This is a genomic window from Spiroplasma endosymbiont of Danaus chrysippus (genome assembly GCF_902809815.1).
GTDB lineage: Bacteria > Bacillota_I > Bacilli_A > Mycoplasmatales > VBWQ01 > Spiroplasma_E.
On the sequence record NZ_CADDIL010000001.1, the window covers coordinates 115,343 to 173,013 of the forward strand.

The 57,671-nt window shown below is 26.4% G+C and carries 54 protein-coding genes, 1 tRNA gene, 3 rRNA genes, 1 other RNA gene and 2 pseudogenes (2 of these 61 running past the window's edge); 44 read left to right on the top strand and 17 right to left on the bottom strand.

What is annotated here, in order from left to right; all coding sequences use genetic code 4:
- On the top strand, positions 1-688 hold the 3' portion of the coding sequence (locus tag SPIRDC1_RS00680; RefSeq protein ID WP_174479940.1) for an IS256 family transposase. It extends 551 nt beyond the left edge of the window; the window shows 688 of its 1,239 coding nt (coding positions 552-1,239); its start codon lies off the left edge, out of view; the stop codon is at positions 686-688.
- A gap of 175 nt (positions 689-863) precedes the next feature.
- Here SPIRDC1_RS00680 and SPIRDC1_RS00685 read toward each other — a convergent pair whose 3' ends face one another.
- The 9 genes from SPIRDC1_RS00685 to SPIRDC1_RS00720 form a co-directional block, all read right to left on the bottom strand.
- Entirely contained in the window at positions 864-1,001 is a 138-nt protein-coding gene (locus tag SPIRDC1_RS00685; protein WP_174480018.1) for a hypothetical protein, read from the bottom strand.
- Positions 994-1,134, bottom strand: a complete 141-nt coding sequence (locus tag SPIRDC1_RS00690) for a hypothetical protein (RefSeq protein WP_174480019.1) — start codon at positions 1,132-1,134, stop codon at positions 994-996. Before SPIRDC1_RS00690 ends, SPIRDC1_RS00685 begins: the two co-directional genes overlap by 8 nt.
- 1 nt (position 1,135) lies before the next feature.
- Positions 1,136-1,957: a RecT family recombinase gene (locus SPIRDC1_RS00695; protein WP_174480020.1), complete on the bottom strand. Its 822-nt coding sequence runs from the start codon at positions 1,955-1,957 to the stop codon at positions 1,136-1,138.
- A 109-nt stretch (positions 1,958-2,066) separates the two neighbouring features.
- Positions 2,067-2,258, bottom strand: coding sequence for a hypothetical protein (locus SPIRDC1_RS00700; RefSeq protein ID WP_174480021.1), 192 nt, complete (start codon positions 2,256-2,258; stop codon positions 2,067-2,069).
- Positions 2,259-2,354: 96 nt separating this feature from the next.
- Positions 2,355-2,585 (bottom strand): hypothetical protein, encoded by a 231-nt coding sequence (locus SPIRDC1_RS00705; RefSeq protein ID WP_174480022.1) that lies wholly within the window; start codon positions 2,583-2,585, stop codon positions 2,355-2,357.
- A complete protein-coding gene (locus tag SPIRDC1_RS00710; protein WP_174480023.1) occupies positions 2,575-3,231 on the bottom strand; it encodes a PD-(D/E)XK nuclease family protein in 657 nt (218 codons plus the stop codon). Before SPIRDC1_RS00710 ends, SPIRDC1_RS00705 begins: the two co-directional genes overlap by 11 nt.
- Complete coding sequence (locus tag SPIRDC1_RS10155) at positions 3,224-3,346, bottom strand: hypothetical protein (protein ID WP_255495887.1); 123 nt, start codon at positions 3,344-3,346, stop codon at positions 3,224-3,226. Before SPIRDC1_RS10155 ends, SPIRDC1_RS00710 begins: the two co-directional genes overlap by 8 nt.
- A gap of 18 nt (positions 3,347-3,364) precedes the next feature.
- Positions 3,365-3,538: a hypothetical protein gene (locus tag SPIRDC1_RS00715; protein ID WP_174480024.1), complete on the bottom strand. Its 174-nt coding sequence runs from the start codon at positions 3,536-3,538 to the stop codon at positions 3,365-3,367.
- 15 nt (positions 3,539-3,553) lie between these two features.
- On the bottom strand, positions 3,554-3,766 hold the full coding sequence (locus tag SPIRDC1_RS00720; protein WP_174480025.1) for a hypothetical protein: 213 nt from the start codon (positions 3,764-3,766) through the stop codon (positions 3,554-3,556).
- Positions 3,767-4,294: 528 nt separating this feature from the next.
- Between SPIRDC1_RS00720 and SPIRDC1_RS00725 the strand changes: the two genes are divergently transcribed.
- The 21 genes and pseudogenes from SPIRDC1_RS00725 (at position 4,295) to SPIRDC1_RS00825 (ending at position 27,524) form a co-directional block, all read left to right on the top strand.
- Complete coding sequence (locus SPIRDC1_RS00725) at positions 4,295-4,870, top strand: hypothetical protein (protein WP_174480026.1); 576 nt, start codon at positions 4,295-4,297, stop codon at positions 4,868-4,870.
- Positions 4,871-5,207: 337 nt separating this feature from the next.
- Positions 5,208-5,597, top strand: coding sequence for a hypothetical protein (locus tag SPIRDC1_RS00730; protein ID WP_174480027.1), 390 nt, complete (start codon positions 5,208-5,210; stop codon positions 5,595-5,597).
- Between the two features lie 121 nt (positions 5,598-5,718).
- Positions 5,719-6,435 (top strand): hypothetical protein, encoded by a 717-nt coding sequence (locus SPIRDC1_RS00735; RefSeq protein WP_174480028.1) that lies wholly within the window; start codon positions 5,719-5,721, stop codon positions 6,433-6,435.
- A gap of 96 nt (positions 6,436-6,531) precedes the next feature.
- Positions 6,532-6,607: transfer RNA gene (locus tag SPIRDC1_RS00740), tRNA-Phe, on the top strand.
- A 131-nt stretch (positions 6,608-6,738) separates the two neighbouring features.
- On the top strand, positions 6,739-7,809 hold the full coding sequence (gene nagA / locus SPIRDC1_RS00745) for an N-acetylglucosamine-6-phosphate deacetylase (RefSeq protein ID WP_174480029.1): 1,071 nt from the start codon (positions 6,739-6,741) through the stop codon (positions 7,807-7,809).
- Entirely contained in the window at positions 7,779-7,931 is a 153-nt protein-coding gene (locus SPIRDC1_RS00750; RefSeq protein WP_174480030.1) for an amidohydrolase family protein, read from the top strand. The genes nagA and SPIRDC1_RS00750 overlap by 31 nt, the downstream gene beginning before the upstream one ends.
- Before the next feature lie 27 nt (positions 7,932-7,958).
- Positions 7,959-8,675, top strand: a pseudogene (gene nagB / locus SPIRDC1_RS10435) (glucosamine-6-phosphate deaminase); the annotation flags it as partial.
- 48 nt (positions 8,676-8,723) lie between these two features.
- Positions 8,724-9,473, top strand: coding sequence for a triose-phosphate isomerase (gene tpiA, locus SPIRDC1_RS10440; protein WP_174480261.1), 750 nt, complete (start codon positions 8,724-8,726; stop codon positions 9,471-9,473).
- 41 nt (positions 9,474-9,514) lie between these two features.
- Positions 9,515-10,891, top strand: a complete 1,377-nt coding sequence (locus SPIRDC1_RS00765) for a hypothetical protein (protein ID WP_174480031.1) — start codon at positions 9,515-9,517, stop codon at positions 10,889-10,891.
- 17 nt (positions 10,892-10,908) lie between these two features.
- A complete protein-coding gene (gene gpmI, locus SPIRDC1_RS00770; RefSeq protein WP_174480032.1) occupies positions 10,909-12,444 on the top strand; it encodes a 2,3-bisphosphoglycerate-independent phosphoglycerate mutase in 1,536 nt (511 codons plus the stop codon).
- A gap of 180 nt (positions 12,445-12,624) precedes the next feature.
- Positions 12,625-13,551: a hypothetical protein gene (locus SPIRDC1_RS00775; RefSeq protein ID WP_174480033.1), complete on the top strand. Its 927-nt coding sequence runs from the start codon at positions 12,625-12,627 to the stop codon at positions 13,549-13,551.
- A 28-nt stretch (positions 13,552-13,579) separates the two neighbouring features.
- Complete coding sequence (locus SPIRDC1_RS00780; protein ID WP_174480034.1) at positions 13,580-15,907, top strand: hypothetical protein; 2,328 nt, start codon at positions 13,580-13,582, stop codon at positions 15,905-15,907.
- 119 nt (positions 15,908-16,026) lie between these two features.
- Complete coding sequence (gene eno / locus SPIRDC1_RS00785; RefSeq protein WP_174480035.1) at positions 16,027-17,331, top strand: phosphopyruvate hydratase; 1,305 nt, start codon at positions 16,027-16,029, stop codon at positions 17,329-17,331.
- Between the two features lie 106 nt (positions 17,332-17,437).
- Positions 17,438-18,490, top strand: a complete 1,053-nt coding sequence (locus SPIRDC1_RS00790) for an ATP-dependent 6-phosphofructokinase (RefSeq protein WP_174480036.1) — start codon at positions 17,438-17,440, stop codon at positions 18,488-18,490.
- Positions 18,491-18,508: 18 nt separating this feature from the next.
- Entirely contained in the window at positions 18,509-19,915 is a 1,407-nt protein-coding gene (gene pyk / locus SPIRDC1_RS00795; RefSeq protein ID WP_174480037.1) for a pyruvate kinase, read from the top strand.
- Between the two features lie 43 nt (positions 19,916-19,958).
- Positions 19,959-21,893, top strand: a complete 1,935-nt coding sequence (thrS, locus tag SPIRDC1_RS00800; protein WP_174480038.1) for a threonine--tRNA ligase — start codon at positions 19,959-19,961, stop codon at positions 21,891-21,893.
- A 311-nt stretch (positions 21,894-22,204) separates the two neighbouring features.
- A 16S ribosomal RNA gene (locus tag SPIRDC1_RS00805) occupies positions 22,205-23,726 on the top strand.
- Positions 23,727-23,917: 191 nt separating this feature from the next.
- Positions 23,918-26,859: ribosomal RNA gene (locus SPIRDC1_RS00810) — 23S ribosomal RNA — on the top strand.
- Between the two features lie 82 nt (positions 26,860-26,941).
- Positions 26,942-27,048 (top strand): 5S ribosomal RNA (gene rrf, locus SPIRDC1_RS00815).
- Together the 16S, 23S and 5S rRNA genes form the textbook arrangement of a ribosomal RNA operon.
- Before the next feature lie 102 nt (positions 27,049-27,150).
- Positions 27,151-27,318 (top strand): hypothetical protein, encoded by a 168-nt coding sequence (locus SPIRDC1_RS00820; RefSeq protein WP_174480039.1) that lies wholly within the window; start codon positions 27,151-27,153, stop codon positions 27,316-27,318.
- Between the two features lie 65 nt (positions 27,319-27,383).
- Positions 27,384-27,524, top strand: coding sequence for a hypothetical protein (locus SPIRDC1_RS00825; RefSeq protein WP_174480040.1), 141 nt, complete (start codon positions 27,384-27,386; stop codon positions 27,522-27,524).
- 158 nt (positions 27,525-27,682) lie between these two features.
- Here SPIRDC1_RS00825 and SPIRDC1_RS00830 read toward each other — a convergent pair whose 3' ends face one another.
- The 3 genes from SPIRDC1_RS00830 to SPIRDC1_RS00840 form a co-directional block, all read right to left on the bottom strand.
- Positions 27,683-28,042, bottom strand: a complete 360-nt coding sequence (locus SPIRDC1_RS00830) for a hypothetical protein (protein WP_174480041.1) — start codon at positions 28,040-28,042, stop codon at positions 27,683-27,685.
- Between the two features lie 77 nt (positions 28,043-28,119).
- On the bottom strand, positions 28,120-29,115 hold the full coding sequence (locus tag SPIRDC1_RS00835) for an IS3 family transposase (RefSeq protein ID WP_174479968.1): 996 nt from the start codon (positions 29,113-29,115) through the stop codon (positions 28,120-28,122).
- A 501-nt stretch (positions 29,116-29,616) separates the two neighbouring features.
- Positions 29,617-30,855 carry an IS256 family transposase gene (locus SPIRDC1_RS00840; protein ID WP_174480042.1) on the bottom strand — a complete coding sequence of 413 codons (1,239 nt, stop codon included), beginning with the start codon at positions 30,853-30,855 and terminating at the stop codon, positions 29,617-29,619.
- A gap of 598 nt (positions 30,856-31,453) precedes the next feature.
- Here SPIRDC1_RS00840 and SPIRDC1_RS00845 point away from each other — a divergent pair.
- Complete coding sequence (locus tag SPIRDC1_RS00845; protein ID WP_174480043.1) at positions 31,454-33,079, top strand: hypothetical protein; 1,626 nt, start codon at positions 31,454-31,456, stop codon at positions 33,077-33,079.
- Between the two features lie 427 nt (positions 33,080-33,506).
- Here the strand turns inward: SPIRDC1_RS00845 and SPIRDC1_RS00850 are convergent, their stop codons facing one another.
- Positions 33,507-34,220, bottom strand: coding sequence for a hypothetical protein (locus SPIRDC1_RS00850; RefSeq protein ID WP_174480044.1), 714 nt, complete (start codon positions 34,218-34,220; stop codon positions 33,507-33,509).
- Between the two features lie 212 nt (positions 34,221-34,432).
- On the opposite strand from SPIRDC1_RS00850, the gene tsaB reads away from it, so the two are divergent.
- The 4 genes from tsaB to SPIRDC1_RS00870 all read left to right on the top strand — a co-directional run bounded on the left by tsaB (position 34,433) and on the right by SPIRDC1_RS00870 (position 39,080).
- Positions 34,433-35,014: a tRNA (adenosine(37)-N6)-threonylcarbamoyltransferase complex dimerization subunit type 1 TsaB gene (gene tsaB, locus SPIRDC1_RS00855; protein WP_174480045.1), complete on the top strand. Its 582-nt coding sequence runs from the start codon at positions 34,433-34,435 to the stop codon at positions 35,012-35,014.
- A 50-nt stretch (positions 35,015-35,064) separates the two neighbouring features.
- Positions 35,065-35,907, top strand: coding sequence for a MurR/RpiR family transcriptional regulator (locus tag SPIRDC1_RS00860; RefSeq protein ID WP_174480046.1), 843 nt, complete (start codon positions 35,065-35,067; stop codon positions 35,905-35,907).
- A gap of 83 nt (positions 35,908-35,990) precedes the next feature.
- A complete protein-coding gene (locus SPIRDC1_RS00865) occupies positions 35,991-38,099 on the top strand; it encodes a PTS fructose transporter subunit IIABC (RefSeq protein WP_174480047.1) in 2,109 nt (702 codons plus the stop codon).
- 33 nt (positions 38,100-38,132) lie between these two features.
- Positions 38,133-39,080, top strand: coding sequence for a type I phosphomannose isomerase catalytic subunit (locus SPIRDC1_RS00870; protein ID WP_174480048.1), 948 nt, complete (start codon positions 38,133-38,135; stop codon positions 39,078-39,080).
- A gap of 64 nt (positions 39,081-39,144) precedes the next feature.
- On the opposite strand, the pseudogene SPIRDC1_RS00875 reads toward SPIRDC1_RS00870, so the two are convergent.
- Positions 39,145-39,435, bottom strand: a pseudogene (locus tag SPIRDC1_RS00875) (PLP-dependent transferase); the annotation flags it as partial.
- A 104-nt stretch (positions 39,436-39,539) separates the two neighbouring features.
- Here SPIRDC1_RS00875 and SPIRDC1_RS00880 point away from each other — a divergent pair.
- Entirely contained in the window at positions 39,540-40,535 is a 996-nt protein-coding gene (locus SPIRDC1_RS00880; RefSeq protein WP_174480050.1) for an IS3 family transposase, read from the top strand.
- A gap of 290 nt (positions 40,536-40,825) precedes the next feature.
- On the opposite strand, the gene SPIRDC1_RS00885 is transcribed toward SPIRDC1_RS00880, so the two are convergent.
- Positions 40,826-41,206, bottom strand: coding sequence for a RidA family protein (locus SPIRDC1_RS00885; protein WP_174480051.1), 381 nt, complete (start codon positions 41,204-41,206; stop codon positions 40,826-40,828).
- A gap of 506 nt (positions 41,207-41,712) precedes the next feature.
- Between SPIRDC1_RS00885 and SPIRDC1_RS00890 the strand changes: the two genes are divergently transcribed.
- Positions 41,713-42,027, top strand: coding sequence for an HU family DNA-binding protein (locus SPIRDC1_RS00890; RefSeq protein WP_174480053.1), 315 nt, complete (start codon positions 41,713-41,715; stop codon positions 42,025-42,027).
- 64 nt (positions 42,028-42,091) lie between these two features.
- Here the strand turns inward: SPIRDC1_RS00890 and SPIRDC1_RS00895 are convergent, their stop codons facing one another.
- Positions 42,092-42,484, bottom strand: a complete 393-nt coding sequence (locus SPIRDC1_RS00895) for a Holliday junction resolvase RecU (protein WP_174480055.1) — start codon at positions 42,482-42,484, stop codon at positions 42,092-42,094.
- A 76-nt stretch (positions 42,485-42,560) separates the two neighbouring features.
- Here SPIRDC1_RS00895 and SPIRDC1_RS00900 point away from each other — a divergent pair, with 76 nt between their 5' ends.
- The 15 genes from SPIRDC1_RS00900 (at position 42,561) to SPIRDC1_RS00965 (ending at position 57,303) form a co-directional block, all read left to right on the top strand.
- Complete coding sequence (locus SPIRDC1_RS00900) at positions 42,561-42,878, top strand: DivIVA domain-containing protein (RefSeq protein WP_174480056.1); 318 nt, start codon at positions 42,561-42,563, stop codon at positions 42,876-42,878.
- 29 nt (positions 42,879-42,907) lie between these two features.
- Positions 42,908-43,257: RNase P RNA component class B (rnpB, locus tag SPIRDC1_RS00905), an RNA gene on the top strand.
- Entirely contained in the window at positions 43,252-43,689 is a 438-nt protein-coding gene (locus SPIRDC1_RS00910) for a CinA family protein (RefSeq protein ID WP_174480057.1), read from the top strand. The genes rnpB and SPIRDC1_RS00910 overlap by 6 nt, the downstream gene beginning before the upstream one ends.
- A 139-nt stretch (positions 43,690-43,828) precedes the next feature.
- On the top strand, positions 43,829-44,059 hold the full coding sequence (locus tag SPIRDC1_RS00915; protein ID WP_174480059.1) for a hypothetical protein: 231 nt from the start codon (positions 43,829-43,831) through the stop codon (positions 44,057-44,059).
- Positions 44,060-44,117: 58 nt separating this feature from the next.
- Positions 44,118-45,113, top strand: a complete 996-nt coding sequence (locus tag SPIRDC1_RS00920) for an IS3 family transposase (RefSeq protein WP_174480061.1) — start codon at positions 44,118-44,120, stop codon at positions 45,111-45,113.
- 16 nt (positions 45,114-45,129) lie between these two features.
- The gene (gene rny, locus SPIRDC1_RS00925; RefSeq protein WP_233214951.1) at positions 45,130-46,671 is read left to right on the top strand and encodes a ribonuclease Y; all 1,542 of its coding nucleotides are present in this window, start codon (positions 45,130-45,132) and stop codon (positions 46,669-46,671) included.
- Positions 46,672-46,841: 170 nt separating this feature from the next.
- Positions 46,842-48,197, top strand: a complete 1,356-nt coding sequence (gene ffh, locus SPIRDC1_RS00930; protein ID WP_174480063.1) for a signal recognition particle protein — start codon at positions 46,842-46,844, stop codon at positions 48,195-48,197.
- 329 nt (positions 48,198-48,526) lie between these two features.
- A complete protein-coding gene (locus tag SPIRDC1_RS00935) occupies positions 48,527-48,778 on the top strand; it encodes a hypothetical protein (protein ID WP_174480064.1) in 252 nt (83 codons plus the stop codon).
- Positions 48,759-51,446 (top strand): Mbov_0397 family ICE element conjugal transfer ATPase, encoded by a 2,688-nt coding sequence (locus tag SPIRDC1_RS00940; protein WP_174480066.1) that lies wholly within the window; start codon positions 48,759-48,761, stop codon positions 51,444-51,446. Before SPIRDC1_RS00935 ends, SPIRDC1_RS00940 begins: the two co-directional genes overlap by 20 nt.
- A gap of 367 nt (positions 51,447-51,813) precedes the next feature.
- Positions 51,814-52,113: a hypothetical protein gene (locus SPIRDC1_RS00945; RefSeq protein WP_174480067.1), complete on the top strand. Its 300-nt coding sequence runs from the start codon at positions 51,814-51,816 to the stop codon at positions 52,111-52,113.
- A gap of 58 nt (positions 52,114-52,171) precedes the next feature.
- Positions 52,172-53,530 (top strand): Mbov_0396 family ICE element transmembrane protein, encoded by a 1,359-nt coding sequence (locus SPIRDC1_RS00950; RefSeq protein WP_174480069.1) that lies wholly within the window; start codon positions 52,172-52,174, stop codon positions 53,528-53,530.
- Between the two features lie 34 nt (positions 53,531-53,564).
- On the top strand, positions 53,565-53,693 hold the full coding sequence (locus SPIRDC1_RS10160; RefSeq protein ID WP_255495888.1) for a hypothetical protein: 129 nt from the start codon (positions 53,565-53,567) through the stop codon (positions 53,691-53,693).
- A 45-nt stretch (positions 53,694-53,738) separates the two neighbouring features.
- Positions 53,739-55,622 carry a VirD4-like conjugal transfer protein, CD1115 family gene (locus SPIRDC1_RS00955; RefSeq protein WP_174480070.1) on the top strand — a complete coding sequence of 628 codons (1,884 nt, stop codon included), beginning with the start codon at positions 53,739-53,741 and terminating at the stop codon, positions 55,620-55,622.
- A 210-nt stretch (positions 55,623-55,832) separates the two neighbouring features.
- A complete protein-coding gene (pgsA, locus tag SPIRDC1_RS00960; protein WP_174480072.1) occupies positions 55,833-56,474 on the top strand; it encodes a CDP-diacylglycerol--glycerol-3-phosphate 3-phosphatidyltransferase in 642 nt (213 codons plus the stop codon).
- 22 nt (positions 56,475-56,496) lie between these two features.
- Positions 56,497-57,303 (top strand): SDR family NAD(P)-dependent oxidoreductase, encoded by an 807-nt coding sequence (locus tag SPIRDC1_RS00965; RefSeq protein WP_174480073.1) that lies wholly within the window; start codon positions 56,497-56,499, stop codon positions 57,301-57,303.
- Positions 57,304-57,413: 110 nt separating this feature from the next.
- Here the strand turns inward: SPIRDC1_RS00965 and SPIRDC1_RS00970 are convergent, their stop codons facing one another.
- A protein-coding gene (locus SPIRDC1_RS00970; RefSeq protein ID WP_174479940.1) for an IS256 family transposase crosses the window boundary here: on the bottom strand, positions 57,414-57,671 show its 3' portion. 981 nt of this gene lie beyond the right edge of the window; the window shows 258 of its 1,239 coding nt (coding positions 982-1,239); its start codon lies off the right edge, out of view; it ends in the stop codon at positions 57,414-57,416.

Sequence of the window (57,671 nt, forward strand, 5' to 3'; positions counted from 1 at the left end):
TCAGGATAAACGTATTATTAACAAATCAGTTTATATAGCTTTAGGAGTTGATTTAGAAGGTAAAAAAGATGTTTTAGGTTTATGAATTAGTGAAAATGAAGGTGCTAAATTCTGATTAAATAATTTTACAGAAATGAAAAATCGAGGCTTAAATGATATTCTTATTGCTTGTAGTGATAATTTAACAGGCATGTCAGAGGCAATACAATCAGTTTATCCTAAAACTGAACATCAATTATGCATAGTTCATCAAATTAGAAATAGCTTAAAATATGTTTCATACAAACATCGAAAGTCTCTAGTTATCGATTTAAAGCCAATTTATACAGCATGTAGTGAAGAACAAGCAATGCAAGCTTTAGAATCATTTGAAAGTAAATGAAATAAACAATATCCACAAATTGCTAAATCTTGATATAAAAATTGAGAAAATTTAATGGTTTTTATTAGTTATCCAGCAGAAATTAAAAGGGTAATTTATACTACAAATGCTATTGAATCTGTTAATAGCCAATTACGAAAAGTTATTAGAAATAAAAAAGTTTTTCCTAATGATATGGCAGTTTTTAAAATTTTTTACTTAGCAATTGAAAATATCACAAAAAAATGAACATTGCCTATTCAAAATTGAAATACAGCAATTGCTCATTTTATGATAAAATTTGAAGACAGAATTAATCTGAACTAGTACTTTGTAAAACAAAGAAACACAGATTACTAAAAAGCCTCTAAATATTAATTATTTTCAATGTTAATATCTTCAATTTTTATATTTATAGTAATTCCATCTAGATTTTTTAATTCTTTTAATTTATCTATTATTTCTAAAATATCTTGTTTAGTCATTATCAAATTCACCTTTATTAATTCTTTCAATCATACAATGTGCATCCATTAAAAGATTTGCAATTAAACGTTCATTTAGTCTTATATCTTCTAAATCTTTTTTCATGTTGTTTTAATTTATCATTATAATATTCAAGTAATTTTTCTTTATTCATTATCAAATTCACCTCTTTCAATTCTTTTAATTCAATTTTCTAATTCATAAAGTTTCGATGAATCTTGTCTTAATACATTATTTAAAAAATCTATTCTTTCTTTTATACAAGCGATTATTTTTTCTTTATTCATATTAAACTTCAAAACTTTCTATTATTTCTTCTTCTTTTTCTAATTCTTTTAATTTAGATAAAGCAGAATTTAAATCAGTATTATCAGTTTCATTATTTGAATTAATAATTTTTACTTCATCACCAGTATTATCTTTATAAGCAATAGTTTCTTCATTAATTACTATACCTTGGTCTAATTGAAGTGCTAAATTAATATCATCTTGATTATTTAATACAATAATTGGTGTTTTATTAATTTCACGAATTAATGCTTTTACAACTGTTTTTAAAGCCATTTGGTCAAAACTAGTATTTCAAGGACTATCTTCACGCTTAGTTTTACTAAATTTTTTTCTTCATTCTTGGCATTCTTCAACAGTCATTCCTTTATAAAAATTATTAATTTTACCATTTTTATCTAAAAGTGAAATATAACAATAATAACCAATTGTATTAATAGTTTTTCTTTCAAAAATTAATGCTGGATTAATTTCTCATTTATTATTTTCTTGATTAAATTTATGTGCAGTTGTTATTTTTTCTCTTTGAAAATCCATTACTAATCCAGTTCTTTGTAATAATGTTAATCAACCATCTTCTTGAATTTGTACTTGTAATTCATCACCATAAGGTATTAATGCTAATTCTTTTTTAATAGGATTAATTGAAAGATTTAATTTATATAAATTAAATAAAGCATTAAATAAACTTTGTTGATTCATATTTCTTAAATCTTTACTAGAATTTCTAATCATTTCATAATAATTTCTAAATTTTAATAATTCTTCTTTATTATTTTTAATAAAATTAGGAATTTTTAATTCATTTTTATTATTACTCATTAGTTGATTCTCCTTTTTTATTTAATAATTCTAAAATTTCATCTAATTTTTTATTAATTTTTCCTAAGTGTTTTAATAAAATTAAAATTGATTTATCCATAATTTACTCCTATCATTTTTTAATTTTTTTAAATCTATTATCTAAATGTATTTCAATATTTTTACTAGGATTAATAACTAAATGACTATTAATAACAATTCAATTATTTACATTACTATCTAATTTTTTAGGTAATTTATCAAATTCAATTGAATTACAAGAATAAATATTTTTTTCTTTAATTGATTTTTCAGTAATCATTTTATTTCTCCTTATTAATTTATTTTTTTACAATCTCAACATAAATTATTTTGACAACATTCGTATTTTTGATGTTCATGGCAATAGTATAAAAAATTACATTTGTTCATTTTTATTTCTTCTTAATCATTCTTTAATATTATTTTTCAAAATATTTAATTCTTTAATTTGACCCCTTAAAACATCTAATTCTCATAAATTTAATTGACTTAAATTAATTTCTTCAATTTGATATTCTAAAAGTTCAATTCTAGCATTAATATTTTTAACTAATAATTGATTAAAATTACATTTTTTATTTTTACAATATTCTAATTTATATTCCATTTTTATCTTCTCCTTTAAAATATTTTGTTTTTGCATTCATTCATTCAATTATTAAAACATTTGTTATTTCAATTTCTATTTCTTTTTGAACATTTTTATTCGTTAAATAAACATAAGTTTTATTAGATGGCCATATACCATTAGCAAGTAACATACAATAATAAGCAGTTAATTGTAATTTAATTCTTTTTAGTTTATCTTCATCAATACAAGCATAAGTTTTATAATCTACTAAATAATATTTATTTTCTTTTTTATCTAAATAAACTAAATCTGGTGTTCCAGCAATTAAATAATTATCAGCAATAGGCTTTTCTATAATAAATTCATAATTATTTTTATCTTTAAATTTTTCTTTTAAAAATATTAGTGATTTTTTACAATAAGAATAATTAATATTATTAGTTAATGGTTTTAATTTTTTTAATAAATTATTAATAATATTTTCTTGATTAATATTTTGTAAATATAATTCATTAAGTTTATGAACTCATTTACCACGAACTGAAGCATTTTTTAATACTTCTGGTGATATATGACTATAACCAAATCCTAAATAATTATCAATAATTCTAGAAACCGATATTAATTCTTTATCATCTAAAAAATATTGATGAGTTTCTTTTTTAAAAATTAATTTACTCATATTTATTTTTACCTATTAATATTCAAAAACATTTATTACATAATCTATTACCAAAAGAAGATTGTTTTCTACATTTATCACAAGAACCAACCATTCTATATTCTCTACATTCCATAATTATTAATCCTTTCAATTAATGTTTAGAAGCAATAATTATTAATGTTAAAATCATAATAATTATTCCAATTGTTAAAAATATAATTCTACTTTTTCATGATTTTTTATAAAATTCTTTTTGCTCTTCAATTAATTCAATTTGTTCTTTTAATAATTTAGTTTGTAATTCTTCATTTTCTTTTTCTTCCATTTTTAATTCCTTTCATTAATTAAGTTTTTTATTTATCATGTCTGATTCTTCTTTTGAAATATAAACTTCCAATACTAATATTTCATAATGTGTAATAAAAGCATTTTCTAATAAATGATGTTTATAATTTCTATGAAAATTATTAGCATCTATAAAAGTACAAAAAACTTTATATTTTGTTTCATCTGTATAATTAACTTTGTATTTTACTAAATAAATGTATGACATATTTATTTTTCTCCTTTATTTTATTTATTGTGTTATGATATTGTTAATGAGGTATGTATTTATATATAAAACCCCCTATTTTCTTAAATAATACAAATATAATTATTAATTAGATTAATGGGGTATTTACTGAGCCATAATAAGGCTATTCAAATTAATCTATAATTACATTAAGCGATACAGTGTAACATTTTAACTTGCTTAACATTAAATGCTCTTTTATTCTGATATAGAAGTATTTACATTTCGTACTCACTATTAGACTTCTACGACAGTTTTATTAAGTTTTAATCTTTTAACAAAAAAAGAACGATAGTTATATCGTTCTTTGTTATTTTATGAAACTAGGAGTTAAAGTGATGCGCCCAATGATTATAATAGGTGTATTATTGTTAGGAATTATATATTTTTAAAATTAAGCCTGTTAATAAATTAAATTTATTAGTGTTTATTTTTATTATTTTTATATAATTCATTAGCAAACAATATTAATTAAAAACAAATTAAATATGTTAAGGAGAGATTTAAGTGTCAGAGTTAGATTTCTTATTTAATGAAGAAAAAGTAGAACAATTTATTAAAGAAGCAAAAAAAGATGAACAAATGAAAAAATATAATAAATCTTTTAATGATTTAAATGAAATTTTAAAACAATATTATAGTTGTTTAGATAGATATAATGCTTTTATAAATTCAAACAATAATAGAGAATTAAATTTAAAAAATAAAATAAAAAAATGATTTTTGTCAAAAAATATTCAATTTTTAAAAACAAAAAGAAGTTTAGCAGAAAAAAAATTACGATTTGCTGAACATAGTATTTATTGGAAAATATTATCCTTATATTTTGATGACAATTCTTTAAATGGTAAAAGATTATATTTTTATGAATATGAACAATGAAAAAAGATATTTATTGAATTTGCTAATATAAAAATGAATGAATTACAAGGATTTGATTTAGAAAATATTAAAATAATAACTAATACAGTACAAACTTTATTTTTAGATGTATTTCGTGATGAAACTTTTCAAAACAAACATGAATTGGAAGTTATAAAAGTAAAAAATTTAATGGAAAAAATTTATTTATGAAACAATTAATAGTAAATAAATATTAAGTTTTCAAGTAGCGTTTGCCAATCATAAATTAGTTAATGAACACTATAACAATCTAAAAGATAATCAAGAGTCAGTTCTAAAAGAAATTAATTTAAAAATAAAAGTTATTACAGATAAAATAGAAAAAAATAATATGAAGCTACAAAAAATAAAAAACATATGATTTTATAAGATTTGAAAATGTAGACAGTTAAAGAAAAGTAACAAAAATTGAGAAATTAAATTAGGTGAAAAGATTGCAGAAAAAGAATTTTTTTTTAAAAAATTTAAAAATCTTTATACTAAATAACTAGATCAGTCAACACTTAAAAAAGCAGAATTGGATTTATCTGCTAAACTATTAGCATTTTATTTAGAACAAAACAAATCTAAAAATTTAAAGTTTTCTGAATATGAAGTGTGAAAAGTCGAATTTATTCCTACATGTGAAAAAGTAATTAAAAATCTTGAATTTAATAGTTTAAAAGTAGAATTAATTAGTAATTTTGCAGTAACTTTATTTAAAGATGTTTTAAAAAATATTGAACTTCAAAAAAAATATGAAATTAAAGTTATTAATGATGATAATGATTTATTATCTCAATTAGATTCTGATACATGTCTTGTTTCTGAAAGTGGTATTAGTGAATGGAGTGATAGTTTTGGTGAAAGTATTAATATTGATATGAATATTAACTTTCATTTTCCTAAACAAACAGTTGTAGCATAAGTTATTAATAAAATAAATTATTAAAATTATAGATATTGAATTTTATAAAACATAAATAAATTATCGGATTAAATAGTGGGTTATAAGAGATATATTTGAACTAATGGAAAGAATAATTAAAATGGATATTAAACTTATAAACAAATGAGAAGTAATAATTAAATTAATAATATATTCACAAGCAATGAGAGAATATCAAGAGTATTTTAATATTTTACAAGAATTAGAAAAAGAACGTATAACTAGATTAGAAGATCTTGAAAATAAAAAACAAGAAATAATAGAAAAAATAAATAATAAACAATTAGTAATTCCAATTATTACTGCATTATTAAATTGTTGAAGAAGAAATAAAATTCAAGATTTTGATTTTTTGATTAAAAAATTGAAAGTTAAAACTCCTCATAATAATATGAGAAAAGTATGACGTAATGTTTGAAAAGAAATATTAACTTATTATTGTGATGGTGATTTAACTAAGACAATTAATTCCGAAGAGTTTAAAGAATGACAGGATAAATTTATTAAAAATTGTGAATCATTAATTGAAAAATGAAAAGTTAAAGAAAAATATAAATTGATATTAGATACTTGTAAAAAATTATGTGAGATTGTCAAAAGTTTAGTAAATGATGTATGTAGTGATCATGAATTTCAAAGAAGTGAATCGTTAAATATTATTGGTAATAATATATTTTTACAAGCAAATATTGCTAAAGAAAATGGGTCTACTGATTTATCAAATAATAATTGAAAAGAAGAAATTAGAAGAGACTCAAATCACTTAATGCCAAAAACTGAAAAACCTTGTTGAAGAAGATATGTAATTAGAAGATAATTAGTAAAAAAATAAATATATATTTAAATAAATTAAAAAATAAGTTTTAACCCCTTGTTATTTTTTACTTTTATATGCTATTATTGTATAGGTAACGGCTCGGTAGCTCAGTTGGTAGAGCATTCGCCTGAAGAGCGAAGTGTCAGTGGTTCGAATCCGCTTCGAGCCACCATTATTTAAAATACAGGCAATTAAGCCTTTTTTTAATTATTTTTCTTAGATTTAGGTTTAAGTTAAAATTTTAGGTATAATAGTGTCATTAGCAATTTTAAACAATTAATAATTCTAGAAAGAAGGGTATTAGTGTCTAAAATTTTAGTTTTAAATAATGCGAAAATAATTAGCATTAAGAAAATAATAAATAATGGTTTTTTAGTAATTAAAGATAATTTAATTTTCCAAATTAATGAAGGAAAGTATAATTATGAATTTAAAGATGCTCAGGTTATTGAATGTCATAATCAAACAATAATACCTGGTTTTATTGATTTACATGTACATGGAGGTTATGGATATAGTTTAATGGATGGTACCATTGAATCAATTAATAATTTTGCAAAATTAGTTCCAAAAGAGGGAGTAACAAAGTTTTGTTATGCAACAGTTACTGCCAGTAAAAAAGAAATTGATAATATTCTTTCAGTATTTGCTAAGTATATGAAAACAGAAAATAAAGGTAACAGGGCACGAATTATTGGTGCATATTTAGAAGGACCTTTTATCTCAGAATTACAAAAAGGAGCACATACTCCGTCATTACTTCATGTTCCTGATCTTAATTTAGTAAAATCTTGAAATATAATTAGTAACAAAAATTTAAAATTTATTGTTTATGCTCCTGAGATAGATCCTAATTTAAATAATAAAAATTCAAATTTTATTTCTTCATTAATTAAAAATAATATTATTCCTAGTGTTGGTCATAGTAATGCTACTTTTAAAGAAATAACTAAAACTGTTGAATATGGTTTAACGCATATTACCCATCTTTATAATGCAATGAGTCCCTATAATCATCGCGATCCCGGTGTTGTTCCAGCATCATTATATTATGATCAATTAGTTACTGAGTTAATTTGTGATGGAATTCATGTTGATATTGATATTTTAGCAATAACATATAAAATTAAAGGTGCCGATGGAATTTGTATGATTACTGATGCCATGAGTGCAAAGGGACAGCCTGATGGTAAGTATTTATTGGGACCATTACCTGTCATTAAAAGTAATAATAAGGTTATTGTTGAAGCAACCGGAAAATTGGCAGGCAGCATTGCAACAATGATTGCTGGTTTTAAAAATTTATTAAAAATTACTAATAATAATTGACAAGATTGCATCAAATGGCCTCTTATAATAGTGCTAAACAAGTAGGAATTGCAAATAAAACCGGTGATATTGTTATTGGTAAATTAGCAGATATTATTGTATTAACTAAGAATAATGATATTTTTTTAACAATATGTGAAGGAAAAATTGCGTATCAACAAGAATAAGTAAGTAATGTAAGGGGTTTTTAAATTATGAAATTAATTATTTTAAAAGATAAAACTGAGGTTGCTCAATTATTAAGTAAAATTATTATTGATATTATTAAAGTTAAACCAAATGCTATTTTAGGATTAGCAACGGGAAGTAGTCCAATTGAAACATATGATTTATTAATAGCAGATGCAAAAAATAACAAAAGAGATTGATCAAAAGTTCTAACATTTAATTTAGATGAATATGTTGGTTTAACTCCAGATCATGTAAAAAGTTATCGTTATTTTATGAATCATCAATTATTTAATCATATTAAAAGTCTTAATTTAAAAAATACGTATGTTCCTAAAGGTATTGGTGATTTAGACCAAAATGTGGAAGAATATGAAAAATTATTAAAAGAAAAAGGACCAATTGATTTACAAATATTGGGCTTAGGTACTAATGGTCATATTGCTTTTAATGAACCAGGTACTCTTGCAAGTAGTAAAACACATGTTGTTAATTTAACTAAAGAAACAATTGAAGCTAATAAAAGATTTTTTTCTAAAGTTGAAGATGTACCAACCAAAGCTGTTACAATGGGTATTCATACTATTTTACAAGCTAAATTGATTGTTTTAATTGCTACAGGAACTAATAAAGCACAAGCTATTCGAGAGTTAGTTGAAGGTAAAGTTTCTCCAAATTATCCATGTACTTTTTTACAAAATCATGATGATGTTACAATTATTATTGATGAAGAAGCAGCAGCATTATTAAAACCAACTATATCAAAAAAAATTAACTTAAAGGAGAAACAAATGGAACGTAAAAAGATTATTATTGGAAATTGAAAAATGTATAAAAATATAGAAGAAACTCAATTTTTTTTAAATGAATTTAATAAATTAATAAAAACTAAAAATATTAAATATGATTATGGAATAGCAGCTAGTTTTACTAATTTACCCTTATTAAAAATGAATAAAACTTCTGCTTTAATTATTGTAGCTCAAAATTGTCATTATGAAACCGAAGGTGCATATACTGGTGAAATTTCAATTAAGATGCTAAAAGATATGATGGTTAGTCATGTTATTATTGGTCATTCTGAACGCAGAATGTATTTTAATGAAGTAGATGAAACAATAAATAAAAAATTACATTCATTATTTAATGCTAATATTATACCAATTTTATGTTGTGGTGAAACTTTAAACCAATATGAAAATAAAGAAACTAATGAAGTAATTAAAAATCAAATTAAGTTAGCATTAAAAAATATTAAAGCAGAAAATATTGCTAAGTTAGTAATTGCCTATGAGCCAATATGAGCAATTGGTACTGGTAAAACAGCAACAGCTCAACAAGCCCAAACGGTTTGTAAAATGATTCGTGAATTTATTAGTGAATTATATAATAAAAATGTTGCAGAACAAGTACGTATTCAGTATGGTGGTTCAGTAAAACCCGATAATATTAAATTAATACTTTCTGAACCCGACATTGATGGTGCATTAGTTGGAGGTGCTTCATTAGTACCACAATCTTTTTTTGATTTACTAATTTAACTCTATTTAAATTACTAATAAAAATAAGGAGTTAACTAAACATGGAATTATCAAAGATACAAATTAAAAGTATGTGAACAAAACTAACAAAAAAAATTAAACATCGTGCCTTTCCGGCAACCACTTTTGTCAATGCTTTTAGGAATAAGTCAGAAATTTTAGCATTGTTTAGTAAAAATGGTGAAGACACTAATCAATTAGAACAAATTGGCTTTATTATTTGTACTAAAACTATTTTTGCTCCTAGTAGTGATAGTATTGTTAGTGACAAAGGTATTATTACTAATGAATATTTTACTGGTGAAGTAATTGATGTTAATAATACTCTTATTCCTAATACTTATATTCATTTAGTTAAGGTTAATAGTGGACCAATCGTTATTAACAATATTCCATTGTATTTAACTATCAATGAAAGTCATCATCAATCATTAGTTAATAATAAAATTGGTGCTAAATTATTTATAAATAGTTTGATAAAACAATTAAATTATAAAACTTCTAATTTTAGTTCTATTTCTATTACTGAACAAAATTTTATTGTTGCTCTTAATAATTTAAAGATAAATAGAAAACAAATATTGCAAAGTGAATTTATCATTAATTCTTTATTAGAACAAAAATTATCATTAGAACAGTTAATTTTATTGCAAAATAAAAAAGAATATAGTTATTTAAAAAAATTTAATGAAGTTGAATTACAAGAAATTATTAATTTGCAAAAAATAGCAGTTGTTGCTATTAAAACTAATAAAGATCAGCAAAAAATAACATTAATAGCGGGTAATAAACAACGAATTGAAAACTTTTTTATTAATGCTAAAAAACCAATCATCATTGCTATTAATGCTATTAATAAAAAAATTAGAGCAATTAATCAGCCCGAAAATATTCAACCAATAGCACCGATAACTAATATTACTAATTATCAAGATTTATGACAATTACAAAAAATTCATAAAGAACTATTGAAGTCATTTTCAAAATGGCGGATAGTATCTCAAGATATATTAGAAAATTTATCACAGACTTTTGCTTATGGTTATTATTCAGAAGTCATTGATAATTTGAAAATTACTCATTATTCTTTTAATAATGATTTATTAGATTATAATTTAATGGAAATTAAAGGACAAAATTTATTAGCTAATAGTAGTAATACTATTTTATTTCTTTCTAATAATATTAGTGATAATCCTACTATGGTTATTTTATTAAGTGAAGATTTAAAATCAATTTGTGATTTAAAAACAATAATTACTAAAATTACTAAAAAGCAATCTATTAAAATAGTCTTTAAAAAAGATATTGTTATTTTGAGTACTGTTCATTATCAATCTATTACTGATTTTATTACTAAAATGATTACTATTTTTAAATCTGATAATTTTAAACATCAGTTACAAGTTATTAAATAAAATATGAGGTGAAATTTATGAAAACAAAACAACCAATATTACTATGTATTTTAGATGGTTTTGGTATTGCAAAATCTAGTTCAACTAATGCTATTAGTTCTGCAACAAAACCTAATTTGGATTATTTATTAAAAACTTATCCGCATACTGAAGTTTCAGCTTCTGGTCTTGCAGTTGGTTTACCAGAAGGACAAATGGGCAACTCTGAAGTTGGACATTTACAAATTGGTGCCGGTAGAGTAATTTATCAGTCATTAACATTAATTAATAAGTCAATAAATGATAAAACATTTTTTAAAAATGAAACAATATTATCAGCAATTAATAATGCCAAAAAGAATAATAGTAATGTTCATATTATTGGTTTACTAAGTGATGGTGGAGTACATGCTCATATTAATCATATTTTAGCATTATTAGAAATTGCTAAACAACAAAATTTTAAGAATATTTATGTTCATGCTATTTTAGATGGTCGTGATACAAAAGCTGATATTTCTAAAATTTATATTGAACAGTTATTAAAAACTATGAAACAATTAGGCATTGGTATGCTTGCTACTATTTCAGGAAGATATTATGCTATGGATCGCGATAAACGTTGAGATCGTTTAAAAATAGCATATGATGTAATAGTTAATCATGAAGGTGTTTCATTTATTGATCCTATTGCTTATGTTAATGCAGAATATAGTGCTGGCCGTAATGATGAATTTATTATGCCTGCTTATAATTCTGAAATTAATAACGGTAATATTAGGAATAACGATAGCATTATTTTTGCTAATTTCCGTCCTGATCGTGCAATTCAATTAGCATCAGCATTAACAAATAATAAATATGATTTTAATATTAGTATGAAAATACCAACATTAAAAAATACTTTTTTTATTTCAATGATGGAATATGCTAAAAGTGTTAAACCACAAGGTGTTATTTTTCCACCTATATCAATGCTTGATGCTTTAGGGGAATGATTAAGTAAAAATCAATATCATCAATTACGAATTGCTGAAACTGAAAAATATGCACACGTAACTTATTTTTTTGATGGTGGTGTTGATCTTGAATATCCCCTATCAACAAGAATTTTAATTCCTTCACCAAAAGTAGCAACTTATGACTTAAAACCAGAAATGAGTGCTCGCGAAATTACTACTCGTTTAGAAAGTGAAATTTCTAAAAACATATATGATGTTATGGTTTTAAATTTTGCTAATCCTGATATGATTGGTCATACTGGTGTTTTAAATGCTGCCATTGATGCGATTGATGTTATTGATGAATGTCTTGGAAAATTGTATCAAGCAATAAAAAAAGTGAATGGTATTTTAATGATTACTGCTGATCATGGTAATGCTGAAATCATGATTGATAAAGAGGGTAATCCTAATAAAAAACATACATCGGAACCAGTACCATTTATTATTTGTAAAACAGGATTAAAATTAAAATCAGGTGGTTGCTTAGCAAATATTGCTCCAACGCTATTAGACGTTTTGGGTTTAGTTAAACCAACTGTTATGACCAGTGAGTCTTTAATTATTAAATAAAAATATATTGATTTGATAAGTGCTTGTTTTAAGAATATAAAAGTATTAAAATATAGGCATATGAATTAAATATAGTGTTTCCCCTTTTATTTTTTTAAATAAATATAAGGGGTTTATTATATTTAGTTCCTATATTATTTTAGAAATCTATACATTTATTAAAAATTATGGAGGTAAAGTATGCCATTATCAGAAACAGTAGAATATCGAGAACTTAATGATTTTCTACAAAAATCATTAAGTTCTAAAAAAGATGAATCATCACCCAATATAACTTTAAATAGTTTGGAAGTTAAGATTGATGATATAAAAACACAATTAGATAGTAGTTTAAAAGAATATATTATTGAACTTGTATATGTAGATGAAAAGGGACGTTTAGTAAAAAATACTAATGATGAAAACGTTAGTATTATTCAACAGCTACCTTTAGCAATTAATAGTGATCAATTACAACAACTAGTAATAGTAAAAGAAAAATTAGATAGTTCTCTAGTACATTTATATCGAACTAAAAAAGAAAATGATAAGATTATTCTTGAATATTTAGGTAAAAAAGAATTACCGGCATTATTATTAAAAACTCAATCAAAATCCAATAATTTAAATAATGAAGAATATAAAGAAGAGTTAGATGATCTTAATGTTAATATTATAAAAAGATCTGAAGAACCTATGAAATTATCATTTGCTGAGAATGGAACGTGTTATTTGTTTATTGATAATAAAAACAAAACAATTGTTCCTGTAGATGTAAATGATGCTAAGAAATTTAAAAACTTTGTAGCCAAAAAATGTCCTCGTAATGGTATTATAAATATTGAAGTTGATAAAAATGGAAAGATTTTATTTGCATATATTATTGATAACCAGACTCATAAGAGGAAAGATATAAAAATTGATGAAAAATTAATTGATACTCTTGAAAGAGTAATTAGTACAGCCTCTTCTTTACATTCACAACATTCACAAAATAATTCTGTTGCACCTAAAAAAGAAGTACAAAGTAATAATTCTTTTCCTGCAAAGGAAATTAATGGTACTGAAGCACCATCAAAACCAGTAGAACAAAACGTTAAGTCAGTTTTATCTACACCAACACCATAAATATAATAATTAAAGGAGAAAAATAAAAATGCCACTAATGGAAAATTTTAAATGATTTACAAACATTATGAGAACTATATATCAATCAGAAATAAGTGATGTTGAAGATATTGCTATTGAAGTAGAGGATGACCTATATTCAAAAAAGAATACACTTAATATTTTGAAGAATTCTTTTTTCAATATTAATCCATTAAAAGTAAAAAAAATAGTTAGTTTAAATCAAGATGGAAAATTTGTTGTTGATAGTGGTTCATTAGTTAATACTATATTTATTAGTGATGAATCATTAATTCAAAATGATCAAAGTATATTTAAAAAAGACCAATTAGTTTTCGTTGAGGATGAAACTGACAATACTAAAATTAAAGTATATAAAATTTTATTTGATGAATCTGAAGGTGAAATAAGACCTGAATTAGGATTATTAGGAAGTATAAATTTATTAAAATTTAATGAAATTTTTATAAATTCTGGACTGTTTAAAGAAAATGATGTTTTAATTAATCAAAAAATTAAAAGTTTATTAGATGCTCCACAGTTGCGAAATCCATTTGAACAATCAAACCCAGTTTGAGATGTGGAACAGTATAAAATTAATGATTATTCTTCAAATAGTACAATGATCGAAGATTTTAAAAAACATTTAAACTTAGTGAATGTTGAAAAAGACTATTTTATTTATCGTCAAGGAAATGAAATTTTTATTAAAAATGTTACTGATCCAAATGATACTTTTATAATCTCAACAACTGCTCAAAGTATTACTGATAATGATATTTTTTATTTAAATAAAAAGATTAATGAAAATGGAGAAATTTTTTGAGAAACCTATAAAATAACAAAAAAACCTGTTCTAGGACGATTATATGATAATGTAAAATATCAAGCACATAAAGTTAAATCTTTAACCAACCAGCAATTTGATGATTTAAAAGCATTAAGTATTCCTCCACAATTAGGATTTACTATAGAACCAAGAATTAATATTGGATTAGCATCTGTTGTTAAAGAAGAACAAGAAGAAATTGATTTAGTTGCTATGCGTTTTTTAGTTATTGCACCAGAAGATTTACCTGAACCTTTACCGATTATAAATAATATCACTGAAACATTACAAAATAATAGCATAGAAGGTTTGTATAGTTTAGTAATAGAAGATGGTAAAATAAAAATATCAGATGTTAAATCAGATCCAGAAAATGTAATTTTTGAACAAGAACTTTCTCAGAATAATAAAAAAATATGAAATGATATAGGAGTTGCTGGTAAGTATCAAAAAGTATACTTTGCAAAAAACCCAAGTAATAATTTAGTAGAAAAATGAGTAGTTATTGCTGATCAAAATCAACTACAATGTATTGGAACACTTTCTTTATTAGAGTTAAGAAAAAGTTTTGCAAATAATAATTTATTTCCTAATGGATTAAAGGGTATTCACTGTGGAGAAAATGGATCACAAGTTAAAGTGGCAAGAGCTGCTGCTGAACAGGTAATATCACCAAAACCATCAGTTACAAAATTATCTCCAGTTATCGTTAAAAATGTTATTAATTTAAAATGAGATGATAGTAGAGAATTATGAGATTTAAACATAACAACTGATGAGCAAACATTGGATAAAAAATTAAAATTAGAAAAAGGTGAAAATGATATTTTGAAAAATTTAATAGATAAAAATAATAATGCAAATACTGTTATTTTATTTAATAAGTATGATGGAAAATTTTTAAGAGCATATTATTTTGATGAAAATAACAAAAAAGTAAATTGCTCTAATAAGTTAAGTGATGAAGATAAAGAACAACTTAGTATCATAAATCAGAAAGCAAAAGTAAGAGTATCAGAAACAAGAACAGTAAGACCAATACCTGATTTAAAATCAAACTTATTTTCAAAAAATACTAAAACTTTTAATTTTAATATTTTTAATGGAAAATGTTATGTTTTATGTAATGATGAACTTGGAATTCCATTAAAAGCAGAAGTGAAACTTAGTCCTGAACAAATTCGTGCATTATCATATTTAACTAAAAATGAAGTTGATTTTTCTTTAACTTTTGATAAAGATGATAATTTTAAAAGTATAAGTTATATCTTTTATAGAGATGAAGTAAAACAAAATGTAACTATTAACAGAAAAGATTTATCTAATAGTAATAATTTTAATCAAAAAACGATTGAAACTGATGAATTAATGGAAGCAATAATTACTGCTCTTAATAATCCTGAAAGTTTAATACCAGAGGATGATGGAGTAACTCCAAAACCATGAAATAGTGATACTGCTGCTAAAGTTAATGATACATCATCACCAAGTAGTACAACTCAACATTCACAACAACAACAAATGTAATTAAATCATCATTATTTTAGAAGCACAAATAAAAAATATTTGTGCTTTTTTGATTCTAAACAATATTTTTTTCTGTATAATAATTAGTGAAATATTAAAGAAAGAAGGAATTAACAAATATGTCTTGCATTATTGATATTAGAGCGCTACAAGTAATAGACTCAAGAGGAAATCCAACTATTCAAGTTGAATGTTGAACTGAAGATGGTGGATATGGGATTGCTTTAGTGCCATCAGGTGCTTCAACAGGTACTAGAGAAGCTTTAGAACTACGAGACAAAGATACTAAAGTTTATGGTGGACTTGGTGTTATGAAAGCTATTAAAAATATTAATGAAAATATTGCCGAAGCCATTATTGGTTTGGAAGTTACTAATCAAAGATTAATTGATCAAACAATGATTAAGTTAGATGGAACAGAAAATAAAACAAAATTAGGTGCCAATGCTATTTTAGGGGTGTCATTAGCAGTTGCTAAAGCTGCCGCTGATGAATTATATGTGCCCTTATATACATACTTAGGTGGTACTAATGCTTGTCAGTTGCCAGTCCCAATGTTAAATGTAATTAATGGTGGTGCTCATGCTGATAATAATATTGACTTTCAAGAATTTTTAATAATGCCAGTTGGTGCTAAAACATTTTCAAAGGCAATCCAAATGGCTGCTGAAACTTTTCATGCTTTAAAAAGTATTTTAAAAGGTAAGGGTTTAGTTACTGCAGTTGGTGATGAAGGTGGTTTTGCTCCTAATTTAAAATCAACTGAAGAAGCATTAGATTTAATTGTTGAAGCTATTAAAAAAGCGGGTTACACTCCAAATAAAGATATAAAAATTGCTATGGACTGTGCATCATCAGAGATTTATAAAAATGGTAAATATGTTTTTGGCAATAAAGATGGTAAAAGTAAAAATACTGAAAAATTATTAACTTCAGCGCAACTAGTAGATTATTTAGTTGATTTAACTAAAAAATATCCAATTATTTCAATTGAAGATGGTTTGGCTGAAGGTGATTGAGAAGGATTTAAATTATTATTAGAAAAATCAGAAGGTAAATTCCAAGTTGTTGGTGATGATTTATTCGTTACTAATCCAAAAATTATTAAAGAAGGAATTATTAAAAACGTTGCTAATTCAGTATTAATTAAACTAAATCAAATTGGAACATTAACTGAAACTATGGAGGCTATTGAAATGTGTCAAAAAGCTGGGTGAACAGCAGTAGTATCTCATCGTTCTGGGGAAACTGAAGATACAACGATTGCTGACTTAGCAGTAGGTTTTAATACTGGACAAATTAAAACAGGTTCAATGTCAAGAACTGATCGTGTTGCAAAATATAATCGTTTATTAACAATTGAAGCCGATTTAGCAGATCAAGCTAAATTTTTAGGTGACGATGTATTTTATAATATTAATTAATTAAAAACATATTTTATGGTTAAATTTACTGATATCCTTTTTAATTTTAAACAAATTATAATAATTATCACTAAAATAATGTAATTAGAAGAGAGGATGACTAAATATGCAAGAATTAAATAAAAGAAGAATTGGAATCTTAACTTCTGGTGGTGATTCACCAGGTATGAATAATGTTATTAATGCAGTATATAAGACTTTTCGTGGTATAAATCATGAAAATAGTAAAATTGCTACTGCTGATAAAAGACCATTTGAATTAGTTTTAATAAAAAATGGTTATAAAGGAATAATGACAAATGACATTCACGTTATTGATAACAATTGAGCAAATTTAATTGATCTAGGAACTGAGATGGGGGGAACAATCATTGGGTCTGCTCGTTTTAGAGAATTTGAGCAAGAAGAAACTCGTAAAAAATGTATTGAAATTTTAAAATCTAAAAAAATTGAAGGTTTAATTGCTATTGGTGGTGATGGCACATATAATGGTTTGCAAAAATTAAGTAATGAAGCAGCTATTCAATGTGTGGGTATTCCAGGTACTATTGATAATGATATTAGTTCAAGTGAGTTTACTATTGGTTTTGATACCGCTCTTAATACAATTGTTGAAAATCTTGATAAAATTCGTCAAACTGCTAATTCTCACGGAAGAATTATGATTGTTGAAGTAATGGGTCGTAATTCTGGTGATCTTGCTCTTCACAGTGCTGCTGCTGCAAATTGTGATTTAGTTGCAACTAAAGATTTAGGAATTGGAGAACAGTCATTGATTGATATTATTAAACAGTTGTATACTAAAAAACAACGTCGTTCATTAGTAATAGTAGTAACTGAACGTCAATATGATGTTAATAAAATAGCTAAAATCATTGAAAAGGATACTGATTGTGAAACAAGAGCAGTAATATTGGGTCAAATTCAACGTGGGGGAACACCAAGTGCATTTGATCGTTATTTAGCAACAATGATGGGTATTTTTGCTGTTGAAAGATTTGCAAATAGTAATAAATCTAGTATTTGTATTGGATTACAAGATAATAAATTAGTAGCTATTGAAATTCAAGATGCATTAAACACACCTTCAATAAATAAAAATAACGTTGCTAATAAAATTTTACGTTTGTCAGGAGTTATTTTTAAAAAAAATACTTAATAAAAAGAGGTGAATAATTTGATATCAATTATAAAAAGAACTAAATGTGTAACTACTTTAGGACCTGCTTCAAATTCTGCTGATGTTATTAAACAACTAATAGAAAATGGCTCAATTTGTGGGCGTTTAAATTTTTCTCATGGTTCTCATGATGAACATTTAGCAAGGGTTTTAATGATTAGAGAAGTATCTAAACAATTAAATGTACCAGTTGCTATTATGTTAGATACTAGAGGTCCAGAAGTTAGAACACATACCTTTACAAAGGGTAGTGTAGAAATCAAAAAAAATGAAATTATTACGATAATTGATAATAAAGAAATTATTGGTACTGCGGATAAGTTTTCTGTAAATTATGGTAATTTAGCAAAAGATATTAAAGTTAATGATAATTTACTAGTAGATGATGGTAAATTAACATTAAAGGTTACAGCGGTTAAAGACCATACTGTTATTTGTCAAGCTTTAAATACACATACTATTAAAGATCGTCGTGCTATTAATATTCCAAATGTTAAATTGTCTTTACCTTTTATTTCTGAAAAAGATAGAGCAGATTTAATTTTTGGTTGTCAGCAAAAAGTAGATTATGTTTCTGCATCATTTGTTTGTTCAGCAGCTGATATTAAAGAAATCCGCAAAGTTTTAGATGATAATGATGGTAAACATATTCAAATCATTGCTAAAATTGAATCACAATTAGCAGTTAATAATTTTGATGAAATTTTAAAAGAATCAGATGCTATTATGGTTGCTCGTGGTGATTTAGGAGTTGAAATTCCTTTTGAAAAAGTTCCTTTTTTAGAACGTGAATGAATTAAAAAATGTCGTACTGTTAACAAACCGATAATTGTTGCTACGCAAATGCTAGATTCAATGATAAATAACCCTCATCCAACACGTGCTGAAGTTACTGATGTTTGGGTTGCTATGGATTGGGGAGCAACATGTACAATGTTATCGGGTGAATCTGCTAATGGTAACTATCCTGTGTTATCAATTGCAACAATGAGTAAAATTCTTGTTGATGCTGAAAGTCATCAAGAACAGAGTAAAATTGCTACTGATTTATTGCATACAAAAGATCAATTAGTTGCTAAAACTATTAAAAAAATTATTGAAGAAAAACCACAATATTTAATTACTAATAGTCAAGATAGTAATTATATTAGAACTATTGCTAATGCTCATTTGCCAGTTTATATAATTCCTATTGTTAATAATGTTATTGATTATAATAAATTTGCAATAAACTTTGGAATTTATACTTTTTTAGCAACCGAAGGAATTCCAGTAGAATTAAGTAATTCTTCGCAATTAGTTAAAAGCATTAGTAGCACTTATATAATCCCTACTAAATCAAAAGTATTAGTAGTAGATATTAATAATAATACTAATCCTTTTACAACTTTTATTGTTAAATAACCTAGTACTACTGAGGTAAATTAGAAAAGGAATTAGGTAAAACATGAAAATTAATGTAATTAAATTAAATGGCAAAACGATGACTTATAATATTGAAAATCCAATTACTGGTTATCAATTATTAAAACAGGAAAATGAAAATATAGATTCTTCAATTATTGCTTTTACTCTGAATAGACAATTAAAAGATTTATATTGAGAAATTAAAGAAGATGCTGAAATCAAGTTTATTAAAAAAGATGATGCTTTAGGATGAACTATTTTAAATTATGGATGTGCTATGATTTTAGCTCATACTATTAAATTAATGTATCCACAAGCGTTAATTACGATTGCTAATACTAATGATAATGGTTTTTATTTAGATTTTGATTATGAAAAACGACTTTCTAATGATGAATTAATTAAAATTGAAGAGAAAATGCGTGAAATTTTAATAAAAAATATTGAAATTAAAAGAGTTTGTCAAACTAAAGAAGAATCTTTAAAAACTCATAAAGACAATCCTTTTGCTTTAGAATATATTAAATTAAATCATGTTAATGGATTAAAATGCTCTTATTTAGTTGATAATAAGACTTTAGTAGTAGCATCGGGTGTTGCTATTAATAATTCTTCATCAATAAAAGATTTTAAATTATTAAGTATTACTGGTGCATATTGATTAGGAAATGATAAAAATAAACAATTACAGCGCATTTCTGGAATTTGTGATTATTCAAAAGTAAAATTAGTAGATAAACTTAATGAACTTGAAGAACGAAAAAATCGTGATCATCGCAAACTAGGTAAAGAATTAAGTATTTTTACTTTTAATGATGATTGTGGTAAAGGATTACCTATATTTTTACCAAATGGTATGGTTATTAAAAAAGTTTTGCAGGAATATTTGAGAAAACAAGAATTTATGTGAGATTATCAAGAAGTAGCAACACCAGTTTTAGGTTCTGTTGAATTATATAAAAAAAGTGGTCATTGAGATCATTATCGTGAAAATATGTTTACTCCAATTAAAAAAGAAGAAGAACAATTGGTATTAAGACCAATGACTTGTCCTCATCACTGTATGATTTATAAAAGTGCTCTTCGTAGTTATAAAGATTTGCCTTTGCGTTTAAGTGAACATGCTTTATTATATCGTTATGAAGCAAGTGGGTCTTTAACTGGTTTAGAACGAGTAAGAAGTATGGAATTAACTGATTCTCATATTTTTGTTAGATTTGATCAAATGAAAACAGAGTTTAAACGTTGTTATCAGTTAATTGCTGAGGTTTTAAAAACTTTAAATATTAAAATTGATTATGTATCATTATCTTTACGAGATCCTGCTGATAAAGAAAAATATTTTAATGATGATAAAATGTGAAATCAAGCAGAAACAGCATTACGTGAAGTATTAGATGAATTACAATTAGAGTATAAACCAATGATTGGTGAGGCTGCTTTTTATGGACCAAAATTTGATGTTCAAATTAAAACAGCATTAGGTCATGAAATTACAATATCTACTATTCAATTCGATTTCTTATTACCGAAAAAGTTTAATTTAACTTATATTGATGAAAATAATAATGAAACAAATCCAGTTATTGTTCATCGAGGATTAATTGGTACATATGAACGTTTTATTGCCACATTATTAGAACAAAATAAAGGTGTTTTTCCACTATGATTAGCACCAAGGCAAATTGCAATTTTACCAATAAATGAAAAAGAAAAAACCTTAGAATATGCTAATAAATTATTGCAAACTTGTAAACAACATAATTTACGAACTGAAATTATTAGCAGTGGAACTATTGGCAAACGTATTGTTGAAACACAAACTCAAAAAATTCCTTATCAAATTATTATTGGTGATAAGGAAATAGAAAATAATAATTTAAGTTATCGTCAGTATGGTCAAAAAGAAAGTAAAATTGTTACTTTATCAGAATTTTTAAAATTATTAACAAAACAAGTTGAGAATAAAATATAACTATCAAAATTAAAAAACCATTTAAGGTTCTAATTCTTAAATGGTTTTTTAGTTAATTAAGCAATTTAATTTTTATTAATATACTTAGTAAAAATTAAACCATTTTTTTATACGAAAAAAATATTTATATTTTTACTATTATTTTCATTGACATTGGGTTTTGTTTTCTGTAAGATACTTATTGTGCCCGAAAATAAATGGGTTACAAACTAGAAAAAACGATCTTTGAAAACTAAATAGAACAAAAATTAATCCGTCAATTTTTTATTAAAAATTAAATAAGTCAGGCATCATCTTTTAACAAAAACAATTTTATTGAGAGTTTGATCCTGGCTCAGGATTAACGCTGGCGGCATGCCTAATACATGCAAGTCGAACGAAAGTAGCAATACTTTAGTGGCGAACGGGTGAGTAACACGTATCTAACCTACCATTTAGTGGGGAATAACTGTTGGAAACGACAGCTAATACTGCATATGTTATTTATTTGCAATGATAAATAATGAAAGGAGCATTTGCTTCGCTAATTAATGGGGATGCGGCGCATTAACTAGTTGGTAAGGTAATGGCTTACCAAGGTAACGATGCGTAGCCGATCTGAGAAGATGAACGGCCACATTGGGACTGAGACACGGCCCAAACTTCTACGGAAGGCAGCAGTAGGGAATTTTTCACAATGGGCGAAAGCCTGATGGAGCAATGCCGCGTGACTGATGAAAGTCTTCGGATTGTAAAAGTCTGTTGTAAGGGAAGAAGTGCTAGAATAGGAAATGATTTTAGTATCGACCATACCTTATCAGAAAGCCACGGCTAACTATGTGCCAGCAGCCGCGGTAATACATAGGTGGCAAGCGTTATCCGGATTTATTGGGCGTAAAGCGTGCGTAGACGGTTTTGCAAGTCTGAGGTTAAATTTAGGGGCTCAACCCCTAACCGCCTTGGAAACTACATTACTAGAGTATAGGAGAGGTTAGTGGAATTTCATGTGTAGCGGTGGAATGCCTAGATATATGAAGGAACACCAGTGGCGAAGGCGGCTAACTGGCCTATTACTGACGTTGTGGCACGAAAGCGTGGGGAGCAAATAGGATTAGATACCCTAGTAGTCCACGCCGTAAACGATGAGTACTAAGTATTGCCATGAGGCAGTGCTGTAGCTAACGCATTAAGTACTCCGCCTGAGTAGTATGCTCGCAAGAGTGAAACTCAAAGGAATTGACGGGGACCCGCACAAGCGGTGGAGCATGTGGTTTAATTCGAAGCAACGCGAAGGACCTTACCAGGTCTTGACATACCTTGCGAAGCTATAGAGATATAGTAGAGGTTAACAAGGATACAGGTGGTGCATGGTTGTCGTCAGTTCGTGTCGTGAGATGTTTGGTTAAGTTCAGCAACGAACGCAACCCTTGTCCTTAGTTGCCAGCATTAAGTTGGGGACTCTAAGGAGACTGCTAGTGTAAGCTAGAGGAAGGTGGGGACGACGTCAAATCATCATGCCCCTTATGACCTGGGCTACACACGTGCTACAATGGCTGATACAAAGAGTCGTTAAACCGCGAGGTCAAGCAAATCTCAAAAAGTCAGTCTCAGTCCGGATTGAAGTCTGCAACTCGACTTCATGAAGTCGGAATCGCTAGTAATCGCGAATCAGCAATGTCGCGGTGAATACGTTCTCGGGTCTTGTACACACCGCCCGTCAAACCACGAGAGTTGGCAATGCCAGAAGTCGGTGTCCTAACCGTAAGGAGGGAGCTGCCAAAGGCAGGGTTGATGATTGGGGTTAAGTCGTAACAAGGTATCCCTACCGGAAGGTGGGGATGGATCACCTCCTTTCTATGGAGTTTAGTTTCTAATAAGAAACCAAGACAACAAGAAAAATTAGATGTATGATTTATTGGATTACTTCTTTTGTTTTGTTTAGTTTTCAGGGATTGTTTTCTCTGAGCAATTGTTCTTTAAAAACTGGATAATAGATATCTTTTAAAAAAATAAGATAATTTTTATCTTGCAATATGATATTCTAAAAATAAATTATTAAGAGCGTATGGTGGATGCCTTGGAATTGGAAGACGATGAAGGACGCGATTACCTGCGATAAGCTTCGGGGAGCTGGAAATAAGCTTTGATCCGGAGATGTCCGAATGGGGAAACCCACTATCTTTAATCAGATAGTACTGTACAATGAATTCATAGTTGTGCAGAGTGATACCTAGAGAATTGAAACATCTTAGTACCTAGAGGAAAAGAAAGCGAATGCGATTCCCTTAGTAGCGGCGAGCGAAAAGGGAGCAGCCTAAACCAGTCGTCAGACTGGGGTTATAGGACTGTCTATTAGGTTCGACCTATGAAGAGTTACAAAATTTATATATAGCAGAAGTTGTTGGGAAGCAACGCCATAGATGGTGAAAGTCCAGTATGCGAAATGTATAAATCTCTTGACAGTATCCTGAGTACGGCGAGGCACGTGGAACCTTGTCGGAATTTGCGCAGACCACTGCGTAAGGCTAAATACTAACCAATTACCGATAGTGAACCAGTACCGTGAGGGAAAGGTGAAAAGTCCCCCGAGAGGGGAGTGAAATAGTTTCTGAAACCATATGCTTACAACAAGTCGGAGCCCGTTAATGGGTGACGGCGTGCCTTTTGTAGAATGAGCCGGCGAGTTACGATTACATGCAAGGTTAAGTTGAAAAGACGGAGCCGAAGTGAAAGCGAGCCTGAATAGGGCGTTTAGTATGTGGTCGTAGACCCGAAACCAGGTGATCTAGCCATGAGCAGGTTGAAGTTAATGTAACAGTTAATGGAGGACCGAACCAACGTTCGTTGAAAAGACCGTGGATGACTTGTGGCTAGCGGTGAAATTCCAATCGAACCTGGAGATAGCTGGTTCTCCCCGATATAGTTTTAGGACTAGCGTCAGAATTAGTGCAATGGAGGTAAAGCTCTGAATGTATGATGGCCCCACCTCGGGGTACTGAATGCAATTAAACTGCGAATGCCATTGTTACATATCTGGCAGTCAGTCTATGGGTGATAAGGTCCATGGACGTGAGGGAAACAGCCCAGATCATCAGCTAAGGTCCCCAAATCAATGCTAAGTGGAAAACGATGTGGAATTGTTCAGACAGCTAGGAGGTTGGCTTAGAAGCAGCCATCCTTTAAAGAGTGCGTAACAGCTCACTAGTCGAATGATTCTGCGCGGAAAATGTACCGGGGCTAAGCATTGTACCGAAGCTATGGGTCTATATATATATATATTTACATATATTGTGGGCGGTAGGGGAGCGTTCTAATCTGCGACGAAGTTAGACCGGAAGGACTAGTGGAGCGTTTAGAAGTGAGAATGCCGGCGTGAGTAACGATTGAAGGTGAGAATCCTTCATGCCGATTGACCAAGGTTTCCTGGGCTAGGTTCGTCCACCCAGGGTTAGTCAGGACCTAAGGCGAGGCCGAAAGGCATAGTCGATGGATAACAGGTTGATATTCCTGTACCACCATGGTGACTGATGGAATGACGGAGAAGGCTAAAATGTCCCAGTGGTTGGTAGTGCTGGGCTAAGTACAAAGAGGGTTGTGTAGGCAAATCCGCACAGCGTTAACCTTGAAGTACGATGGGGAGTGAACGGTTCGCTTAGTAACGAAGCATTTGATGCCATACTTCCAAGAAAAGTTTCTAAAGACATCACCATGGTGCCTGTACCGAGAACGAACACACGTGGTCAAGGAGAATATCCTAAGGCAAGCGAGATAACTATAGCTAAGGAACTCTGCAAAATAACCCCGTAAGTTAGCGAGAAGGGGAGCTCATAGCAATATGAGTCGCAGTGAAGAGGTCCGGGCGACTGTTTAGCAAAAACACAGCTCTCTGCTAAGTCGTAAGACGATGTATAGGGGGTGACGCCTGCCCAGTGCTGGAAGGTTAAAGAGATTTGTTAGCGTAAGCGAAGCTTTGAACTGAAGCCCCAGTGAACGGCGGCCGTAACTATAACGGTCCTAAGGTAGCGAAATTCCTTGTCAGGTAAGTTCTGACCCGCACGAAAGGCGTAACGATCCGGACGCTGTCTCGGCTATAGACTCGGTGAAATCTTAGTACCTGTGAAGATGCAGGTTACCCGCGATTAGACGGAAAGACCCCGTGGAGCTTTACTACAACTTGATATTGAATTTTGGTGTAGTTTGTACAGCATAGGTGGGAGACGTTGATATGCAGACGCTAGTAGGCATGGAGTCACCATTGGGATACCACCCTTGCTATATTGAAATTCTAACTTGAGACCATAATCTGGTCTAAGGACAGTGTCTGGTGGGTAGTTTGACTGGGGCGGTCGCCTCCTAAAAAGTAACGGAGGCGCCCAAAGGTACCCTCAATATGAATGGAAATCATATGTAGAGCGCAAAGGTAAAAGGGTGCTTGACTGTGAGACATACAAGTCGAGCAGGAACGAAAGTTGGGCTTAGTGATCCGGCGGTGTTGTGTGGAAAGGCCGTCGCTCAACGGATAAAAGTTACCCCGGGGATAACAGGCTAATCTCTCCCAATAGTTCATATAGACGGGGAGGTTTGGCACCTCGATGTCGGCTCATCGCATCCTGGAGGTGTAGTCGCTTCCAAGGGTTGGGCTGTTCGCCCATTAAAGCGGTACGCGAGCTGGGTTCAGAACGTCGTGAGACAGTTTGGTCCCTATCTGTCGTGGGCGCAAGAAATTTGAGGAAAGCTGTTCCTAGTACGAGAGGACCGGAATGGACCTACCTCTGGTGCACCAGTTGTCACGCCAGTGGCACAGCTGGGTAGCTATGTAGGGCATGAATAAGCGCTGAAAGCATCTAAGCGCGAAGTCAGTTCCAAGATGAGATTTCTCATTCGAAAGAAGTAAGATCCCTTGAATACTACAAGGTTGATAGGTCAGGTGTGTAAGCATAGTGATATGTTCAGCTTACTGATACTAATAGATCGAGGATTTATTGAAGAATATATTCTCTATTGCAAATCAAAAGTAATCAAATTTAAAGATGTCTGTTTCTAGTTTTTAGGGAGCAATTGCTAAACTATTTGGTGTCCATGGCGGAGTGGTCACACCTGTTCCCATCTCGAACACAGCAGTTAAGCACTCCAGCGGCGAAAATACCAGCAATGGGAAAATAGCACGATGCCAAATTTTTTTTATTGTGTTAATATTTAATTTAAAATTTAAATTTTTTTTATGTTAAGATTGAGAATATTAAAATGTAAAAAAGATTTTAAGAAAAAAGGAGAAAAAATGGATAAGGTTGAAAAGAAATTAGATAAAAAATTATACATTGGAGCTAAAATTGGATTCATAACAAATATTATAAGTATTATTTGAAGTATAATTATTACAATTATTTTAGCTACAGCAAGTAGTGCATTTTTAACAGTTTTACAAAATATGATCACACTTCATTAACATCAGGAGTTAGTACAATATTTATTGTTGGATTGATTTTTGGACTTTTAATTGCAATAATTATCATGTGCAATAACGTTTTAAAAGGAAATGCTAATAGTGGTTTAGCTGTTGGAATTGTAACTTTAGTTTTAGCAGGTTTTTCTTTAATAGCTATGTTTTCATCACATTTTAATTTTATTAGTGGTATTAATATTATTTTTTAGGACTTAATATTGCTTCAGGTGTATTATTAATTATTGGTAAATATCTTCCAGTTACTAATAAACCAGAAGAAGTAGTTTCTATGGTAAATGAATAATTAAATATTTTTAATAAATTGTATAAATAAGGCTTTTAATTTCTAAAGCCTTATTTTATTTTTTTATAATTTAAAACCATAAGGATAAGTAATTATTGGAAAATTTGGTTTATCATCATCATGCTTTTTTTTATATTGTATATTATTAATTAATAAATAAAGGTATTGTAAACCAATACTAATAATTAACAGAAAAATAATAGCAGTAACTAATACTCCTACACCATATTTTTGGTAGTTGAAAAAAAAGTAAGGATAACAAGTATTAATATTTTCTCCTTGTTTAACACGTAGTACACCACGAACCATTACCATTACTACATAAAAACAAGGATAAAATAAAATAAATCACATATAAAGTTTATGATGATTTTTTAGTGAATAAAAATCACGTCCACATGATAAAGCAAAATTTAAAATCATAACAATTGGTATAATTAGATTTAGAATTGGTGGTGGTGGTTAGCCCTAAATACTGGACCACTTTTGGATAGACAGTTTTAAATTTTTATTTGTGAAATTGGTGGTTTTAGAAATTTAGAATGTATTCTTTCGTAATTATAAAACATAATATATTGGTTTACATCATTTATAGCTTCATTGAGAGAAAAATATTGATTTGAACCTTTAGGTAGTCATTCTTGAGATAAATGAGAAAATCAGTTTTCAGATATTACATTGCCACCAATATCATAAGGTTGTTTTTTGCTTAAAATTATTTGCTTATCAGCAGCTCAATTTGTGATGTCTTGACAATAAAATTCGTTGGCGTTATCTGAGTGTAAAATAACGTTTTTTACTTGGTTTCAAGAGAATTGTTGATTTATTTTTTCAAGTGCAGGAAGGATTAAATCTTGATAGGATTTGTTTGAACATGTATTATAGCTTACAATATTATTTGAATAAAAATCAATAATTACAAAAAGATATAATCAACCTTCTTTAGTATTTATTTGTTTAGTGTCCATTGATCAAATTTGATTTGAAGAGGTTGTACTTTTATAATCTTTGTTTACTTTATCCATTGTAGGTATTCACTTATTTGGATTTTTTTTGTTTTTAGGATAGTTATTTTTAGTTTGTTTTAATCCTTGAAGATTGTGATCTTTCATAATTTTTCGCATTTGTTTTGTTGATAATTCTAGATTTAAAATAATATGTTTGTATTGTTTTAATCATTCTTTAAATGCTGAAAAAATTCGTAAATAGCCATAAATTTGTCCTTTTCTTGTAAAATGAAATTCAAGTAAAAGTTGGCATAATTCTTGATATTTATGTGTACAATTACTAATTTGATTTTTTTCTTTTTTAATAGGGTTTTGTTTGTTTTTTACAAAATAATATGTTGATCGGTTTAGTTGAAGATGTTGGCAAAGATATCTAATTGAATATTGGTTTTTGCTATCATCAATAATTTGAATTTTTTGTTTGATATTTAACTTGTTAATTACTAATGCTATTTGTTTAATTTTATCCATTATTAAAAATCCTTTCATGTCAAAATTAGTGTTAATTGTATAACACAATTGTTTTTCGAATACATTCAAGTTTTTTTTAAATTAATGGTCTAGTAAAAAGGGCTAAGTAGCAAGTAGCATTATTGTTTTAAATCATAAATAAATATCAGTTCCATATTTACTTCTTTCTTGGCTATTATTAATGATACCTATTCAAAATACTAACATTGTAATTGTAATATAAATAGTAATGCTTAATAAAATATAAAAACTTGGTTTTGAATTTTCTTTAAATTTACTTTCAAATAAAAAAGCAAATAAATAAATGAGTACTAAATAATTAGTTTGAGTTGTAAAATAAAAAAAAATAAATTGCTAATCTTTCAGTTGGTTTATCAACATTAGGAACAATGAAAGCATTGGGGTAATTAATAGTAATTATTAAATCAAAAATTAAGAATAAAGAAATAATAAGTAGACCAAATAAACGTCAAATAAAGAGGCTTTTTAGTAATCTGTGTTTCTTTGTTTTACAAAGTACTAGTTCAGATTAATTCTGTCTTCAAATTTTATCATAAAATGAGCAATTGCTGTATTTCAATTTTGAATAGGCAATGTTCATTTTTTTGTGATATTTTCAATTGCTAAGTAAAAAATTTTAAAAACTGCCATATCATTAGGAAAAACTTTTTTATTTCTAATAACTTTTCGTAATTGGCTATTAACAGATTCAATAGCATTTGTAGTATAAATTACCCTTTTAATTTCTGCTGGATAACTAATAAAAACCATTAAATTTTCTCAATTTTTATATCAAGATTTAGCAATTTGTGGATATTGTTTATTTCATTTACTTTCAAATGATTCTAAAGCTTGCATTGCTTGTTCTTCACTACATGCTGTATAAATTGGCTTTAAATCGATAACTAGAGACTTTCGATGTTTGTATGAAACATATTTTAAGCTATTTCTAATTTGATGAACTATGCATAATTGATGTTCAGTTTTAGGATAAACTGATTGTATTGCCTCTGACATGCCTGTTAAATTATCACTACAAGCAATAAGAATATCATTTAAGCCTCGATTTTTCATTTCTGTAAAATTATTTAATCAGAATTTAGCACCTTCATTTTCACTAATTCATAAACCTAAAACATCTTTTTTACCTTCTAAATCAACTCCTAAAGCTATATAAACTGATTTGTTAATAATACGTTTATCCTGACGTACTTTAACTACGATACAATCAAAATAAATGATTGGATAAACACTATCTAATGGACGATTTTGCCATGCTTTGACATCATCAATGACATCATCAGTAATTTGACTAATTACGCTTTCGCTAATATCTGCGCCATCATATAACTCTTGCAACTGCATTCTAATATCTGATAAAGTCATACCTTTTGCATATAGTGAAAGAACTTGTTGATCAAAACCATCAAATCTTCTCTGTCTTTTTGTGATTATTACTGGTTCAAAATTACTATTGCGATCTCTTGGTAGATCAATTTCAATTTTACCTTGTTGAGTTATTAATTTTTTTGATGTTGTACCATTACGAACATTGTCATTATTACTGCGTTGATTTCTTTCGTGTCCTAAATAATTTTGCATCTCAGAATTCAACATTTTTTCTACCAATCGTTTAGTTAATTCTTTATATAAGCCTCCCTCTTTAAAAACTGTTGTTAAATCCTCAGTATTTTCTAATAATAAATCTACTGCTTTTGATATTGGATCATTGTTATTAAGATTATCTTTTTTAGCCATCTGTAACTCACTCTTTCTAGATATATAAATTATATTTACTAGAATTAATTAAACATAGTTATTTTTGTAAGTCACACAGATTACTAAACATTCCCCAAATAAATTTAATAAGATTTCTTTTTTTTAATCGGTATTCACTACTATTTTTTCAATTCATATTTTTTCTCCTATTTATATTAGAATTAAATTTAATTAAATTTTTGATAGGAAATTTAATTTTTTATTATGATTGAATATGCTACTTATTTAGTATATCAAGTTTTTCCTTATCACTATTAATATTTACTAACTGATTATTTAAAACACTTAATAAGTTAAAAAAAAATTAACTTATTAATTATTTAATCTTGATTTTTTGGTAATAAAGTTTATTATTAATGTTAAGGATATAATTTTTATCCTTATAATTTTAATGAATATATAAGTAATTATATAAGTATTAAAATTATATATGTTGATTTAACAAAAAGTTTAATAATTGATTATATATCCTTAGTTTTATTTTATTAAAACTAAGATTTTAAGTATTTAATTAAATATGCTTAATTTAATATTATAATTATAAACACAAATAATAGGTAAAAAAGGAGTAATCATAATGACAAATTTCTTATCTTTTAGTTTTTTTAAAACTAAAAGTTTTAAAACAATAAGTTTGGCTTTGGCATTATCTCTTACTAGTAGTTTAATGATAGTTACTAATCATCAATCTAATATTAGTACTGTTAATGAGAGTAACAAACTTTCTGGGTTTCATATTACTGTTAAGGAAAATAATAAAAATTTAATTAGTGAAGCCAATACTTGAAATTCAATTAATAATAATTATGAAGATTTTATTAGATTGCATAAAGAAGTAATAACAGAACAATTTAATGATTGATCAGACGTTATTAATAAGGTTAATAATAATCCAAATGATGATATTAGTAAAGAAGTTAATAAGAAATTTAAGGAACAAATCGAAAACAAAGCTAATAATATCTTACCAGATAATGGTATTAAATATTTTACTGATAAAGTTATTGGTCGTAGTGTTGCTAAACAAAGTTTTAATGATATTTCTAGTTTTGGTTATGTTTATGTTGGTTACCATGATAATAGTTTACCAGCACAGATTAACAATGGTATTTTTGCAACGGTAAATCCTAGGGCAGATTTCAATAATTATTTTAGTATTCCTTATATGATTAAACCAAGCGATGATTTTTTAAATAGTCATAAAAGCGTTCAAGATCGGTTAGCAATTTTACCACTTAATAATGGTAATCCCAATGATACTAATCAACCAATGTTAGCTATTTTAGCAAAAAATAAAAATGATAAGAATGAACAATTATTAATAAATGATAAAAATGATGAAGTTTTTGATAATGGTTCAATTAGTTATGCAATATTAAATCATAAACCAGACGATCATTTAAAATCAACTAGTTTTAATGTTAGTGTTAAAGATAGTGGCTATAGTAAAACTATTAAGTTAACAAATAATAGTTCAAATATTCAATTTAGTACTATTAGTGATGAAAAAGTTAAAGAAAATCCTGTAATTACACCTCAATATTTAGTTCAAAAAAATTCACAAGATAATAAAAATACATTAATATTTATGAATAAAGCTATTGAGAAAGCTAAAGTAAATATTAGTGATTCACAACAACATTGACTAAAATGAAAAGTTGATTCACAAACTTTACAAAAAGCAAAAAATGATTCAGGAACACCTATTAAAGATGGTGATAATTTAACTCTTAATCAAGAAAGTAATTTTCAAGTTTATTGTATAGGTTTAGATACATCTGACTTACAACGTCAAGCTGCTTCTGAACAATATATTACTGTTTATAGAACCAATACAAAAATACCTAATTTTCCAAATTGTACTGATTTTTTTGAAAAAAATAATAATTTATTAGCGGGTTTTCAACAATATTTAACTAGTGCTACTAATAATAGTATTAAAATTGAAGATTTAAAAAATAATGCTGTTGGTGATTTTTTATCATGATTTATTCAATATCAAGGTGATATTACTAAACAAAATTATGTTAATTATTTACAAAGTAATAATTCAGATCGTCCCTGAGATGTTAATATATCATTAACAACTAAAATGTTAGTTAATAATTGAAATATTATTATCATTTGTGGCTTCATTATTAGTTTTTTAACTATAATTCCAATAGTTGTTGTTATTATTCGTAAAAAGAAATATTTAAAATAAAGTTTATTATTTTTAAGTAGCACTTGTTAAAAAACAATATTTTATATAAAAATATAAAATGATAAGTGTAAAAAATGTTATTACTTGTTTTTTCTTTTTAGTGAGTTACAATAAAAATGGCAGTTATAAATGTTTAAAAAATATTTAGGTAATGCCGGTTTTAATTTTATATTTGACTTTAAGTCCTTGTATACTATATATGCTATACAAGGAGTTTTTATATAATTTTAAAATAAAATATATTAAGAAAAAGGAGGCAAAAAATAACAAAATAATATTTAAAAAAAATAATACAATTTCAAATTTTTACTTTTCACAAATATATATTCCTCTCTACAATTATTTTTCAATATTTTTTAAATAATAAATAATAGTAATAAAGTGTACTAGTTTATAAACTAGTACACTTTATTACTATTATTTTACATTAAAAATTTGTATCTCTTAAAGCTGCTATTGGTTTATTATTTTTCTTATAAAGGATATTATTATAAAGAGTAAAAAGTAACATCAAAATTATGTATAAGATTAAAATTGCAAAGATATAAATAAAGAAAGTAGTTAAACTTTTATGAAAATCTAAAAATGGATATGGAAATGAATAATCAATTTCTGTTGTTCCTTTTCTTAAAAAACCAACAAAATTTCCTTTAGCAAGTGCATAACCTAAATATACAAACATGTAAATAGAAATAATTGGTATTCAAAGATATGTTTGTTTTCCAAGTTTTCAGTAGTATTTACCAGCAGAAAACATAAAATATAAAATCACTATCACTGGTACTATTAAATGTAATAAAAATGTATTTATAAAATTTAATATGCTAATACTATTACTACTATCTAAATTATTTATCATTGGTTTAAATAATACAGCAAAAAATACGATAAGAGTTACGGTAATATAAACAGTAATTGCTAATGAAAAGAGCCCAAAAACAAATTGTGCGCGATTGTCATGAAAACGATTTGTTAATACAAAACAAAAGAAAAGAAAAACTAAAAAATTTGATTGAATAGTAAAGGTAGAAATCATTGTTCAAATACCAACTCAGGGGCCATCTGGAGTTCATAAATTATGAGGATTAGGTGTTCCAACTGTTATTGGTTTATACTCAATTAAAACTATTGCAAATTGCATTATTAGACCTATAACAGCAATAATTAGTCCAGATCAAAGTAAAAAATCAGAAAATTTACTTTTAAATCCTACATTTTTTCCTATTTCCATATGGATCAACTCACAATTCTATATTTTTTCTATTTTAATTACATTATACATGATATTATAATAAGTATGTAAGATATTAGAAAATTATTAATAGCAACTAAATGAAATAATAAGGTGATGTTATGTATCAATTATATTTAGATACAACAAATAACAAATTAACAGTGGTGATTTTGCAAGCTAATAAAATTTTAGTAAGTTCATCATTTATTGCTTGACAAAAACAAACAGAATTGGCAATTCCAACTATTACTAATTTACTTGTAAAATGTAAAATAAAATTAAAAGATATTTCAAAAGTAGTTATTGCAAATGGTCCTGGCAGTTATACTGGAATTAGAGTTGCAATTACTTTTGTCAAAACACTTAAAGTTTTGAATAGTTTTTTAACGGTTTTTACTATTAATAGTTTATTATTACAGGCAGGATTAATAAAATCAATAAGTGTTTTGTCAGCATACAATAATAAAAGTTATTTGGCAGTATGTGATAATGGAAAAATAATTATTCAGCCGCAATTAGTAGATGAAAATGCTAAAATTGGTATTATTAGTGATTTACTAGATTATAAAATAATTGAAAATTTAGAAAAGTGTAATATTGTGGAAAATTTTCAAAAGTTGTCACCATATTTTATCGAAGTAAAAAACATGGAAGATTTGCAACCATATTATATTAATGATCCATTTTCATCACATAATTAAAAAATAATAATATTTAAATATTTTACATTAGTTTAAAAAGGAGTTTTTACATGCTTATCAATGATAATTTTTGATCTAGAGTATCAAAGGAAGAAAATAATTTCACAAAAAAAGAAAAAGTTCTTATTAACTATATTAATAAGAATAGTCAAAAAATGGATCAAGTTACTATTAGTTCTTTGGCTAAAGAAAATACTGTTGGTTATAGTGTTGTTTATAATTTAATTAAGAAATTGGGATTTAAAGGTTATCGTGAATTTATCATTAGTTTAGCTGCGCAAGAAACTACTTTCAAAGCTTTAAATCGTGAGTTTTTTGGTGATCGTAGTGTTTTAAAAGAACATTATAAAAAACTAATGGATTTAAATGATTCAACGATTAATTATGAGGAATTACAAAGATTTATTAATTGAATAGATGATAATCGTAAAGCTTGTATTTATTTAGCAGGTATTGGTCATTCTGGTTTGGGTGCGGAGGATTTATCAAATAAATTATATCGGTTTGGTTTACGATCAATCTGTTTAAATAAAGATGATGATAGTATTTTAATGCATGCTTCTTTAATTATTCCAGAAGATGTAATAATTCTTTTCTCATTATCAGGTAAAACCGCTACTATTGTTGAAGCAGCTAAACTTGCTAAAAAGAATAATGCTAAAATTGCAGTTGTTACATCACAAGATAAAACTGAATTAGTGACTTATGCTGATTGAACATTTAATATTGTTTCTTCAGGACTTTATGAAGCACAAGAAATATTTATTTCTCCATTATTTGCTATTACTTATTTTAATGATTTAGTAACAAAATATTTATTAAAATCAAAGCATAAAGATTGATATTTAGAAAATAGAATTAAAACTAATAAAGTAATTAAAAAATTTAATTAATTTTTTAAATAAAAAAACTGTTTTTTTTTAAAATAATAATTTAATATTATGTCATGAATATTTATTAAGTAAGGAGATGAAGTATGTTGTCTAAACAAGATGATATTTTGACAGTAGAACACGTTTTTCTTGAATCTGATTGTAAAACACAAGCAGAAGCTTTTCAAGAAATAGCAACTTCTGCTAAAAAATTAGGTTTTTTGAAAAAAAATATTAGTGAAAAATCACTAGTTAATAGTTTTCTACAAAGAGAAGGAGAAGGAACTACTGGTTTTGGTGGTGGTGTTGCTGTGCCACATGCTCGTAATGAAGATATTGTTAAATCAGGAATTTTTATTATGCGTTTTAAACAGTCAGTTCCTTGGAAAGCACTAGATGAACAACCTGTTAAAGCAATTATTGCTTTAATTGTGCCACTAAAAAGTGCTGGTAATGAGCACTTGGAAATTTTATCAAAAGTGGCACAAAGATTAACAAAACCGGAATTTCAATCAATATTATTTAATTCAAAAGATAAAAAAGTAATTATTCAATCACTAAATATTAATAATAAACCTAATGTTGAAACTAGTAGTAAAACTATTAGTGAAGATATGAAAGGTTCTTCAAAAAAAACTAAAAATATTATAGCAATTACTGCTTGTCCAGTTGGGGTAGCACATACTTATATTGCACAAGATAAATTAGAAATTGCTGCAAAAAATTTAGGCTATAATATTAAAGTTGAAACTCATGGTAGTATTGGTATTAAAGGTGCTTTTACAGCAAATGATATTGCCAATGCTGATTTAGTTATTATTGCAGTATCGGCCGGTGTTGCAGATTTAAAATTAGAACGTTTTAATAATAAACCATTATATAAAGTAGAAATTAGCAAAGTTATTAAAAATCCTGAAAGTATTGTTAATGATGCTTTTGCTAACGCAAAACCTTATGAAATAAACAAGTCAGAATCGGGACAAAAAGCGGAAAAAGAAAATAAATCAAATGATTTATTTACTACTGATAAACAGGGAATTATGAAACATATTATGGCTGCTGTTGGCTATATGGTTCCATTTGTTGTTTTTGGTGGAATTATGTTAGCATTATCAATTGGTATTGCTAAAGCAGTTTATGGTGCTGACTTTGATATTTCCAAGTTACCACATAATCATTTTCTTTATTTTATGAATCAAGTTGGAAGTATTGCTTTTACATTAATGATTCCAATTTTAGCTGGTTTTATCGCTAATTCAATTGCCGCAGGACGTGCTGCCTTGCTTCCGGCAATGGTAAGCGCATATGTTGCTAATACAGCAGGATTAGTTTATCCAATTGCTGGTTTAGAGCCAAAGGTTTCTGCTGGATTTTTAGGAGCATTATTAATTGGTCCAAGTGTTGGATATTTAGTAAGATGAATTATTACTTGAAAAGTACCAAAGACTATTGCTCCAATTATGCCAATTTTCTTTATTCCTATTGTAGTAACATTTTTAATTAGTTTAACTTTTATTTATGCAATTGGAGCTCCAATTGGTTGAATAATGGAACAATTTCAAAATGGGTTAACCCACATGCCACGTGAAGCAATGGCAGCAATTGGAATGTTGCTAGGAGCCATGATTGGATTTGATATGGGTGGTCCAATTAACAAAGTTGCTTTTTTAGCAGCTTCAACAACGATAACTGCTGATCCTAGCTCACAATTATTTATGGGAGCAGTAGCTGCAGCTATTCCTGTTGCACCACTTGGAATGGGTTTAACAACTTTGATTTTTCGTAAATTCTTTAATGAAAGTGAACGTACATTAGGTTTAACAGCAATGTTAATGGGGTGTATTGGTATTTCTGAAGGTGCGATTCCTTTTGCAGTAAGAGATCCAAAACGTGCTATTATTAGTAATATTATTGGTAGTGCTGTTGCTGGTAGTATTGCTGGTGCTTTCTTATTAACTGATGCTGCTGGTCATGGTGGTCCTATTGTTGCTATCTTAGGTGCAGTTAGTTCAGTTAATTATGTGCTTTGGGTAAGTATTCTTTTATTCTTTTTAGCCATTATTGTTGGAAGTATTGTTACTTGTTTAGTATATGGTGGATTATTAATTATTCAATCACGTAATATTAAGGTTTTTAAATTAATGAATGAAAGAATCATGAAAATATTTAATAGTAAAAAATCTAAATCTAAAAATAGTAAAAATAAAGTTTAATTGAACAAATAATCAAAGTTTAGGAGAGTGAATATGAATAATAGGACATCACAAATAATTTTTTTAAAACCTGCTTTTATTCGCAAATTATGAGGTAGTCAAAAATTAGCACACAAATTTAATTTTGATTTACCTAAAAATACACCAATTGGTGAAGCGTGATTAGTTAGTGCTCATCCCAATGGAATGAGTTATGTTTTAAATGGCGAGTATAAAGGATTAAGTTTAGCAGAATTGTTTAAACAGCAACCTAGTTTATTTGCTAATCTTGATAGTTCAGGTAGTGTGATTAATAAAGAATATCCATTGTTAACAAAAATTTTAGACGCAAATGATAGTTTAAGCGTTCAAATTCACCCTGATGATAAATTCGCAGAAAAAAATCATCAATGTTTAGGAAAAACTGAATGTTGGTATATATTAGAATGTTTACCCAAAGGTAGAGTTATTTTGGGTCATAATGCTAAAACCAAAGATCAGTTTAATCAATGATTGGGAAAAGAACAATGACATAAACTATTAAAATATATTCCAATTAAAAAAGATCAATTTATTTATGTTCCTTCTCTAAAAATTCATGGTTTATTGCCACATACTATGGTTTTTGAATTACAACAATCATCAGATATTACATATCGTTTATATGATTATGATCGTAAAGATGAACTTGGTAATTTACGAAATTTGCATTTGAAAGAAGCATCAACTATTGTTTTAGCTCCTGATTTAAATAGTAGTGAAGCTAATGGTCATGATAATTATTTAGTTGATAACAAGTTTTTTAAGTTAATTAAATTAATTAATGAGGGAATTAAGCATTATAGTTATCCTAATACTAGATGATTGCAAATCTCAGTATTGGATGGTAATGGTATAATTGATGATACTAGTATTAAAAAAGGTGACTCATTTATTTTACCAAATGGTTATACTGATTTTTGTTTAAGTGGTAATATGTTGTTGATGGTTGCATATTGCTAATAAATTGTTTTATTTATAAATGAAAAATAGACTCATGAGTCTATTTTTCATTTATAAATAATTATTATAGTTTTTTTAATGCTTGTTCCAAATCATTTCACAAATCTTCAACATATTCAATACCAATTGAAAGACGAACAAGACCTTCTGAAATATTTGCATCTGCTAATTCTTGTGCATTATAAGTAGAATGTGTCATTGAAGCAGGATGTTCAATCAATGACTCAACTCCACCTAAAGAAACTGCCAAAATTATTAATTTTAAATTATTTAATAGTTTGATTCCTCCATCATATCCACATTTTAATTCGAAACTAATCATTGCTCCTGGTAATTTCATTTGTTGTTCATAAAGTACTTGTTCTGTGCTACTTAGCCCTTTTTACTAGAGCATTAATTTAAAAAAACTTGAATGTATTCGAAAAACAATTGTGTTATACAATTAACACTAATTTTGACATGAAAGGATTGTTAATAATGGATAAAATTAAACAAATAGCATTAGTAATTAACAAGTTAAATATCAAACAAAAAATTCAAATTATTGATGATAGCAAAAACCAATATTCAATTAGATATCTTTGCCAACATCTTCAACTAAACCGATCAACATATTATTTTGTAAAAAACAAACAAAACCCTATTAAAAAAGAAAAAAATCAAATTAGTAATTGTACACATAAATATCAAGAATTATGCCAACTTTTACTTGAATTTCATTTTACAAGAAAAGGACAAATTTATGGCTATTTACGAATTTTTTCAGCATTTAAAGAATGATTAAAACAATACAAACATATTATTTTAAATCTAGAATTATCAACAAAACAAATGCGAAAAATTATGAAAGATCACAATCTTCAAGGATTAAAACAAACTAAAAATAACTATCCTAAAAACAAAAAAAATCCAAATAAGTGAATACCTACAATGGATAAAGTAAACAAAGATTATAAAAGTACAACCTCTTCAAATCAAATTTGATCAATGGACACTAAACAAATAAATACTAAAGAAGGTTGATTATATCTTTTTGTAATTATTGATTTTTATTCAAATAATATTGTAAGCTATAATACATGTTCAAACAAATCCTATCAAGATTTAATCCTTCCTGCACTTGAAAAAATAAATCAACAATTCTCTTGAAACCAAGTAAAAAACGTTATTTTACACTCAGATAACGCCAACGAATTTTATTGTCAAGACATCACAAATTGAGCTGCTGATAAGCAAATAATTTTAAGCAAAAAACAACCTTATGATATTGGTGGCAATGTAATATCTGAAAACTGATTTTCTCATTTATCTCAAGAATGACTACCTAAAGGTTCAAATCAATATTTTTCTCTCAATGAAGCTATAAATGATGTAAACCAATATATTATGTTTTATAATTACGAAAGAATACATTCTAAATTTCTAAAACCACCAATTTCACAAATAAAAATTTAAAACTGTCTATCCAAAAGTGGTCCAGTATTTAGGGCTAACCACCGAATGTATTTTATTATTGTTTTAAGTATAAAATATTTAGAATTTTGAGAAAAGTGTGAAATTGTAGTAAGAATATTAAATTGGAAAGTGTAGTAATGTATCATTAAAAATGATATTAATTTATTTTACAATATCATTATTATATGAATAAAACTTTTTAAATTTTAAAGTACTTTTTCTAAATAAATCTTGATTTAATTTTATATTCAAAAGTTTACATATGCAATAAAAAAATAAAATTAGAGAAATTATTTTAAATAGGCAATTGCTTCAATTTCAATTAATGCATCTTTAGGAATTCTAGCAACTTGAACTGCTGCTCTTGCTGGAGCATGTGCACCAAATATTTCTCCATAAACTTTATTCATTTCAACAAAGTGATTTAAGTCTTTTAAGAAAATATTAACTTTTACAATATTATTTAAAGTAATATTAGCAGCTTCACAAATTGCTTTAATATTTAATAAACTTTGCTTAGTTTGTGAAGAAATGTCAGTGCCAATAAATTCACCAGTTTTACTATTAATTGGTAATTGCCCAGAAATATATAAAAAATCACCTGCAATTATTGCTTGACTATATGGCCCAATGGCAGCAGGAGCATTAGGAGTATGAATAATATTTTTCATAGTTTATCACTCTTTCTAAAATTATTATGTTTTGTATCATTAAATATATTAGTAAAAATGTAGCGTTATTTTTAAGTTATTTAGGTGGTATTAAATAATTAATAGTAATATAAAATTAGCATCATTAATTATTAAAACTTGAACAACTATAAATATATTTTACATGATTTTCTTTTCTTTTTTTTAATTAATTATTTTTCACTTTAATAATTTTTTTCATTTTAATTTTAATTAAATATTTATTTAATATTTTATTATCAGTATTGAAAATTAAATTTTATTTTTATTTTTTAACCTTTATAAGTGTAAAAAAAATATTATTAAAGTAATTTTATCATTTTTTTAGAAAAAAAATATATTTTATGGTTCACTTTATAAAATGTTACTATATAATTTGATTACAGACCAGTAACATTTTTAAATTGGTTTGAAGATAACGTAGTTATAATAATATCTATAATAGACATTATAATTATAATTCTTAAAACATTAGGAGGAAATCTTTTATGGCAAAAAGTAATTCTAAAACAAAGACAGAAATTATTAAGATAGTGGCGCAAAAGTCTGACGTCACAATTGCCTTAGCGACTAATATTATTGATTTATTTTTTGAAGAGATAAAATTTGAAGTTGCAAATGGTGGTAAAATTAATATACCAAAATTTGGAATATTTGAAACTATTATTCGTGAAGCAAGAACAGGTCGTAATCCCCAAACTGGTGAATCTATTGTAATTAGTGCTTCTAAAGCACCTAAATTTAAAGCTAGTTCTGAATTTAAAAAACATACTAATCAACAAACAGAAACTTTAGCTTCTTAAATTAAAAATTTTAAAAAATCAAGATAAAATGGATATATAATTTCTAATTTATATCCATTTTGTTCTATTTTTTTATATGTCAGTGCTTTTTTTGAACTTTTAAAAATTTTAATTTTTCTCAAAAAACTAAGAAAAAGGCATTATGTTGTGAAAAATAAATAATAACAAAACTAATAGCATTAAGATAAAAAGCATTTTCTAAGTATTCAAGTTGATGTTTTTTAAAATTATTTCATGGTAATGTTAAAGACTTAGTACTTTTTGCTTCAAAACACAAATATTTACCATGATAAACTCCATGATAATCAACATTACTTTTTTCTTTAAAAATTTTATTGTTTTGATATAAAATTGGTGGATTTTGTTTAAAAATTAGTGCTTGTTTTTCATTATTTATAATTTCAATAGTATAATTAATTATAGTTTCAAGAAACATTCCACGGTTAGCATAAAACATTATTTTAATTCCCCCTTACATATAGAATATTACTAACTTTGGAATAGTTTTCCTTTTAATTAAAGGAGGTATAAATATGAATATTTGTAAAAAGGATATTATAGATAAAGAATTTACTGTTGATTATAAAGGCTATGATTCTAAAGAAGTAGATTTATTTCTTGATTTAGTTGCTACTAATTATGAAATACTAGAAGAATTTGTAAATAAACTAAAAAAGCAAAATGTAATTTTAGAAAATAATAATTACAAGTTACTTAAAGAAATTGATATTTTAAAAACACAAATTTTAGTTTTAAAACAAGAAAAACAAAAATTAGAAGAAAAAGGTGTAGAAAATGTTGATATTATTACGAGATTAAGCAAATTAGAAAGTATTGTACATGAAGAATAAATATGTTATAATTTTTTTCTAAAAGAATAAAAAATGAGCTAATCGCTGCATTAGTATGTAGAGGAAAGTCCACGCTCGCACTTTCTGTGATGAAAGTAATGTTTGTGTTAGAGAAAACAATAACTCTAAGCAGTAATTCTGACGGCTGACAAAAACCTAAGTTTTTTATTAAATAAGGTTCTAGTCTATAAAAGTGTCATAGAGACGAGTTTTAAGGAAACTTAAAAGCTGGAACGAGATAAACCCCACAAGCGAGAAACCCAAATTTAGGTAGGGGCATTGGTTTATTAGAAATGAATAATAAACCGAACTATTGTTTACAATAGTAGATAAATGGTTAGCACTTGCAAGAAGCAAGAACAGAACGTGGCTTATGATTTTTTTATTCTTTTTTTGTATTGTAAATTATTTGATTGAAGGTTTAAAAATGACTGAACTTTTACTTTTATTAGATAAATTTAATTTTAGAATTAGTTGTTGTGAAAGTATTACTGGTGGACTTTTTGTTCAAGAGATTACTAGTATTGTTGGTGCTTCTAAATATTTTAGTGGTGGTTTTATAGCGTATACTAATGAATCAAAAATCAATATTGTTAAAATTAAAAAAACAACCATTGAAAAAATATGGTGTAATAAAATAAGTAAACAATGTGCTATAGAAATGGCTTTAAATACACAAAAAATTTTAAAAACAAATATTGCTATTAGTTTTACTGGAAATGTAGGACCTAATGCTTTAGAAAATAAACCAGTTGGTTTAGTATATGTAGGTATATTGTTATCAATGATAATGTTTGATGTGAAGTGTTAAATATTTCAGGTAATAGAAACGAAATTAGATCAACTATAGTAGCAAAAGCAGTAGTTATTTTAAAAAAAATTTTATTAAGTTTTTAAAATTTAAAAAGGAATTATCTTACAGAGTTATTAATATTTTCTAGGGTGATTTTATGGAAATAAATATTAAAGAAAAAGAGCAATTATTAGAAAAGGCCATTAAGCAAATTGAAAAAGAATTTGGCAAAGGTGCTATTATGTTACTAAGTGATAGTAGTATTGGCGATATTGAAGTTATTAGTTCAGGAAGTATATTATTAGATGATATTTTAGGTGTTAAAGGTTTTCCAAAAGGTCGTATTGCTACTTGCTACTTAGCCCTTTTTACTAGAGCATTAATTTAAAAAAAACTTGAATGTATTCGAAAAACAATTGTGTTATACAATTAACACTAATTTTGACATGAAAGAATTTTTAATAATGGATAAAATTAAACAAATAGCATTAGTAATTAACAAGTTAAATATCAAACAAAAAATTCAAATTATTGATGATAGCAAAAACCAATATTCAATTAGATATCTTTGCCAACATCTTCAACTAAACCGATCAACATATTATTTTGTAAAAAACAAACAAAACCCTATTAAAAAAGAAAAAAATCAAATTAGTAATTGTACACATAAATATCAAGAATTATGCCAACTTTTACTTGAATTTCATTTTACAAGAAAAGGACAAATTTATGGCTATTTACGAATTTTTTCAGCATTTAAAGAATGATTAAAACAATACAAACATATTATTTTAAATCTAGAATTATCAACAAAACAAATGCGAAAAATTATGAAAGATCACAATCTTCAAGGATTAAAACAAACTAAAAATAACTATCCTAAAAACAAAAAAAATCCAAATAAGTGAATACCTACAATGGATAAAGTAAACAAAGATTATAAAAGTACAACCTCTTCAAATCAAATTTGATCAATGGACACTAAACAAATAAATACTAAAGAAGGTTGATTATATCTTTTTGTAATTATTGATTTTTATTCAAATAATATTGTAAGCTATAATACATGTTCAAACAAATCCTATCAAGATTTAATCCTTCCTGCACTTGAAAAAATAAATCAACAATTCTCTTGAAACCAAGTAAAAAACGTTATTTTACACTCAGATAACGCCAACGAATTTTATTGTCAAGACATCACAAATTGAGCTGCTGATAAGCAAATAATTTTAAGCAAAAAACAACCTTATGATATTGGTGGCAATGTAATATCTGAAAACTGATTTTCTCATTTATCTCAAGAATGACTACCTAAAGGTTCAAATCAATATTTTTCTCTCAATGAAGCTATAAATGATGTAAACCAATATATTATGTTTTATAATTACGAAAGAATACATTCTAAATTTCTAAAACCACCAATTTCACAAATAAAAATTTAAAACTGTCTATCCAAAAGTGGTCCAGTATTTAGGGCTAACCACCGTAGGTATATCAATTTTTCTAGCAATGATAGTAGGGATAATTGCTGGATTTCTAATTAGAAAAATGTATTTAAAAATTAAAGAACAACAAAGTTTTACTAATATTTTAAAGAGAGAAAAAGAATCTCAAAAATTAATTCAATCCTCAAGAGCCGATGCAAAAATTGAAATAAGTAAAATGAAAAAAGATTTGTATTTAGAGATTGAATATCGTAAAGAACAAAATTTAGAATATGAGAAACTTTTAAATAAAAGAGAACGCAAATTAACTGAACGTGAAGAAATAATTGAAACACAAACACAAAATCTTTATCATCAACGTGAAATTGTAAAAAATGTTAAATTAGAATATCATCAAAAAATTGATCAAATTATTATGGAATTAGAAAAAATTTCTGGTATAAGTCGAAATGAAGCAAAAGATGAATTGTTTAGTAAATTAAAAGAAAAATTATCATTAGAATTTAATAAAATTATTAAAAATCATGAATATAATATTAAACTTCAATCTAAAGAGTTAGCCAATAATATTGTTAGTGAAGCAATAGAACGTTATGCAAGTAATTTTATTGTTGATAAGTCAGTATCATATGTTAAATTACCTAATGAAGAAATGAAAGGCAGAATTATTGGTAAAGAGGGTAGAAATATTAAATCTTTTGAGTTAACAGCAGGTGTAGATATTATCATTGATGATACGCCAGAAACAATTCAAATTTCTTCATTTAATCCGATCAGAAGAGAAATTGCAACTAGAGCTTTAGAAGATTTAGTTAAAGATGGAAGAATTCATCCAATTAGAATTGAAGAAATCTTGATATTTCATGAGCAGGAATTAAATGAAGGTTTTAAAGTTGATGGTAAAAAAATTATTGATGAGTTAAAATTAACTCGTTTTGAACCAGAGTTAGTATCTTATATTGGAAGATTAAAATATCGTACAAGTTATGGTCAAAATGTTTTATTGCATTCCTTTGAAGTTGCCAAACTTGCAGGAGCAATGGCAGCTGAATTGGGTTTAGATGTTAATATTGCAAAACGTGCTGGTTTATTACATGATATTGGTAAAGCTGCTGATTATGAATTAGAAGGTTCACATGTTTATAATGGTGTGATTTTAGCAAAAAAATATGGTGAAAGTGATATCATTATTAATGATATTCATTCTCATCATGGTGATGTTGCAAAAGATAATGTTTATTCTTCTTTAGTTTCAGCTGCTGATACATTATCAGCAGCTAGACCTGGTTCAAGAAATAATTCATTAGAAGAATTTATAACTAGAATTAAAGAAATTGAAGATTTGTGTAAATCTGTTAAAGGCGTAGAAAAAGCATATGCTGTTCAGGCAGGAAGACAAATTAGAGTTATTGTTGATCCTAAAGTTATTAATGATTTTGATGCTCATATATTAGCAAGAAACTTAAAACAAAAATTAGAACAAATGATTACAATACCAGGCGATATTCATATTACTGTTATTCGTGAAGTAAGAGCAACAGAATTAATTAATTAAAAACAATTAATTAATTGTTTTTTAGAGAACCCTTAGGTTCTCTTTTAACTTTATAAAATATATAATTTGTTAATTCAAATATTTATTTTTTATGTTTAATTTATTTTTTCATTATTATTTTAGTGTTAAAATAATATAGTCTTAAAAAAAAAATAGAGGAGAATATAAATATGAGTTTTGCTGACATTATGTCAAAAAAAGTACAAAAAACATTAGAAAAAAATTTAAGTAAAAAAACTTTAACCATGGAAAATATGGAAGCAACAATTAAAGAATTCAGATTAATTTTGTTAGAGGCTGACGTTAATTTTAGAGTGGTTAAAACTTTAACTAATGAAATTATTAATAAAGCAAAAGGTGAATTTATTAAAGAAGGCTTAGATCAAAAAGAAATGTTAATTAAAATTATTCATGATGAATTAACAAAGATTATGGGCACTAAGAATGTTGAATTAGATTTATCTACTAATCCTACTGTTATTATGATAGTTGGTTTACAAGGTTCTGGTAAAACAACAACAATATCTAAACTAGCAAAGTTATTAACAGATAAATATCAAAAAAAATGTTTACTAGTTGCAGGAGATATTTATCGTCCAGCTGCTGTTGAACAATTAAAAGTTTTAGGAAAACAATTGAATATTGAAGTTTTTTCCCAAAAAAATGAAACTCCTACTAATATTGTTAAAAATGCTCAAATATATGCTAATAAAAATAAGTTTGATGTAATATTAATTGATACAGCCGGAAGATTACACATTGATGAAAAATTAATGCAAGAACTAGCAGAAATAAGAAAAATTACTTCACCAAAAGAAGTTTTACTTGTTTGTGATGGTATGGCAGGACAAGATATAATTAATGTTGCTATTGAGTTTAATAATACTATTCCTATTACTGGAAGCATAATCACTAAATTAGATGGTACTGCTAAGGGTGGTTCAGCTCTTTCAATTTCTTATTTAACAAAGATTCCTGTTAAGTTCTTAGGAATGGGTGAAAAGGTAACTGATTTAGAAATTTTTTATCCAGAAAGAATGGCAGAACGTATTTTAGGAATGGGTGATCTTACTACATTAATGGAGAAGGCCGAAAGTATAGTTTCAACTCGTGATGTTGAAGAAACTATGAATAGAATGATGTTAGGTCAATTTGATTTGAATGACCTTGTTAATCAAATGAAGCAAATTCAAAAAATGGGTAAATTGGGCTCACTTGTAAAAATGATTCCTGGTATGTCTGCTAAAATTAGTGATGCTAAAATTAGTGATGCTGAAACTGATTTAAAAATAGCAGAATATATTATTGCTTCAACAACTGCTCAAGAACGTGAAAAGCCACAAATTTTACGTTATCCAACTAGAAAAGCAAGAGTATTAAAAGGCTCAGGTCGTTCAGAAAAAGAATTAAATAAAGTGTTAAACCAATTTGAAAAAACTAAAAAAGTTATGGATCAAATTGCTGGTCAGATTAAAAAAGGAGAAATGCCAAATATTCCAGGATTAGATAAGTTAATAAAAAGTTAGAAAAATAAAAAAAATTTGTTATTTTTTGTTAATTTGTTAAAATTTATTTAACTCAAGAAATGTATAAAACTTTGATTTCTTGAGTTTTTATAGATATTATTTTATTAAAATTTTTTTAAATTTTCTTCTTTGTTTTTAAAAATTTAATTTATTTTTTAAAGTAAAACTAGATTTAAAAAAAAATAGTGTTTAAATAGTGGGTTATTTTAAATTAAAAATATAGCAAAAATTTATTTTTTCTTTTTCGGTTGCTTAATAATATTTAGGGAACAAAATAACTTTGAATTGTGTTTAGTAAACAAATTAAATTCAGTTAGGAGACAATGATTATGAAAGATACGTATACATCTGTTCGATTAGCTCAAAAGCCACAAAATTCTTTTGCTTGCTATCGATGTGGTAGAGTAATTTTGATAGCTGATTACTTAGAAGGAATAAATATTCAAGTTAATTGCAGTCGTTGTGGCTTTAAGAAGCGTGTTAATAGTATAAAGATAGAGAAAATAAACAGTAAACCAAATTCAGCGCTAAATTCTAATGAAATTTCAAAAGAAAAGATAAATGAAATTTTTAATTCCTAAAACTATTAAATTTGTAAAATTACAAATTTGGAGAAGTGTTGGTTTAATTGATTTATTAATTATTTTAATGGTAGTTGGATTTGCTTCAATTATTATTTTATTGTTGCAAATTGATATTATTTTTAAAATATTAGCTGTTATTTTAGTTGGTTGTGCTACTATTCCGCTTACTTTTTATTGACAGCCAAGAAAAAAAGGATGAGAAATTATTTTATTATGATTTAAATTTCATAGTAAAAATCGTTATTATAAATCTGAAAAAAATTCACAAATATTAGTACCATTTAAAAAAATTATTAGTAAGAATGTGATGCAATTAAATGTGAAAAATACAAATTATACTAGAGCTTTATTATTGGAGGGTTTTAATATTACATTATTATCTAATGAAGAAGCCTCAAATAAAATTAAAGATTTAGCTGCAGCTTTTAAAATTATTAATATTTCTATGTCTTTAATAAAGATTGATATGCCTTTAGATATAACTGCACAAACTAATTTTTATAAAGAACAACTCGAAAAAATTGATTTAGAAAATATTAGTGAAAAAGCAAAATTAGCAAGAAAATTTCAAATGATATCAGCAATTAATGCTAATAATGAAATTCAAAATCAAAATGAAATGACGCAACCATTTTTTTACTTATTTTTTTATTCATCAAATCAAGAAAAATTAAAAGAAGAAGTAACTGCTTTTAAAAATTATATCAGTCGTAGTGGTGTTAAAGCTAGTGATATTAATTGTTTTGAAATGATGGTTGTTTATAGTAAATTAATAAATTCTAATGAAAATGCTTCGTTAGAAGAAATGTTTACTACAAAAAAAGAAGAAACTGTTAAAAGTAAAGATTTAACTAATGATTTAGCGATTAAAGAATTATTAGTTCATAAGAATAATTTAGAATTTGCTAATTGTTTTCAAACTGTTTATAACATATATGATTATCCATTTGAAGTTTCAGCAGTCTGATTAGCAAATTTAGTAAATATTCCGAATACTAGTTTAATCTTTACTTTTAATAGTATCAGTGAAGAAAGTGCTAAAAAACAATTGAATAAAGCTATGCAAAATTTAGCAACTTTAAATTTTATGACAAAATCATTATCAGAACGAAGAGATTATGATTATCATTATCAATCATTAAATGAATTATTAGATCAAATTGCTGGTGGTGGTGAAAAAATATTTAATACTAATATGTATTTATTAATTAATGGTGCTGATCGTAAGCAACTTAAGCAAAATATTAGTACTGCCGAATACGAAATAAAAAACAATAATATGAAGTTTGATAAATTATATTATCGTCAATTAGAAGCTTTTTTATCAGTAATGCCAGATAGTGCTGATTGATTTAAAGAAACAGGTCACGAAATGCCATGTTTAACAATAGGTGCTAGTTTTCCTTTTTTAAATCAAGAATTAAATGATAAACAAGGACTGTTTCTTGGATTTAATGAAAGTGGTAATAAAGTATTTTTTGATCAAAGAACTAAAAGTAGTACTCGTAAAAATCATAATCAATTAATTATTGGTACTAGTGGTTCAGGAAAATCTTATGCTTCTAAAAAAGAAGTAAATTATCAAATTATGCTTGGTCATAAAGTAATTGTTATTGATCCTGAACGTGAATATCGCGATTTATGTAATTATCATGATGGAAGTTGAATTGATGTTGGTGACGGTTCTTCTGGCAATATTAATCCATTTCAAATTACATTGCCACTGAGTGATGATAATACTAATGATAATAATACTCGTGATATTTTAGCACCACATATGCAATTCTTAGAACAATTTTTAAACGTTGCTACTGGTGGATTAACGAGAAATGAATCAAGTTTATTAATGATTTATGTAAATTTAATGTATGAAAAATTTGGTATTACTTCTCGAACAAAAATTCATTTATTAAAACCAAATCAATTTCCAATTTTTCAAGATTTATATGATATTATTGAATCTGATATGGTTAAAAAAGAAGAGATTAGAAGTAAAAATGAATTAAAAAATTTACTAATTATATTATCAAGATTTGCAACTGGTGGTACTGATGCTAATTTATGAAATGCTCATACTAATATTAATAGCAGTAGTTTATTACAAGTTTATGATTTATATACTTTAACGCAATCAGGGAATAAACGTTTAGTTAACGCTCAAATGTTTTTAATTTTGAAATATATTGAAAATGAAGTACGAAAAAATAAAAATGATAATGAAATTAATAATAAACAACAATGAATTTCAATTACTATTGATGAAGCCCATTTACTTATTGATAAAGAATTTCCAGCAGCATTATTATTTATGTATCAAATTGTTAAGAGAATTCGTAAGTATACAGGTATGATAAATATTATTACACAAAATATTAACGATTTTCTTGGTTCTGAAGAAATTAAAAAATATACTACTGCTATTATTAACTCAAGTCAATATTTAAAAGTATTAAATTTACAACCTCATGATTTAGCGGCATTAAATGAATTGTATTCTTCATATGGTGGCATTTCTGCTAATGAAACTGATTTTATTGCTCGTGCTAAAGTTGGTGAATGTCTTTTTGCTATTTCTAGTTTATATCGTATGTGTTTAAATATTAATGTTAGTGATGCTGAAACACAAGCAATTAAAAATATAAAAAATAAAGAAATTGAAAATTAGTATATTTTTTTATACATTATCGATTTCATCAATAATTGTTAATTTATTTTAAATTAAATATAAAGATACTTTCATATTAATAAAACTTATAAGTTTTATTAATATGATTTTATTTAAATAACAAATTTTATAAAACAATAAAAAATAAGTTGATAAAATTGGAAATTTTTATTTACTTTATTTTAAAACCAACTATAATTAAAGTGTATCAACATTATTTATAACATATGAATTTGACTGTAAGTCCTAATTTATCTCTTTAAGGAGTAAAATAGGGCTTATTATGTTATTAGATAAATTCATGCTTTATAAACAATTTTGATTAGTAAATAATTTTATTTTTTTATTATTTAAGGAGGAAAAACTTATGATTTTTAATTATCTATCAGATGGACCTGATATAAATAAAATCATTGATGTAGCAAAACCTTATGTTTCGGCAGTTGCAGGATTGCTAATTGCTGCTTTAATTGCATTTAGTGTTTTTAAAATAATTATATTGGCAAAAGATTTAGCGGCCGCTGGTGATGATCCACAACGTAGAAGTGAGATTAAAAAAGCGTTTATGTATACATTAATTGCACCAATTATTGGTATTACTGCATCAGCAATAATAATTGCTCTTGTGCAGGCTTTTGGTGGTAATCCAAATATTCTTCCTAGCTAACTAAAGAAAGTTATATATTAACTTAATATTAAGTTATGAAGAGAAAAGAGATGAAAATATGTATTGACTAACAGATATTATACTAGGAGCTTTATTATTTATACCTTGACTTATTTTCATTCAAGGACCATTATATTTAATTGATATTTTATTGAGATCACCTAATCATGGTCATGGCGGCATATTTGATTATTTAACAACTGATGCGATAACTAATTTAGTTTTTGGAGATTTTACTAAAGATCCACTTAATAGTAAAAATTTACCAGTATTTTTTTCAGCATTAGCAATTGTTTCAATTGGCGTAATACTTATTATGTTTATTATGCAATTAATTATTATTCAATTTACTGAAACACATACAATTAGAGAAAAATTAGGTAAAGCTATAAAAAATACATTTTTAGCTTTTTTAGTAATTGTTTTTATTCCATTTTTTATGAGTACTATAAATTATTTAATAACAGGATTATTGGCAGTTTTACAAATTACAGCTTTAGGAAAAAATGCTAGTTTAGCTGATTTATTATGAGGTATTGGTGCTCCGGATGCTAATGCTGCTCAGCATGATCCTGGTGTTTATTCAATGCCGCCTATTTCTCAATTAAAACATTGAAACTTTATTCTTGAAATTATTGCGGTGTGATTTACTTTATATGTATTATTTATTGGATCAATGACATTGGTTGAAAGAATTATTGATTTATTACTTTTATTTTCAATATCACCAATTGTTGCTTCTATGATGCCTGTTGATCAAGGAAAAAGATTGGGTGTTTGAAAAGAAATGGTAATAGGTAAGTTTATTATTGGTCCAGCAACGATGTTACCTATTTATATCTTCCTTCAAATATTACCAAAGGCAATATTAGATATTACTAATAATACTAATTTTAGTTGACTTGAAAAACAAGTTTTATATACGTTATTTTGTACAGCCGGTGCTATTAGTTGTTTAAGAACTCAAAAAATTATTAATCACTTAGTAACACAAAACTTAGGTGTACAAAGTGCTATTGATTCTAATGGAGCAGCTATTGCTGGAAATATTATGGGTAAAGCTCGGACTTTTGCTAGCCTTGCAGCAGGTGGTGCTGGTGCATTAAAACTTGGGAAACAAATTGCATTTGGTGGTGCTAAAAATGGAAGAAATCCTGATGGTAGTCAAAAGAAAGCAAATGGACTATTAAAAAATGGTATAACAGGTTATTTAGGTAAAGGTACTAAAGGAATTGCTAAAGGAATTGGAAAATTTCAAAATTCTCATGATCAAGGTACTAAATGACAAGATACAAAAAATAATTTAAAAAGCCCTTTTGTTGGATTAAATAATATGGCTAAAGGTGCTTTTGTTGAACCTTTTGTAAATTTAAATAACACTAGAAAGAATGCAAGAAAAGGAGATCCTGATGAATAAAAAAGTAAAATATTAAAATCTTGGAGAAATAATCATGAAATTTAAAAAAACAAAAAATGAATTTAAAAAGAAAAAAAGTTATCGTTGAAGACGTAATGTAACTATTGGTATTTTATTATTAATAATATCAGGTATTGCTGGTGTTATTTCCCAATATGGGTAAAATATAAATTATTATAAAATATATAAAAAATAAAGGAACATAAAAATGAAATTTATTCGTCAAAAAAAATGAGTACTACCAGCAGTAATTATAATTGTTATACCCTTTTTAGTATTAATAAATACTTTATTAGTTTATGCTTTAATTTTTGTTCGTAACATGTTTTCTCATAGTGGAGATAATCAACAACCATTTACACTTAAATTTTTAATACAGGATGTTATTAATTATTGATTAATATTTTTAATTCTATTTCTTATTGAATTTTCAGTTTTATTATCTTACTTTATGATTCATAAATATAAAATTTATCGTGAAACTCATAATAAAAGTCGCTTTTTACGTGATTCAAAAAATAAAGTGTATGGATCTGCTGCTTGATTAACACCCACTGAAATTGCTAATACCTTTCCTTTATCAAAAACTGTTGAAAATGATTACGGTATTGTTGTTCAAACAACAAAGACTAAAATTGGTGGTGTCCAATTTAATATTAAGTCTGATGCTCATAATATTGTAATTGGGGGAACAGGAAGTGGTAAAACTCAAAAATTAGTTATTCCAACTATATATTTAAATGCCCAATCGAAAATTAAACCATCAATGGTTATTACTGACCCAAAAGGAGAATTATTTCAAAATCATTCTAAAATATTAAAAGATAATGGTTACGATGTTTATGTTATTAATTTACGTGATACATCAGTATCTAATTCATGAAATCCTTTTGTTAAAGTATATGATTTTTATGTAGAATCGATGCGTTTAAAAAAAGAAAATAATCCTTTAAATGAATCAATTACTTATGAATCAATGGCATTATCATGAATTAATGATATTGTTGAAGCTTTATTTCCTGAATCAGATCCAAAACAAAAATTTTGAAATCAATCAGCAATGCAAGTTGTTAAATCAATTATGTTATTTATGCTAGAACAACTTGAAGATCAACCTGATGTTCCTTTAAAATACTTTAGTATGTCAAATGCTGCTATTGTTGCTACTAATCGTCAACGATATGTTGAAATTCTAAAAAAAATGCCAACTCATAGTTTAGCTCGTCAAATTGGTTTAGGTGCATTAGAAGGTTCTGAAGAAACTGCGGGATCAATTAGTCAAATGGTTGCTAATGGATTACGTTTATTTACTGATCCAGTGACGCGAAATATTAGTTGTAGTAATGATATAAATTTAGATGAAATTGTAAAAAAACCAAGTGCTGTTTTCTTAGTTGTTCCTGATGAAAGTAATGAACGTAATGCTTTTGTATCAATGTTTATTGCACAGTTATATAAAAATACAATTCGTTATGCAAGTACTTTGCCTGATATTAAATTACCACGTCCTTTATACTTTTTATTTGATGAGTTTGGTAATATACCAACGATTGCTAGTATGGCACAAATGATTACTGTTGCACGAAGTCGTAATATTTTTTTCATGATGATTATGCAAGATTTACAACAATTAACACAAAAATATGGTAAAGAAACAGCAGAAACTATTTTTAATAACTGTATTTTGCATACTTTTTTGCAAACTATGGATTTACAAACCGCTAATAAATATTCAGATATGTTCGGTGAAAAAACAATTATTAATTATACCCATTCTGGTAATAAAGATAAAAAAGCTGATAATATTAATTCATCATTACAAGGTAAAAAATTAATTACAGGTAGTGAGTTAATGAAATTAGATTTTGATACTGCTGTTATTTTTTTAGCAAAACATAATCCAGCAAAAACACGTTTAATTCCGTTTTATGAATGAGGAAGTAAACCGGCAGGACAAGCAACCGTTACAAATGCTTCACGTTTAATTGATTTTAATAAAGATTATTATTTAAGTTATATTGGTTTATTCTATTATATTGAGAAAAGAAAAAATCCACAAGCTGCTGCCGAAAGAGAAAAATCAGAAAAATAAAAAACAAACAATAGTTAAGAAATTGTATATAAAAGAATATTTATTTTAATATATAAATGTATATTATTGATAGATATAGAAAATAACGATATACTTATTTCATGAATAGATCAAAAATATAAGTTTTACTTTTTATAAATTATGCTAAAAAAGGTAAGTACATAATAATGTTAAATATTATAAATAAACTTATATGAAAGGATTTTAAATATGAATGTTCCCAATATTATTTCTTTAATAAGATTAATATTAGTCCCAATTATTGTTAGTTTAATGATTATCGGTCCAATAGATAATGATAATTTTTATCATATTTGAATAACAAGTATTAATATTAATAGTTATAGTTTACCGATTAGTTGGTTAATAGCAGCAATTTTATTTATTATTGCTGCCATTAGTGATTTTATTGATGGATGATGAGCAAGAAAATTTAATCAGGTAACAACTTTTGGTAAATTTTTTGATTCAATTGCAGATAAATTTTTAACTAATGGTGTTTTAATTGTAATGGCATGTGCTACTATAATTCCGGTTTGAATGGTAGTTATTTTGGTATTACGTGATTTTATTATTGATGTAGTTCGTCAAATTTTGGCTACTAAAGGTACAGTAATGGCTGCTGATAAATATGGTAGAATAAAGGCAGCATTACAAATGTTAGGAATTACAATTTTATTTTTTATTAATTGACGATTTTTAAATGGTAGTGTTAATGGTCATAGTAATAATGATCAATATGGTTTAATTAATCAATTAGTAATGATACCAATGTACGTTGCTACAGTATTAAGTATTTTTAGTGCTTATAATTATATTAGTTCAAATAGTAAAAAAATGTTTAATATCTAAAAATAAAAGGAGATTAATATAAATGATAAATAAAGTAATTGTTTTGAATCAGTGAGCAGTAGTTACAGGAGCGTCTAAAGGATTGGGATATTATTACTGTCAAGCATTATTAGCACAAGGTTATCACGTATTAGGGGTATCACGTGATAGTAAAAAAATATTAGAATTAGCAGATAAGTATCCACACTTACAAGTTAAAAATTATGATTTAGATTTATCTGATTTAAAAAATATTTATAAATTATTTGAGTTATCAAAAGAATTAAATGTAACAGTAGTTATTAATAATGCTGGTTATGGTGTTTGAGGAACATTTGCAGATAGCATGTTAGAACAAGAATTAAATATGATTAATTTAAATATTTCTTGTTTACATATTTTAACAAAGTTATTTGTTCAACGTTTTAGTAAAAATAATTATGGTCGTGTTATTAATATTGGAAGTATGGCAGCTTTTAGTCCGGGTCCTGTTTTTGCTAGTTATTATGCTTCTAAATCATATGTTTGAAGTTTAGGTGTTGCAGTTAATTATGAATTAAAAAGAGCAAAAAGTAAAGTAAGAGTAATTACAATTTGTCCAGGTCCATTAAAAACTGAATTTTGAAATCGTAGTAGTAATGGTAAAGGAAATAAAGAATATTATAGTTCATTATTACCAGTTTTAGATACTGAAACTTATGCTAAAAAGTCTTTACAAACAGCCTTAAAAACAAAAAGAAAAAGTTTTATTATTACAGGAATTTCTAATAAAATTACAAGAACTATTATTAGAATATTACCTTTAAAAACAGTACTTAAGTTAGTGTATAATTATCAAAAAAATCGATAGAAATAATTTTTTTGTTCTTTTTTAAAAGAACTAATTTTAAATACGTTTATAAAACTTATTTAATTTTATGAGGCTTTTTAGTAATCTGTGTTTCTTTGTTTTACAAAGTACTAGTTCAGATTAATTCTGTCTTCAAATTTTATCATAAAATGAGCAATTGCTGTATTTCAATTTTGAATAGGCAATGTTCATTTTTTTGTGATATTTTCAATTGCTAAGTAAAAAATTTTAAAAACTGCCATATCATTAGGAAAAACTTTTTTATTTCTAATAACTTTTCGTAATTGGCTATTAACAGATTCAATAGCATTTGTAGTATAAATTACCCTTTTAATTTCTGCTGGATAACTAATAAAAACCATTAAATT